Here is a 57,671-nt window from a genome sequence, read left to right as displayed (position 1 = left end):
GCATCGTAATCAACATCCCATTCATGGCCAACATACTTTGCCCAATCTGAAGAATGTGATGTCTCTGGCTGAATTTCTGAAACAACACGATTTCCTTCATCTAATGCGTTACGATACTCATCGGCTAAGGCTTTTATTTCTTGTTCAGAAAAAGAACCTTCAGCAATAAGTTGATCGGCATAGATTAAACGTGGAACTGGATGCTTTTTAATTTTTTGGTACATTAAAGGCTGCGTAGCATTAGGCTCATCAGCTTCGTTGTGACCATGGCGACGATAACACACTAAATCGATTACTACGTCACGCTTAAACTGGTTTCTGAAATCAAGTGCAAGTTGAGTAACAAATGCAACTGCTTCAGGGTCATCAGAATTAACGTGGAAGATAGGTGACTGAACCATTTTAGCAATGTCAGTACAGTAATCAGTAGAGCGTACGTCGTCTTGTTTTGATGTAGTAAAACCAACTTGGTTATTTACAACAATACGAATACTACCACCACAACTAAACGCGTTAGTTTGTGATAAGTTAAACGTTTCTTGTACAACACCTTGACCTGTAACCGCAGAATCACCATGAATTGTGATTGGTAGCGCTTTAATACCAGAGCTGTCACCTAAGCGATCTAAACGAGCACGAACTGAGCCCATAACTACTGGATTTACAATTTCAAGATGAGACGGGTTAAACGCAAGCGCCATATGAACATTGCCACCTTTAGTAGCAAAGTCAGATGAATAACCCATGTGGTATTTAACATCACCAGAACTTAATGTTTCTTTGTGTTTACCAGCAAACTCATCAAACAACTCTGATGGATTTTTACCTAGTACGTTCACAAGCACATTTAAACGACCACGGTGAGCCATACCAATGACAGCTTCTTGTTGGCCGCTTTCACCAGCGCGGTGAATAAGCTCTTTTAACATTGGAACTAATGCATCGCCACCTTCAAGTGAGAAACGCTTAGCACCTGGGAACTTAGCCCCTAAATATTTTTCAAGACCATCAGCTGCCGTTAATCCTTTTAGGATACGCAGCTTTTCTTCTTTTTCGAATTTAGGCCTAGACTGAACAGATTCTAAACGCTGTTGTAACCAACGTTTTTCTTCTGTCGATGTGATGTGCATATACTCGGCGCCAATCGAACCACAATATGTAGTTTTTAGTGCTTGGTATAGTTCACCTAAAGGCATAGTATCGCGGCCAACGGCAAACGATCCTACATTAAATTCGCGGTCAAAATCAGCTGCTGATAAGTCGTGGTAATCTAGCTCTAAATCTCGTACACGTTCTCGTTCCCAAATACCTAATGGATCTAGGTTTGCATTTTGGTGTCCACGAAAACGGAAAGCATTAATAAGTTGTAGAACTTTAACCTGTTTAAGGTCACCGCCACTACCCTCTGCTACCACTACTTCTCTATGCTTGTTTTTGGCAAGCTGTGCAAACTGCGCTCGAACTTCTGAATGTTTTACTTCAACATCCACACCATTAACTTTAGGTAATTGTTCGAACACTTCTCGCCATTCTTCTGGCACAGAAGTCGCATCGTCTAAATACGCTTCATAAAGCTCTTCTACATAAGCAACGTTACCGCCGTTTAAATGTGAAGATTCTAGCCATGCCTTCATCACACCTTCGTGCATTTATAAGCCCTTTTCTTTAGCGCAGAAATTAATAGTTATCATAACAAGATGGCTAATAATCTGTATTAGCCATCTTACGTTTACTAAGTAATCAAACCGCTCGGTTTAATAACATAGATTTGATTTGCCCAATTGCTTTAGTCGGGTTAAGACCCTTAGGACAAACGCTAACACAGTTCATGATACTGTGGCAACGGAACACACTGAACGCATCGTCTAAATCCGCTAAACGTTCTTCAGTTGCTGTATCTCGGCTATCAGCCAAGAAACGGTAAGCGTGAAGAAGCCCTGCTGGACCAATGAACTTGTCTGGATTCCACCAGAACGAAGGACACGATGTCGAACAACATGCACACAAAATACACTCATAAAGCCCATCTAATTTATCACGCTCTTCGATGGTTTGAAGACGTTCGCCTGCAGCAGGCTGATCATTAATTAAATAAGGTTTTACTTTTTCGTATTGAGTGTAGAACTGACTCATGTCAATAACAAGGTCACGAACCACAGGTAAACCTGGTAATGGACGTACTACGATTTTACCTTTGCCATTTTTTTGTAGCGTAGATAAAGGAGTAATACATGCTAAACCATTTTTACCATTCATGTTAACACCATCAGATCCACACACACCTTCACGGCATGAACGACGGAAAGATAATGTAGGATCTTGTTCTTTTAAAAGAATAAGTGCATCCAACACCATCATGTCGTGACCTTCCTCTGTTTGCAAGGTGTATTCTTGCATACGAGGAGCGTTGTCAACATCTGGATTATAACGATAAACTGAAAATTGTACTTGTGCCATCGTCTATCTCCTAGTAAACACGTGCTTTAGGTGGGAAAGCTTCACGCGTTTTAGGCGCATAGTTTACATCACGCTTGCTCATTTCATCCGTTACAGGATTGAATACTGAGTGACATAACCAGTTTTCGTCATCACGATCTGGGTAGTCAAAGCGAGAATGTGCACCACGGCTTTCTGTACGGAAGTTTGCAGCTACTGCAGTTGAGTAAGCTGTTTCCATTAAGTTGTCTAGTTCAAGACATTCGATACGCTGCGTGTTGAAGTCTGATGATTTATCATCAAGACGAGCATGTTGAAGACGTTCGCGAATTTCTTTAAGTTCTTGAAGACCTGCAGCCATTGAGTCACCTTCACGGAATACCGAGAAGTTAAGCTGCATACATTGTTGTAGGTCTTTTTTGATTTGAACTGGATCTTCACCTTGGCCAGCCGTTGAATTTTCCCAACGATTGTAACGTGCAAGAGACGCTTCTAAGTCTGATTCTGAAGCAGCTTTAGATATTTCAACGTCATTTAGGTACTTACCTAAGAAGTTACCCGCAGCACGACCAAACACAACTAAATCAAGTAATGAGTTACCACCTAAGCGGTTTGCACCGTGTACAGATACACAGGCAATCTCACCTACTGCAAATAAACCTTGAACTACTGTTTCGTTGCCTTGAGCATCGATTTGTAGCGCTTGTCCATTTACATTAGTAGGAACACCACCCATCATATAATGACACGTTGGAATTACTGGAATTGGCTCTTTTGCAGGGTCAACGTGAGCAAATGTTTTAGCAAGGTCACATACGCCAGGAAGACGTAAGTTAAGTGTTTCTTCACCTAAGTGGTCAAGTTTTAACTTAAGATGTGGACCCCAAGGACCATCACAACCACGACCTTCACGGATTTCAGTCATCATTGAACGTGCAACAACGTCGCGAGACGCTAAGTCTTTTGCGTTTGGTGCGTAACGTTCCATGAAGCGTTCGCCATCTTTATTTAAAAGATAACCGCCTTCACCACGACAACCTTCAGTTACTAGCGTACCAGCACCTGCGATACCCGTTGGGTGGAACTGCCACATTTCCATGTCTTGCATAGAAATACCAGCACGTGTTGCCATACCAACACCGTCACCAGTGTTAATGTGAGCATTAGTGGTTGATGCGAATATACGACCTGCACCACCAGTAGCTAATACAACAGCTTTAGATTTGAAGAAGGTAACTTCACCTGTCTCAATCTCAATTGCAGTACACCCTACCACATCACCATTATCGTTTTTAACTAAATCAAGTGCATACCATTCAGAGAATACATTTGTTTTGTTTTTAACGTTTTGTTGATATAGAAGGTGTAATAGCGCGTGACCAGTACGGTCAGCAGCTGCTGCAGTACGTGCGGCTTGTTCACCACCAAAGTTTTTCGATTGACCACCGAAAGGACGTTGGTAAACACGGCCATTTTCAAAACGAGAAAATGGTAAACCCATGTTTTCTAATTCGGTAATCGCTTCTGGGCCAGTTTGACACATGTATTCAATAGCGTCTTGGTCACCGATAAAATCGGAACCTTTAACGGTATCGTACATATGCCATTCCCAGTTGTCTTCGTGTGAATTACCAAGCGCTACTGTAATACCACCTTGTGCAGATACAGTGTGTGAGCGAGTTGGAAATACTTTAGAAATTAATGCACACGTTTTGCCAGATTCAGTAATTGCTAAAGCAGCGCGCATACCTGCACCACCTGCACCAATTACTACGGCGTCAAATTCACGAACAGAATATTTCACTTAAACACCCCATAATACAATTAGACCAATAGCTACGTACGCAACGGCCATTAGGTTTAATATAAAACCTAAAACAGCACGTAACTTCGCACACTTAACATAGTCTGTAAGAACTTGCCAAAGGCCAATGCGGGTATGAACCATAACGCACACAAGGGTAATTAATGTAAACCCTTTCATTGCTAGGTTAGAGAAGAGGCCTGTCCAGGCTTCGAAAGTGACTTCTGGCGTCGCTAAAAAATAGCCGATAATAAAAATCGCATAAGCGCTGATTATTAATGCCGTGGTACGTAAAGATACGAAATCTTGTACACCATCACGTTTAAGAGTTGCTTGATTTAAAACCATATCCACACCCCTGCCAATACGGCAAACACAACACCAAGAGCCATTGAAACTTTAGCGCTGAGGTTACCTGATTCGAGTTCTTCCCAATGTCCCATATCCATAATCATATGACGTATACCACCAATAAGATGATAACCTAATACAGAAACAGTGCCCCAAGCTATAAATTTGGCAATGAATCCGTTAAACAGACCCTTGACGAATTCAAAACTTTCAGCTGAAGAGAGAGACTCAGACCAAGCCCAAATGACAAACGTTAAAGCAAAAAATAATGCAACACCGGTGACGCGGTGAAATATTGACGCTTTAGCCGTTGCCGGCATAGATATAGTTGTTAGATCTAGATTTACAGGTCTTTGCTTTTTCACAGTTACTTGCCCATCTTGCTCGCAGTGGAGCTCATCTACTTGCTTTTCTAAAAACCCACCAAATATTACTGGTGGAACTATCAAAGTAAACGTATTAAAACAGTTAAAGTTCACATTTAAGCAAAAGTTAAGCTGTAAAAAAATGTTTACCCAAATACAATGCGGTTTAAAACCACTGTTAGTATATATACCCACAGGGCTTTTTACAATTCTTGTTTATTTATAGATGTTTGCGAATTAGCCAATGGTATTATATTTAATTAATACAGAATATTTATTATACATATATGCATAATGTTTATAAAAATTGACTTTACACCCCTCTTTCACGTTAAAATGCAAAGATGTGCTTAAAACAGATTTCAGAACTTTAAAAATCTAAAAATCAGAATAGATATCTTAATAGGAGATACATAACGATGGCAGATAAAAAAGCCACAGTCCAAATTGATGGACTAGATCCAATCGAACTTCCAATTTATCAAGGCACTGCTGGCCAAGATGTAATCGACGTACGAACGCTCGGTTCACATGGTCACTTTACTTATGACCCAGGTTTCATGTCAACTGGTTCTTGTGAATCTGCAATCACCTACATTGATGGTGGTAAAGGCATTTTACTTCACCGCGGTTACCCAATCGAACAATTAGCTGACGACTCAAACTACATTGAGTTATGTTATTTACTGTTAAATGGTGAATTACCTTCTAAAGAACAATACGAAGTTTTTAAGAATGAAATCACTACAAGCACTATGCTTGACGAGAAGATTGCTAACTTTTTCCAAGGTTTCCGCTTTGACGCTCACCCAATGGCAATGCTTTGTGGTGTAGTGGGTGCGTTATCATCTTTTTATCATGAAGACCTTGATATTACTGATGCAGAACAACGTAAAACAAGCGCAGTTAAGCTAGTTGCTAAGTTACCAACTATTGCTGCAATGGCTTATAAAACAAACATCGGCCAACCGTTTGTATACCCACGTAATGATTTAAGTTATGCAGAAAACTTCTTACATATGATGTTCTCTGTACCTGCTGAAGAATATAAAGTTAACCCTATAACAGCTAAAGCAATGGATAAAATATTCATGCTTCATGCTGACCATGAACAAAATGCATCAACGTCTACAGTACGTCTTGCAGGTTCATCTGGTGCTAACCCATACGCTTGTATTGCTGCTGGTATTGCTTCTCTTTGGGGCCCTGCTCACGGCGGCGCTAATGAAGCATGCTTAAACATGTTAGAAGAAATCGGTTCTGTTGACCGTATCGATGAATATGTAGCAAAAGCTAAAGATAAAGCTGACCCGTTCCGCCTTATGGGCTTTGGTCACCGCGTTTACAAAAACTTTGACCCACGCGCTACAGTAATGCGTCAAACGTGTCATGAAGTTTTAGCTGAGCTTAATATCCAAGATCCATTGCTTGATATTGCAATGAAACTTGAGAAAATCGCGCTAGAAGACCCGTACTTCGTAGAGAAGAAACTTTACCCTAACGTAGATTTCTACTCAGGTATTATCTTAAAAGCGATTGGTATTCCAACAAGCATGTTCACTGTTATTTTTGCAATGGCACGTACTGTTGGTTGGATCACTCACTGGGACGAGATGTTATCTCAACCTGGTCATAAGATAAGCCGCCCTCGTCAGCTTTATACTGGTTACACTGCACGTGACTACGTATCAACTGATAAGCGCTAATCCGCTTTAGTATTGTTTGAATATTTTAAAAGGCCGCTTTGCGGCCTTTTTTATTATTTGTTACTTGAGAATAATAAAAAAGTGTCTACAATTCTCGCCTTAAAATGACTACATTGATGAAGCTAATGACTGTTTTAGAGTTTGACATAAATAAAATTCGAAGTGACTTCCCTACCTTAAATCAAACTATAAACGGCTACCCGCTTGTTTATTTAGACTCAGCTGCAACCTCGCAAAAGCCTCAATCAGTTATTAATGCAATTACTGAGTTTTACACTTCTCAAAACGCAAATGTACACCGTGGCCGTCACTCGCTCAGCGAACAAGCTACTAATTTATACGAGCAAGCACGAGATAAAATGGCTCAGTATTTTAATGTGTTCAGCCACGAGATTGTTTGGACAAAAGGCGCTACAGAGGCAATAAACTTGGTCGCTAACGGCTTAAAAAAGCGTTTAGATAAAAGTCATACCATAATGATATCTCCACTTGAGCATCATGCAAACATAGTGCCTTGGCAAATAGTGAGTCAACAAACAGGTGCTAAATTAGTATCGCTGCCGCTTAATAAAAACGGCACGCTAAACACACAAGAATGCTGTGAATTTATAAAAGAAACAGAACCTGCCTTATTAGCTATTACACAAGCATCGAACACACTCGGTAATATCACTGATTTAAAGCCACTAATTGTAGCTGCAAAAGAGGTGAATTCACTTGTTTTAGTCGATGGTGCGCAAGGTGCACTGCATTTAAAACCTGATTTACGGGAATTAAACTGTGATTTTTATGTCTGCTCAAGCCATAAAATGCTTGGTCCAACAGGCTTAGGTGTACTTTATGGTCGATATGAGGAATTAAACGCCTTAGATATATATCAATCAGGCGGTGAAATGATCGATAAAGTATATTTAACCCACAGTACTTATCGCCCAGCACCTGCAAAATTTGAAACCGGCACACCGAATATTTCCGGCGTTTTAGGCTTTAGTGCTGCATTAGACTATTTAAATGAATTAGACCACGGTAAAATTCAGCGCTACGAGCAAAAATTATTTAATTATGCAGCAAAAAAATTGGTAATGATTAAGGGTATTACAATGTATAGCAACCTATCTGACAATATTGGTACACTCTGTTTTAACTTTAATAATGAACATCCTTACGATTTGGCAACTTTACTTGACGGATATGGGGTTGCAGTAAGGAGCGGACACCATTGTACACAACCTTTAATGGCACATTTAGGCGTTAATGGAACAGTTAGAGCTAGTTTAACCTTTTACAATACCTTTGAAGATGTAGATGTATTTATCCATTCGCTTAAAAAATGTATCGCTTTATTGGATTAAACGTCACTTTAATAGAATTAATTAGGATAACTCATGACAAATACGTTTAAAAAAGTCACTGAATCTATAAAAAATGCACCCGCTTGGCAGCAAAAATATCGTGAAATAATGCTGTTGGGTAAAACATTACCTATATTACCAGAATCGCTGAAAATTGATGATGCCCTTGTACCAGGCTGCGAAAGTAAAGTGTGGATGTTTGTAGAGTTTGATTTAACAGAGAGCTCTTTAGTCGTTATAGGTGACTCAGATACACGTATTGTAAAAGGCTTACTAGCCTTAATATTAGCGCTGTATAACGGTTTAACACCAGAGCAGGTAATTAAAATTGATGCGTATGAAGAGTTTGAAAAATTAGGCTTAATTAGTCACTTAAGCCCTTCTCGTGGCAATGGAATTAAAGCCATGATTGAAAAAATAAAAACCATGGCACAACAAAAAGTGCTCTAAGCTCTATCACAATCAAGCGTTGTAAGTAGACGCTGCTTTTTATCCAAATATTTTCGAACAGCTTTTGCCGCAACAAAAAAGCCGAAGCTTCCTGTGTTCATAGTCACAGATCCAAAACCATTATTACAGTCCATATTCATCGAGCCATCAGCACTTTGCTTAGCATGACATACACTGCCATCGCTTCCTGGGTAAACCAATTGCTCTGTTGAGTAAACACAATCAATATTGAACTTACGCTTAGGGTTATTACTAAAATTATACTGCTTGCGCAAAATATAGCGCACTTTTGCAAGTAATGGGTCTTGCGTAGTTTTAGCTACATCACCAAAAGTTATTTGGCTAGGATCAGTTTGCCCGCCAGCACCACCGGTTGTAATTATAGGGAGTTTATTACGTTTACAATGCGCTATTAATGCCGCCTTTTCTTTAACTGCATCAATACAATCAATCACATAATCAAAACCTTGAATATGTTCTTGAATATTATCAAGTGTAATAAAATCATCTATTACATTAATTTGGCATTCTGGGTTAATAAGCTCGCAGCGCGCTTTCATTGCATCGACTTTAGCTTGACCAATAGTGCCCGTTAACGCATGAATTTGCCTATTTACGTTAGTGGCGCAAATATCATCCAAATCAATCAATGTTATTTTACCAACACCAGTACGCGCGAGCGCTTCAACCGCCCAGCTTCCTACACCACCAATACCTACTACACAAAAGTGTGCTTCTTGAAGCCAATCAAACTGTTGATGACCATATAGACGTTTGATCCCGCCAAAACGTATATCTGTAACTTTTTCGCTCATTTACCAATCCAGTTGCCATGGCGATTGCCATGCTTGAAAATCTTGATGTTTAATTAACGCCAAATACTCATCACCACTATCGGGTAATAAAGTTAGCTGTATTTGTTCACCTTGCCATAAAAAGCTTAACGCATATGCATGTAAATAGGTACGATTTGAAGGCGTGCCTGAATACATTGCATCGCCAAAAATAGCTGCGCCCACACTTTTTAGTGCCACTCTTAATTGATGCGTCTTTCCTGAATAAGGTTTTAAAATATACCCTCTAAATCCTGGCTTATAACTCAGAGAATAGAATCGGGTGATTGCAGGGTTAAGTGTACTCGTTAGTAACTTAAATGAGCCACGGCGAGATTTAGCCATATCGCCTTTTATCCACCCTTGCTTCTTTTTAGGTTTAGCATCACTAATCGCTAAATAAAATTTATTAATCGCATGCTCAGTAAACATAACAGTAAAGGCGGCTGCAGAGGCTTTGTTTCTTGCTAAAATAATAAGCCCTGATGTCACTTTATCTAAACGATGAACGCCATAAAGCTTTTGCGATAATTGTTGTTCGGCTAACACAACAAAACCAGGCCCCTCTTCTGAATGAAAATTAAGACCTGCTGGCTTTTCTAAAATATAAAAATCGTTATGTGTATAAACAACGTTTAATATCTTACTTACTTGCTCACTCACACGTTTTTACTTTTAATATGCGCTATCACTTTAGCTAAGTCATCGGGCGTATCGACACCTGCATGGGGAGCTATTTGAGCTTGTTCTATTTTGATTTTATAACCATGATACAAGACACGTAACTGCTCAAGCGATTCAAGCAATTCAAGTGGTGATACACTCAGTTCTATATATTGTTTAATAAAACCCGCTCTGTACGCATAAATACCTACATGGCGTTGGAACGGTGATAAATTAAGAGCCGTGCTATCATCCATCATTGTATTTCTATCAAACGGTATACTTGCACGAGAGAAATACAGGGCATTTTTATTTATATCACTCACCACTTTAACGGCATTAGGATTAAATACTTCATCACGCTCTTCAATAGCAACACTTAACGTTGCCATTGGTGCTGTTGAATCACTTAATAGTGCAGCAACTTGAGATACGTTTTCTGGTGCAAGTAATGGCTCATCGCCTTGTACGTTAACCACAATTGTATCGTTATCAAGTTCAAGTAAATCAACTACTTCTGCTAACCGTTCAGTACCAGACTGGTGATCTTCGCGAGTCATTACTACGTCGCTAGTAAATAAACTTACTGCATCAAATACTTTTTGATGATCGGTTGCTACAATAACTTTGCTAGCCCCTGATAAACATGCTTTTTCGTAAACATGTTGAACCATTGGCTTACCGCATATATCGGCAAGTGGTTTTCCTGGTAGTCGGGTTGATGCAAAACGCGCAGGTATAACAACTACGAATTCCACTTTTCAACCTCTTCTAAAGATAACTCACGCGCTTCATTTTCAAGCAATACTGGAATATCATCTTTTACAGGATAAGCAAGTTTAGCTGCCGTGCTAATTAGTTCGTTATTTTCTCTATCAAAACGTAATTTACCCTTGCCTACTGGGCAAGCAATTATCTCGAGTAGTTTTGTATCAAAGGCCATTGAGTATTCCTTTTTCTTTTAATAATGAATTTAGTTTATTTATAACGCTATCGGTAGGTTGTGCATCTACTGGTAAATAATACCAATTAAGTTTGGCAAAGGACTGACATTTAGCGGCGTCTTTTTCGGTCATTATAATGTAATCATCGCCAAACTGGGCAAAATCATCGGCTGTATAAGCATAGTGATCTTTAAAATGATGAGTCGATAATAACGTAATGCCTTGTGCTTCAAGTGAGTTTTCAAACCGTTTAGGATTACCAATTGCACTTATTGCATGTGCATGAGTAACTGTGTGTTTTACATCATCACTTGAATTAACTAATCGTAAGTTACTTACTTTTAGCGTGTAGCTATTATTAGCCTCACCACCATTTTCAATTACTATATCCACATTTTGTAAGCGTTTAGTTGTTTCGCGAAGTGGCCCTGCTGGCATAACAAAGCCATTACCAAAACGGCGTTCACTATCAACAATACAACACTCAATGCTACGTGGCATTTTATAATGCTGCATTCCGTCATCAGAAATAATGACATCTAGCGTATAGTTATTTTCTAATAAATCGATATTGTGTTGTCTATTAGGACCAACCGCTATTGGGCATTTTAAACGGTGGTATAAAAGTACAGGCTCATCTCCAGCCTGTTGGGCGTTAACAACTGAAGTGACTAACAGCGGGTAATTATCTGATTGCCCACCGTAGCCTCTACTAATAATACCCACTGATAAACCTTGCTCGGTCAAATACTCATACAACCACAAAACAAAAGGTGTTTTACCATTGCCGCCTACACTTATATTGCCGACTACAATAACAGGCGTTTTACACTCAAACGCTTTAATTATTTTAGCGCTGTACAAGCATTTTCGAAATGTCGATACAATCCAAAACAGAGCACTCAATGGTAATAACAATAAAGTAATTAGACTAAATGGTTTATACCAACTTTGTTCTATTTTGCTCACGCCTGATCACCAAACTGCATTTTGCATAGGGCTGAATACGTACCGTCATTTGCTAATAAGCTATTGTGATCGCCACTTTCTATTACACGACCGTTATCAATAACATAAATTCGGTCACTGTTTTCAATAGTAGATAAGCGATGCGCAATAACAATTGAGGTTTTGTCTTTCATTAGCGTTTCTAACGCTTGCTGAATAAGCTTTTCAGACTCTGTATCAAGTGCTGATGTTGCTTCATCTAAAATCAAAATAGGTGCATCTTTTAATATTGCACGCGCTATCGCTATACGCTGGCGTTGACCACCAGAAAGCATTACGCCATTTTCACCTACCATGGTGTTTAATTGTTCTGGAAGATCTTTAACAAACTCCCAAACATGCGCTTGTTTTGCTACTTGTACTAATTCGTCATTAGTTACATCATGCTTTATGCCATAACAAATATTGTTGGCAATCGTATCGTTAAATAACACGACTTGCTGAGAAACCAAAGCAAATTGGCGACGCAAATCTGTTAATTTATAATCCTGCAGGGCTATGCCATCAAGTAATATTTCACTCGGCAGATCTAAATCATAGTAACGTGGTAATAAATTAGAAATAGTTGATTTACCCGAGCCTGAGCGCCCTACTAAGGCAATACTTTCACCCGCTTTAATCGTTAGCGACAATTCGTTTAATACGGCTTCATCTTTAGTTGGGTACTTAAAGGTTACATTTTTAACTTCAATTAACCCTTTAACTTTATCAACAGCGACTGTGCCAGTATCTTTCTCTACATTTTCATCAAGTATTAAAAATATACTTTGAGATGCAGAAATGCCACGTTGCATATCGCTATTAACATTAGCCAATTGTTTAAGTGGGCGCAGCAACATCATCATTGATGATATCAAAACAACAAAATCCCCAGAGCTTATAGTATCAATCATAGAAGGCATCGATACCACCCATAAAATAACAGCCATAGCACTTGCGGCGAGTATTTGAATAATGGATACACTTAAGGCTTTTGTCGCATCCATTTTAATACGCTGCTGACGGTTATGATTATTAATTTTAGAAAATTTATTTATTTCTTGCTCTTGTCCACCAAACCCGTGAATTACTTTATGTCCGCTAAGCATTTGTTCAGTGCTACGTGTAACCTGCCCCATAGCTGATTGGATACTTTTAGAAATATGGCGAAAACGTTTCGATACAACCGCTACAATAATAGCGACAAGAGGGATGATGACTAGAAATATAAGTGAGAGCTTCCAACTGGTATAAAACATTACACCAAGTAAAAAGACGACAAAGGCCCCTTCACGTACAACAATAAGTAGCGCTTTAGTTATTGCTTGTTGAACTTGCTCTGTGTCAAAAGTGATTTTTGAAATTAAATCGCCCGTAGAGTTTTTGTCATGAAAAGAAACGGGCAAATGCAATATGTGCTCAAATAACTCTTGGCGTAAAGATCGTACAACTTGTGAACCTACATAGCTTAAACAATACGATGACATAAAATTAAAAATACCACGCCCAATCACCAGTGCAATAACAACAAATGGAGCATACTTTAATACATCGCTGTTTCGTTGGTTCAAACCTTCATCAATAAATGGTTTCATTAATTGAATAAATAGCGCGTCCATTCCTGAATAGCCAATCATTCCTATAATAGCGACGAAGGCTACACTCTTATATGCACCGACGTAAGAAATTAACCGTTTATAAATTTGTGTAGTACTTTGATCCATAACACTCTCTTCATACAATTACAGACTCTATTGTATCCTTAGGGACACTAAAACAAAACGTCAATTTTTGATAAACCAGTAACTTTCATCCTCTCGAGCCGCTTTTACTCGAACATTATCATTGTAAAATTCAATACTTATTTGTCCTTGTTGACCTGTCACATATTGAGTTGCATTTATTTTGTCGTAACGATCAACAACCTCCTCCTTCGGGAAGTGCCATTGTCCTTTGTAAGCACTAGAATGAATAACAATTTTAGGATTTACATCACTTATAAACTCATTACTAGACGATGTATCACTCCCATGATGTGGGCTTAGCATAACGGTACTTTTTAAAAAATAGTTCTCTTGCAATAATTGCAACTCTCGTTGTTTAGATATATCACCCGTTAATAAGACACTGTGGGTTTTATCAGCAACACGAATAACGCATGAATCATCATTCTCATTTTTGAAGTTTAACGTTTTAAAGCTTTCAATTTGAAGGCCAAAAATATCTATTTTGGTTACTTTGCAAGTGTCTTGTAAGTTATTGGGATGAAATGTGGTAAAACGAGTTTCGTAGCCTGCTTTTATAAAATGATCTACACCGCCCGCATGATCGTTATCTTCATGACTTAAAATAGCTGTTGATACAGTAAGATTATTTGACTCAATAAAGGGCAGTAAAATACTACGGGTACGACTAAAACGATTAAAATAACTAGGCCCAAAATCATAAATTAGTGCATGTTTATCTTTTTCTATTAGCACCATTAATCCATGTCCTACATCAAAAACATGTAATTGCCATTTTGGCTTATCCACTATTAAGTAGTTAAACAATATGACACTTAATGGGATACCTGCTAGCCATTTATATGGGACTAAATAAAAAATCGAAATAGTAATGTATGAAAAAACAACAACAATAGCGTCAATATTACCTATATTTAACCAACGAATATAACTAGGTATTTTCAATAGCCATTCGAATAAATAACTTAAGCTTTCATCAAAAACACTAATAATTATGCCTATATCAAGTAAGCTGCTAATAAATGTGATAATAATTAGACAAGGCATAACGACTAAAGAAAGTAATGGGATAGCAATTAAGTTCAGTACTAAACCAACTAAGCTCACGCCATTAAAGAAGTATAATGAAAGTGGTAATAAACCAATAAATAAAGCAATTTGAACGACAGTTAATGCAACGACCTTATTTAGAAATGATGTATTAAAAATCGGTATTTGCTTAACAACTAGAAATATAATAACCACAGCAATAAACGAGAAATACAGCCCAGCGTTTAATACATTAAAAGGATTAATTATAAGCAGAATAACAAGTGCATATAAAATACTTCGCCAACGTAATGGTTGTTTTGCCAAAAAGTAGAGTGCTAAATAACACCCAAGCATAATTAAGGCGCGTGTAGCTGAAACTAAAAAATCACTCAAATATACATAGATAAACGATCCAACAAATCCAACTAGACTATAAATAACAGACAGGTTTTTAGTCTGCTTACCAGCGTATTTTATTTGTTTAAATAAAAGTCGCGTAATTACATAGCAAAAACTAAATATTAACCCGATGTGTAATCCGGATATTGCCAGTAAATGGCTCAACCCCAATGATTGCATTAATTGCTTATCTGTAAAGCTCATTAACGACTTATCACCCGTTAATAGTGCATAATATAGCCATTTAAGTTTTGTATTACTGTAAGTCCTCTTTATATACTCCCTATAATTTATAAGGTGGCTGTGTTTTTTATTACGCGCAACCATAAGTTCTTTATTGAGTATTTTTCCTTTAAAAAATATTCGTTGTGTAAAAGCATATCTCTCGTTATCAAATACATTAAAATTTTTAGTACTTCGAAAGTTTTTTATAGCTATTGTTGCTTTAAAAGTATCACCAACAAAAAGTATTTGTTCAGAATTCACACTCAGCATTGCACTCGGTGCCCTAAAATAGGCGTATCGATCAGTATCAAATTCTATTATTTTTACTCTTATGTATTGAGGTTGCTTATTTGAAATTATATCTTCGACAATTAGCTCAGCTGTATATGCATACTTTTCATCCTGTTTTGGGCTTTCAAAATTATAAAAAGTATAATAATGCAGTGATACACAACAAATAGCGCAAATAAAGCCTAACAATACATTTAAAAACGGCTTAAAATACAAACTCACAATAAGGACTGATATTGTGAATATTATAAATTCGAGAGTTTGATAATAAAATACGGTTGCAATACAGCCAATTACAAACCCAAGACTTATCCACACTGATGTAAATGGTTGCTTTAAATGGCTAAAAAAACGATCCAAAGATTTTTACCTGATCCAAATAAAATTAGACATCATAAATATCTAAGAATATTTGGGCACCTTTTGCAAGATGCAAATCTTTGGCACTTAAATAGACGGTCCGCTCGAGGAGCATTTGCTGTTGGGCTATTTTTTGCTTTCATCCCTGTTCCCTTTCAAATGGTCTTAGCCGCAGCAGGAGCTATTGTATTTAGAGTTAACTTACCTATTTCGGTTGCTTTAGTTTGGCTTACAAATCCATTAACTATGCCCCCTATATTCTACGGGTCGTATTTAGTTGGTACATTAATTTTAAACCAGCCAGAGCAACACTTTGCCTTCGAACCTAGCTGGGCTTGGTTTCTAGAAAGTATAGAAACCATTGGACCCGCTTTTTTAATTGGCTCATTGGTATGCGCCTCTATCGCGAGCATAATTGCTTACTTTAGTATAGATATTATTTGGCGACGTTCGGTAGTCAAAGCGTGGGCAACACGCAACAAATAACCAAATAACCAAATATTTATAAGCTCTAATTACTATAGACGAAAAAAATCCCAACTTAATGAAGTTGGGATTTTTTATGCAAATCACTTTAGTTAATTAAAAACGGAATATACGTCTTATACCAACTAAGGGTAGTAATAATAATGTGAACCAAGGAAAGCTCGCAGAGTTACGTTCATAAATTTCTGCTTCAGGGGGTGCACAGTTTTCAACTTCACCATTAGCAATAGGAGTTAACTTTACTGCAACTGCGACACTTTCAAACTCAATATTGCCTTCAATATCAGTAACAATTCCACCTAAAGAATCACGTTTTTCAACTGTTTTGGTTGCTACACCAAAAATCTCATTATTTTCGTTAATTACTTTAGCTTCAGTCATTGTATAAGCATAATTTGTCTCACCATCAGTTTCATAGCATGGTAATAAGTCATTTAGGTTGGTTATTTTATCTTCGCCAATCTTGTATACAAATGCCTCTTTACGACGTGAGCTATCTGAAACACCTACCTCACCTTCCCCAACAATATAACCTTGGCTATTTATATCATTACCATAAGAACTTGAACTAGAAAAATAGTCAGTAGGAAATACCGTATTGCCTGTTGCTATATCATGATAAAAAAACTTATTTCGAAGTGTTCCTTCAATTCGTTTAATAGCATAACCCGTAATAACATCATTATTACTTATTGCTAATGCTTTACCGCCTTGCCAATCATCTTCTTGATTTATAAAATCAACTACCGCACCATCTTTATAATAAACGGGCATGGTTAATATAATGTCATCATCTTTATAGTATCGCGTATGCGATGAACCTACAGCAACACCATTACTATTAACCGCAAGTGCAGTACTTATAAATGCATCATCTTCAGTTTCACCTTCATCAGGTGTCAGTGCTAAACCAAGTTCTTCGACAGAAGTAATATTTAACGATTCATCAAGTTCCCATTTAACAGCACGCTTATTAAATAAGCCTCGTGAAAAATTAGAATTTAATAAATTAACACATACTGATATAGGTTCATCTTCATTATCACACCCATCATCAATATCATCTTGTATTTCAACTGGTATACTAGTTGAAACGTTACCTACTACAGTATAACCACTATTTGTTTTAATAATGTCGTTAGCGCGGCTTGTGCCGCCATATTCATTGAATTCAGGTTCTAACTCAACACTTATACTGCCATCAGCACTTATTACAATCCCACGCTCTATAAATTCATGAGTGAACCATGTTTCAGCTTCGTCATCTCCATCAGGAGTGAATAAAACTTTATCGTAGGGTGCACTGCCCCAACCAACTGAAACACCATCTTCGCTAACAGCATTATACAAATTCGTAGTAGAGCGCGTTAATCCATCGTAATCAACTGAAGCTATATCAAATAAAGGCTGCTCTGTTAAAGTAGAATCATTAAAATTAACGCCTATTAATGAACTTATTTTCTGATACTCAAAATTTGTAGAAATCGATGATAAAAAGCTAATCATAAAACTATGAGCGTCAGAGTTAGTCGCTACAGCATCATTGTTTTCGATATCATCAAGCGTAAAGGTAATTACTTTATCGCTTAACTCAAATGCATCTTCTGTATTACTGTAACTATTCTTGATAATACTTTCAGTAAAATCTATATAGCTTGTATCAATTGGTAAATTATATAAACCATTAGCGACACCAATAATATGGCCGCTTTCACTAACATCGGTAACGTAAGAGTGTTTAGCGTTTTCAGAAGACCCTAACTCAGTTAATTGATATGTCGCACTTATTGCTGAAGTGCTTAATGTCGCTAAAATACTGGCAGCGAGTAATTTATATTTCATTTTAGTCCTTACTACTGATTCTGTAATTCTTCAAGTTCTTCCCAGCGCTCAAGGGCAGCTTCAAGGTCAGACTCAAGTTGTGCTAAATGGTTCAATGCTTTAGTTGTTACATCACTCTCTTGTTTAAAAAAGTCTGCGTCACTCACTACAGCTTGTTGAGCTTCAATTTCAGCTTCTAGTTTTTCCATTTTATTCGGTAGTTGCTCTAATTCAAGTTTTAATTTGTAAGAGAGTTTATTTGCCTTAGCTGCAGGTTTGGCAGCTGGAGTTACTACTTTTTCAACTTTTTTTACTGGTTGTTGCTGAATTTTTTTTTCTTGTTCAGCTAAGTAACTAACATAGGCTTCATAGTCGCTATAACCACCAACGATATCTGTTACTTTACCATTGCCTTCAAATGCCCATACACTAGAACATGTATTATCAATAAATTCTCGGTCATGGCTTACAATCAGCACTGTACCTTGATATTGATTAATAATGTCCTCTAGTAACTCTAATGTTTCAATATCCAAGTCATTCGTTGGCTCATCGAGAACAAGTATATTAGATGGTTTTAAAAACAGTTTAGCTAACAGCAGTCTATTTTTTTCACCACCAGAGAGTGCTTTAACCGGTGTACGAGCGCGTGCTGGCGGGAATAAAAAGTCTTGCAGATAACCTAAAACATGACGTGAACGACCGCCCATCATCACTTCTTGTTTACCTTCGGCAACGTTATCTTGAACTGTTGCTTCTTCGTCAAGTTTTTCACGGTACTGATCAAAGTAAGCAAATTCTAAATTAACACCTTGCTTAGTTATGCCGCTATCTGGTTCTAAATCACCAAACATTAGTTTTAATAGTGTTGTTTTACCAATACCATTTGGACCTACTAAGCCGATTCTGTCACCACGCATAACAAGTGTCGAAAAATCATCAGCAATAACTTTGTCTTTAAATGCATGGCAAAGGTGCTGAGCTTCAAATACTAATTTACCAGAGCGGTCTGCTGTTTCAATATTAAAGTCAGTTTTACCAACTTGATCAACACGTTGTTTGCGCTCATTACGTAGCTGCTTTAACTCTCTAACACGCCCTTCGTTACGTGTTCTACGCGCTTTAACACCTTGGCGAATCCACGTTTCTTCTTCTGCTAAGCGCTTATCAAATAATGCATTTTGCGCTTCTTCTACTTTTAAATCATGCGCTTTTTGCTCTAGATAAGTCGCGTAATCACCTGGGTACGAAATAAGTTTACCGCGATCTAAATCTAAAATACGCGTAGCAACAGCACGAATAAACGCACGGTCATGTGATATAAATACAATGCCGCCTTTAAATTCTTTTAAAAACTGTTCAAGCCACATGACACTTGCCATGTCTAAATGGTTTGTCGGCTCATCTAGTAGCAATAAATCAGGCTCACTTACAAGTGCACGCGCAAGTGCCACTTTGCGTAACCAACCACCAGAAAGGGACTCAAGTTTAGCCTCTGGCGTTAGCTCTAATTGTGTTAAGACTAATTGAATTCTGCTATCAAAGCGCCAGCCATCAGCGGCTTCAAGTTGGTTTGATAAACGTTCAAGCTTGTTTAATAACTTATCAGTACACTGTGTTTGCAATTCGTTACTAACATGATGAAAATCAATGAGTAAGTTAGCAATTTCTGGCATACCTTGCGCAACGTAATCAAATACAGTGCCACTTGCACCTTTTGGTGGATCTTGCTCTAAGCGAGAAATTCGAATGCCACCGAGTTGATTTATTTCGCCATCATCTAAAACAACTTGTCCATCAAGTACTTTTAGCAGCGTTGACTTGCCCGCGCCATTTCGACCAACAACACACACTCTTTCGCCACTTTCTATAACCGCATCTGCTTTATTAAGCAAAGCATGTGTACCAAAAGCAAGTTGTGCTTTTAAAATTCTAATTAGATCCATAGTTCTTATTTGCTCTTATTCTGCTTGTGCTAAAAATTCGCGCACAGAGTGTAAGGTAAAAGGCCAATATAATTTCTCGCCTTTTTCACTTTTTAATACAGGAATAGTAATTTGATACTCAGCAATAAGCTGCTCATCAGTCATAATATCAATGAGTAATAACTCACTAGCATCACGAAGTACTTCAGTGATAAGTTGCTCAGCGTGCTCGCACAAGTGGCAACCATCAGTATGATATAAAATCCATTTAGCCATGCGTAATTAGCCAGCTATTATGGATTTTTTTATTACGTTTGAAGTCTGGTGATAATGTTTTATCTGAGATATTAACGGCTTTTAAGCCTAAACCAATCAGGCCAACTTCATCCATTACAAAACCACGTTTGTTATTAGAGAAAATTAAAGTACCCGATGGACTTAAGATCTTTTTAACCCACGTTAATAATTTAATGTGATCGCTTTGCACATCAAACGCGTCTTTCATACGTTTTGAGTTTGAGAACGTTGGAGGGTCTAAAAATATCAAATCATATTGTGCTGTCGCATGCTCTAACCACTTTAAACAATCTGCTTGTTCAAAACGGTAACGGGTATTACTGATATTGTTTAAATCGAAGTTATCTTGGCCCCATTTCAAATAGGTTTTAGATAAATCAACTGTTGTAATTGCTTTAGCGCCACCAAGTGCAGCATGCACAGAGGCAGTACCTGTGTATGCAAACAAGTTTAAAAAGCGTTTATCTTTTGCATTTTCTTGAATATAACGACGCATTAAACGGTGATCTAAAAATAAACCTGTGTCTAAGTAGTCGAATAAATTAACTTTAAACTTAGCACCAAACTCTTCAACTACCATAGTTCGGTTTTGTTTAGACATAGCGGTATACTGGTCTTCACCCTTTTGCTTTTTACGCACTTTTACAGCAATATTTTCAGGTGAGATATCAAGTTGTTGCGAAGTCAATGTTATTACGTCTTGCAGGCGTTTTTCTGATGTTTTTTCATCAATTTCTTTAGGCGCTGCATATTCAAAAATAACCGCTGAATCACCGTAAATATCTACAGCAACATTGTACTCAGGGATATCCGCTTCATAAACACGATAAGCGTCTACTTTATTTTGTTTAAGCCAGTTTTTTAAGCCTTGCTTATTCTTTTTCAATCTATTTGCGAATGACGTAGAGCCTTCAAAATTAAGCGCTTTTTTATCATCGGTGGTCAAACTTACTTGCTTATCATCTAATTGATATAAGTTGAGTTCAACATCAAGTGGGCCATTTTTAAACTTATAACGCTTAAGACGCACAAGTTTTAAAAGTTTAAATAAGCTCTCGTCCATACCCAGTAAGGCAAGTTTCCAATGATTAAAGTGCTTTTTAAAGCCAACACCTAAATTACGGTGTAAATCAACAAGCTCAGCCATAGAACCAATACGCTCACCATAAGGTAAGTTTGAAATTACCACACCAGGTAACTTAGCAACGGCTGTAAGCTTAGTGGCATCACTTTGCTTAAACTTAATAACATCATCAAGCTCAGCCCGTTTGGCATTATCAATCGCTTTACTTAAAACTTGTTCATCGTAATCGTGGCCAATTAACCACAATTTAGGGTCGGTAATGTTAGCAAGTAACTCTTCTTTAAGTTCTTTAAACTTAGCGGCTCTAAAACTGGGTAAACGTTCAAAAGCAAAGCCTTCACGGAACAATCCAGGCGCTTCGTTTCGTGCCATGCCGGCCGCTTCGATTAAAATAGTACCCGCACCACAACATGGATCGAATAAAGGCTGTTTTACATTATCAAGCCAACCACTTCGCTTAATTAGTGCAGCCGCTAAATGCTCTTTAATTGGCGCTTTACCTTGGCCTTGGCGGTAACCACGTTCAGACAAACGAGGGCCAGAATAGTCAATATACATAGAAACGCCGTAACGATTTAGTCGTGCAACAACACGTACGTTAGCGTCTTGCTTATCAACGTTGGGACGCTGCTCGTATAAATCATTAAAATAATCAACAATCGCATCTTTTATTACAAGACCCGAAAATTGTGTGTTTTTTAATGAGTCATTGGTACCGTTGAAGTCAACAGCGAATGTTTGAGTTGGTCCAAACCACTCTTGCCAAGGTTGCGATCGCGCAAAATTATACAGGCTATTCTTGTCATCTACGCCTTCTTTTTCTTCAATAAGCATAAGCACACGCGTTGCAAAACGACTTGATAAACAAACCTTTTGCGCCAGTAATGAGTCAGCCTCAAAACGAACAGAACCAACAGTTTGCTTAGACACAGTTGCGCCAAGTTCTGTTAGCTCATCAACCAATAAATTTTCGATTCCGATAGAAGTAAGTGCGATAAATTGCAAAGTAATAACCCTTAATAGCTAATTGCGCAGGATTATAACATAGGTTGAGTAACAAACACGCCATAAAGACACGCTTAAAAACTTAAATTTAATGAGGGTCTGTTGAACTTTCAAGGTTAAATTTGCAGCAGTCTGTTTGGTATTTAGGCAAGGCAGAGCCTATGCAGTGTGGTCATTCCCCATAAATGGGCGATAACGTAGCATTAATGCCAAACAGGCGCTGCCCAAACGGTTCTTCCTAGGGGCTATTTACTCTTTGTTGCCTAAGTGGATGTAGGTCTGTCTCTTGATCACAACTTTTCTGTCTGCTGAATTGATATTAACAATTCGGCAGATTCGACCATTTCTGCTAATTTCAACCACCCCTTCCAGAGTGCTTTTACGCCAACTCGACCATTTCTTTTACTGTCATACCACCCTCCCAATTTCGCTAAACTATAGTATAGCCAATGGAGAGACGGTACTTTATCCGGCAACACATCCTTTTCAACCTTTGCCCATAGTAATTTCCACGTCATCTCTTTAACACAAGTTGTACATCTCACTTCTTTGTCTAATTCACTCCTTTGCGCCATATTTTGCAGCTGTAATAACCTGACAGCAATAAACGCCTTAATGATCGCAATTCGTAAAATATTATCACTGTGCTGCAAACGTAAATCTTCTACTTCGGTTCCATCTGTTTTCCATGTTTTATGAAACTCCTCTACACGCCAGCGAAGTTCATAGTATCTTACTAATTTCTGGGCATCTTCTGCTGTATTTACGGGCTCTGTCGTATATAAAATCCAACATAATGGATTTTTTTGCGTACTTTCTTTTTCCTGACAGACAATGACATTGACGCTCAATGTCGGTGATTCTTGCCCTTGTACTCGCTTAGGCTTGGCGAGTGTTATAGGTTGATAGCTCAATGTAATTCGGGCCTGACGCGCTTTTCTTCCCGCACGTTGCGCTATATTAATAGTGTAACAACACTGACCCTGCGCTGTTTCTATTAACTGATTGAGATTGCATTGAGGCTCTATTAATTTTCTATTTTCTTTTGCTCTGACTAAAAATCGATGCCCTTCATCTTTTTGGTAAGTCATGTACTCATAAATGTCAGCTTCTCTGTCGCAGATGTTAAGTATATTTGATAATTCACCTGTACGTTTTTTTATATCCATTAATGTTTGTTGCCAGCGATAGCTTTCTTTCTCTTCGTAAGGGCGTTGCTGTTGTTGATCTTTAGTCCCTTTAACCTTTGATTTCCTAAACCAATAGGACTGGTCGAGTAAACCAATAACGTGCTCCGTATCTGCATCAATTGCTAAAGTTGAATGCGCATATAGCGTTCTTGTTTTTGATGGTTTTCCTAATGTATTTGCACAGTTCACATCGCCTAATTCTTTGCAAACACTGTGTTTAAATGTCAATCCTGTCGTATCTTGGATAGCGAGAACCAAAGGCAACTGCTTTACCGCTTCACTCGTTTGTGAGAATCCTGAATCGGCAATCGCTTGAGGGGATATTTTCTCATTTCTAATGAAACGATAAGCGGCTTCAATTTTTGCGGGTGTATCAGAAGCCTTAACAATTGAGCTGTCTGCATTCTCAGCCATATCGCTTGCTAGTAGAGCTAATCGTCGGGTGCGTCTCGGATCTCCTAAATTAGCATTACCAAAAATTAATTGAGCCCATTCTTCAGAAGTGTTTGTGTGCATATGATAAATCTATGAGTGATGATGATCGATTAGATCACAGACTTAACGATATTCAAAGACTTGTGTATAAGAGACAGGGATGTAGGTAAGGGGCGTGAGCAGGACGCGGAAGCTTTGCTCGGTTTTTACTTATTCTTACATGGATGTAAGCCAGTATAGTAACGCAGGAGCAGCTACCGAGCCCACTAGGTTACAAATCTCGCGCTGCGATTAAATAGCCGCTAGTTTGAACAAATTTCAATCCGCAAAGATCAGCAGACCCTAGGCGGTTTGACTTTGGTATTGCTGATTTAGAATGGGGTGGACTCGATTATTCAAAATACGGATTACTTCAAATTGTGCTAAAGATAAATTTTCGTCTAATTTAAAGGTTTCGCTTAAATTTAAGCAAATAGATGAATCAGAGCAGTGCTCTACAATTAAGAAATCACCCGATTGTGCTTTAGATGTTAATTTTACTATTGCCTCTACACTAGGCTCTGTTCCAGTGTACTCTTCAAAAAACCAGCTTTTTGATAAAACGGGTTTTAAGTGATATTTAACAGCGGTTGCATTTAGCGATATTTGACAAATTTGAGCAGCAGACCACAATCCAAACCCATCTAAATAGTTATAAACTTGTTCATAAAATGCAGCATCTTCTAAACTAAAACGTGGATTTTTAAAAACAGAATCGGTGAGTTGTCTTAACTTATAGGGCGTACATAATTGCATGTCGTCATTTAAATCAAGTAACAAACGATTTTTATTAGGACAAGTAATCCACTGCCATTGCTTTGATGCTTGTAACATTTACTCCTCCTTGGGTATGTTGAATAATTATTGCTCACAGTATAACCGCTTTTGACCACTTTTAAAATGCTTGCTTAGAACATTTATCGAACGATCAAAAGCTTAGATAACTGATCCTTATAAGCCGTTAACGATCGTCTTTACCAATTGTGGACCTTTGTAGATGAACCCAGTATAAACTTGAACTAAATTTGCGCCTGCATCTAACTTTTCTTTTGCAGATGTAGCATCGTCAATACCGCCTACTCCGATGATTGGCAACTTACCTTGTGTTAAGCGTTTCAATTCACTCACTACCTCTGTAGAGCGCATTCTAACAGGATGACCTGATAAACCGCCGGCTTCTTCTGCATATTGCTGGCCCATAACTGCAGCTCGCTCAAGCGTGGTGTTCGTGGCAATTACACCATCGATTTTATTATTTAAAAGTGACTCACTTACTTGCTCTATTTGTATTTGATCCAGATCCGGCGCAATTTTTACCAGCATCGGAACTTGCTTATTGTGTTTAGCTGCTAGATCAAGTTGCTCGCTTTTAAGGCTTTGCAGTAAATCATCAAGCGCTGCACCATATTGTAAATCACGAAGTCCAGGGGTATTTGGTGATGAAATATTTACCGTAATGTATGAGGCATGCTCAAATACTTTACGCATACAATGAATGTAGTCATCTTTACCTTGCTCATTAGGTGTATCTTTATTCTTACCAATATTGATACCGAGTATCCCACTGTACTTTGCCGCTTTTACGTTAGCGATTAAGTTATCAACGCCTTTATTATTAAACCCCATGCGATTAATAATTGCATTTGACTCTGGCAACCTAAAAATACGAGGTTTATCATTACCCACTTGAGGGCGCGGTGTAACCGTACCGACTTCGATAAAACCAAAGCCCATTTGGCTAAATGCATCTATACATTCAGCATTTTTATCAAGCCCTGCAGCAAGCCCAACTGGGTTTTTGAATTCAAGGCCTAAAAAATTAACTGGTTTGTCTGCAATACTTTGCGACCAAGCGGCACTTAACGGTGTGTTAGCGAAACGACGTAGGTTACTTAGAGCAAACTCATGCGCCCACTCCGCATCACGGGTAAACATAAAACGGCGAGCTAAATCGTAAAACATGAATATAATCCTCTATTAAAATACAGACAAAAAAATACCTCAGACAAGGCTGAGGTATTGTATAACAAAATAATCAATTCATTTATTTTTTGTGGAATAAAAACAAATGAAAGGCTAAATTATTTTCCTGAAGTATTACAATTATGGCTCAATAACATTAATTCACGAAGTGCTACAGAGAACTTAGCAAAATCATGACTTTGTGAAGTTTTAAATTCAGCCAACATCTGTTTCCAACGAAGTAATAATAACTCTTGGTTATCCATCCATTCATCTATTTGACTATCAACATCTTTTTCATCAGCTTCAAAGCTATTTAATACTACTTCAGCTAACGTACGTTGTTGCCAATCTAGCTCTTCACGGTAAGAAGAACGAGCAAGCGCTTGCCAATGGTTTGCAACCGGTTGATGGGTAATTTGATCTAAGAACCAATGCAGACCCATTCGCGCACCAAGTTTAAAGTACGTATTAGATACCATTGAGATACCTCGGCCCGAACTATTCGCAATTTCCGCTAAGTCCATTACCGAGAACAAACTTGATAATGCCAAAATTCGTTTAGCGATATCTTCCGGTACACCACTTTCAATTAGCTTATTAGCTTCTTGTACTATGCGATCATTTTCTTTTTCAACAATATAAGTATTCACTTAAATCTTTGAATGTTGGTGCAAAGTACTCAATTCCTTGCTCAATCGTTTGCGCCTTATTACGATGACGTAAGAACCAACGTGTAGTTCGACGCACAGTACGACGAAGTTGGTAAAGCATCTCAGTTTGAACAGCTGCTGGAATTTTATTATCTAGTGCGCTTATAGAAGACCATGTATCGCGCATTTCAAAAATTTCACTGGCAATTGAATAACACATTGCAATTTCAGCTTCGCTTGCGCCAGTTTCTTCATGCATACGTACCATGAAGTTTAAACCCATATCATTAACGATATTGTTAGCAAGTTTAGTTGCAATAATTTCTTTACGTAGTGGATGATTGTTCATCGCATCGTTAAACTTCTCACGTAATGGCCGTGGAAACGATTTGACGAGCAGCTGGCGGTAATATGGGTTTTCAGTAATTTCATCACTTACTAAAGACTCTTTTAATACCATTTTAGCGTAAGACACGAGCACTGAAAGCTCAGGGCGAGTTAAGTCTTTACCTGCGGCTGCACGTTCTGCCAATTCTTCATCACTAGGAATGAACTCGATAGCACGGTTTAGCTTGCCGTCTTTTTCAAGCGCATGAATAAAACGTATTTTTTCTTTAAGAGTAGACGTGCCCTTCGATTGCGTAATTGAAATCGTATGCGTTTGACGATAACAATCTTTAAGCACTAATTCAGAGACTTCATCAGTCATTGAATAAAGTAGCTCATCACGTTGTTTACGGGTTAAATCACCTTCCGCAACTAAGCCATTAAGTAAAATTTTAATGTTAACTTCGTTATCAGAACACGCAACACCCCCTACGTTATCGATAAAGTCAGTGTTGACACGCCCGCCTTTTGCTGCGAACTCTATACGGCCAAGTTGAGTTGCGCCTAAGTTACCGCCCTCACCTATAATTTTTGCACCCAACTCATTACCATTAATGCGAAGTGCATCGTTTGCACGATCCCCAACATCTGCATCAGTTTCTTTAGAGTTTTTAATGTACGTTCCGATACCGCCATTCCACAGTAAATCGAAGTTCATCATTAATGATGCTTTCATTAATTCGTTTGGTGTCATACTTGCTTTTTTAGTGCCAAGCATTTTTTTCATTTCAGGGCTTAATGTTATTGATTTAGCCGCGCGAGAAAAAATACCTCCACCTGCAGAAATAAGGTCTTTGTTATAATCTTCCCAAGATGAGCGCGGCATATTAAATAGACGTTCGCGCTCTGGGTAAGATGTCGCTGCATCTGGGTTAGGATCAATAAAAATATGCATATGATTAAATGCAACTTGTAAACGAATATGTTTAGACAACAACATACCATTACCAAACACATCCCCTGCCATATCGCCTATGGCGACCACTGTAAAGTCGGTAGTTTGACAATCGATATCCATTTCACGGAAATGACGCTTAACTGATTCCCATGCACCTTTAGCAGTGATACCCATTTTCTTGTGGTCATAACCAACTGAACCACCTGAAGCAAACGCATCACCTAGCCAGAAGTTATATTCATTCGCAATACCATTTGCAATGTCTGAGAAGGTGGCTGTCCCTTTATCAGCCGCAACTACTAAGTAAGCATCATCTTCGTCATGACGAACAACATCTCGAGCTGGCACTATTTCACCACGTTCAATGTTATCTGTAATATCTAATAAGCCGCGAATAAATATTTTATAACATTCTTGGCCTTCTTTTATAAACGCTTCGCGTTCAGTCGGTAGCTGTTTACATACAAAACCACCTTTAGAGCCAACAGGTACAATTACTGTATTTTTAACTTGTTGCGCTTTTACCAGACCAAGGACTTCTGTACGGAAATCTTCACGACGATCAGACCAACGAAGTCCACCACGAGCCACCTTACCATAACGTAAATGCACGCCTTCAACACGTGGGGAGTAAACAAAAATCTCAAATGCAGGAAGTGGCAATGGTACATCAGGAATTAGACTAGGTTGAATCTTAAATGAGACATAAGATTTAAACTGACCTTGTGCATCTTTTTGATAATAATTAGTACGAAGCGTTGCAACAATCATATCAACGTATAAACGTATAATTCGGTCATCATCAAGGTTGGCAACATTTTCAAGTTCTAGGTAAATTTGTGCTATTAATTTCTCAAGTGTTTTAGCACTAGCCGGGGCTTTAATTGAGAACTTTTTAGCGAACAAATTAACTATTTGCGCAGCAATATTTGGGTAATTAGCAAAAGTACTTTCAATATACGTTTGCGAGAACGTAACACCAATTTGACGCATATATTTAGCATAAGCACGTAAAATAGAAGCTTCACGACCTGCTAGGCCACCCATTAAAACTAAACGGTTAAAACCATCGTTTTCTAGACGGTTGCCCCAAACATTTGTTAATGCAGCGCGAAAACGTGCTGAAATTTTATCAAAGTCAGCCATTCCTTTGCTGTCTATTAGCATAGAAAAATCCATGATCCAATTAATACGACCATCACTGGTTTTAACTGAATATGGCGTTTCGCCAACAACACGTAGACCAAAGTTTTCAAGCATTGGCATAACATCAGATAAATGAATTGGCTCATCTTTATGGAATAAGCTTAATCGTACAATATTGCTATTAGCTTCTTCTTGTGGACGATAAAACAACATTTCTAGTTTATTTTCGTCGGTCAATAATTCTAGTTTTTCAATATCTACAACTGCGGCACTGGGAAGCACTTCATCCTTATATGAACGTGCAAACGCATTACAGTATTTACGGTTTAAATCGTTACCGCGTGCTTCACCAGCTGATTCTAAAAGCGCAGACTGCAACTTGTCTTCCCAAGTACGCGCAGCTTCTATTAAATTATTTTCGATGTCTTTCACGTTATATTCAATATTGTTATCGGTCACACGAACAGTGTAATGGGTACGCGCCAGTGTTGACTCAGAAAAGTAAGTAGTAAATTCGACTTTGTTGTCAGAATTAAATGCGTTGCCTAAAATATCTTGCGTTTCACGACGAAGGGCTGTGTTGTAACGTTCTCGAGGAACATAAACCATACATGAGAAAAATCGGCCGTAAGCATCTTTACGAACGAATAAGCGACACATGTCACGCTCTTGTACTTGTAAAACCCCCATGGCAACTTCAAGTAGTTCGTTTTCACGCGCTTGAACTAGCTCATCGCGGGGATAGGTTTCTAAAATATTTAAAACCGCTTTGTAAGCATGCGTGCCTTTAGCAAAGTCACATATCTCCATGATGCGGTTAATCTTACTCTTTAATACAGGGACATCCGCAGCGCTATTATTATAAAAGCTTGAAGAAAACAACCCAATAAAACGGTCTTCGCCAATTACATTCCCTTCATCGTCAAAACGTTTTATACCAACATAGTCAATATAAGCGGGGCGATGTACACGAGAAAGTGAATTGGTTTTTGTTAAAATTAATAAATTACTGCTACGCGCTTCTTGGCGTGCTACTTCTGGTAATTCTGATAATAATCGTGTGTGTTCTTCAGTTGAATTTTTCATCAAGCCAAGGCTAGTGTCCATTTTACCTTTTAATTGGTAATCACCTTGCACAGGGCTTAATTCATATTCGCGATAGCCCATTAGTGTGAAATTATCTTTAACTAACCAATCTAAAAACTCTACCGTTTCGGCAACTTCGTTTTCATTTTTATTGTGGCGACGCTTAGGTAGCTCTTTGGTGACCGCAATTAATTTTTTACGAATAGGCTGCCAATCTTCAACTGCAACAGATACATCAACGAGTACTGATTCTAATTCTTTTTTGAAAGACTCAATTACAGAAGAATCTGTTTGACAATCAATTTCAATAAAGAAAACCGTTTTAGTCAACGTCGATTCTTGCTCTGCTTTTAAATTAGATAAACCCGATATTTTCGTGTTTTTGTCACGTTGAATTTTAAGTGGGCTATGAAGTAATAAGTGAGAGGCGATATTTTCACGAGTCATGGCCATACGCACTGAATCTACTAAAAAAGGCATATCTTTAGCAATAATTTCAACAATTGTATGCGATGACTGCCAGCCATCTTTAGCCACTTCGGGATTGAAAACGCGGATAACAGCATTATCAGTTGTATTCTTTTCTAGCGAATTCCAAAGGCTTAGTGCAGCGCCATATAAGTCACTATCGTTACGATTAGCCAAATCCTCTTTAGACATGTTGCTGTACAAGGCTTTGGCGAATTTTTCAACGAGTAACACATTATCAGCGTGAACTTTTTTTTGGATCAGCTTACAAACATTATCTAGGATAACCGAGGCTTGGCCTTCATTTCGTGTCATTGTATGTTCCTTAATCTATTACTGCCTAGTGGCAGAATATTTGTACAGCCATTTATTAGCGTGGAGTCAGTTAAATTCTAACCCTTTTACAGCTAATAAACAGCCTTTTCGATGAAAACATTTTAAGCTTTTCAGCTATTTGGTCATCTATTCACAAATTATAGATATAAATGGCCATTACTGGCCATTAAGGAGCAAAATTATTCACTTTATTTCTTCTGGTCAGTCCAGAGTAAACTTCCAATCGCAGGTAATAACAGTACTGCACCTAACATATTTACTAAAAACATAAAGGTAAGCAGTATTCCCATGTCTACTTGAAATTTCAAATCAGAGAAAATCCATGTGCTAACACCAATTGCAAGCGTAATACCCGTAAATAACACGGCACTACCACGTTCAACCAATGCATTGCGATAAGCAACACTCAGTGGCACGTTTTGTTTAAGCTGCCCCATCATTGATGACAGGATATAGATGCCATAATCAACACCAATACCGACTCCTAAAGCAATCACCGGCAATGTAGAAACCGTTAAGCCTATTTCTAGTTGAACCATAAGTGCTTGAGCAAGTGTTGATACAATATAAAGTGGTAATACCACAGCAATCGTTGCTTTTACGCTTCTGAAACTTAATAAACATAAAATAATTACTGCACCATAAACGTATATCATCATTGGTATTTGTGCTTCAGATACTGACTCATTTGTTGCAGCCATTACGCCAACAGGCCCAGACGCTAATTTAAAGGCTAATTTATCAGTGCCCTCTTCTATTGAAAACTGTTTAACGTTTTCAATTACGCGGTCAATCGTTTGTGCTTTGTGATCATCTAAAAAGATAATAACAGGCATAACAGAACAATCACCATTGAGTAAACCCGTACTCGTTTCTACTCTTGAAGTGGATTGCACTAAACTAGCAGAATTTCGTGGAAGACTTTGCCACTTAAGGTTACCTTCGTTATAGCCTGCATTAACTGACTGCGCAACTGAACTCAAACTAACAACTGATTGCACGCCGGCTACATTTTCAACTTTATATTGAAAGCGACTAATACGCTCCATAACATCATGTTCAGTACACGCTGCAGGATAGGCCTCAACAATGACCTTTAAAATGTCAGATGAAATTGTATATTTATCTGATATTAAGAAAGTATCTTGATTATAGCGAGCGTCTTGATGAAGGGAAGGTGCTCCGGCATGTAAATCACCTATGCGCATTTTATCTGCTTGCCAATAGCCCAAAGCAAATAACACCAAAGTAAAGCCTATAATCATTTTAGCAATTTTAGGATCGGTTGCTTTAACGAGTATGTCACGAATCGCATCAAGCAGATTTGGTTTATCCGCATCACCTGATTGAATATGCACACTGCCTTCAAATTTCATGTAAGAAGCCCAAACAGGCAATAAAATTAAATTAGTAAATATAATAACCGCAACACCTAAACTGGCTGTTATTGCCAGCTCACGAATAATACCAATATCAATGGTCAATAATGTTAAAAAGCCAACAGTGTCTGATAAAAGTGCAATACCACCTGGGATAAGTAACGTTCTAAAACTTGATTGACAGCAAATCCTAGTACTTTTCCCCTCGCCTACTTTTTTGCCTATTGCATTGATCATCTGCACACCATGACTTACGCCAATAGCGAAGACTAAAAATGGCACCAAAATAGACATAGGATCAAGGCCAAAGCCTAAACTCGAAAGTAAACCTAGCTGCCAAATAACAGCAATGATGGAACACGCAATAGGTAAGATCGTTAACTTTAAACTACCACAAAACAGCCAAACCATAATAAAAGTAAAGGCGATAGCAATCGCAAAAAAAACAACCACCCCTTTTGCGCCTTCAGCTATATCCCCGGCCATTTTTGCAAAGCCAATAATATGAATACTTACTTTGTCTGTACTTAAAGGTTCTCTTAAATCACTTTCTAGCTTTTGTGCAAAAGCTAATGTGTCTAATTTTTGTTGTGTTTGAGGATCTGTTTCTAAAAGTTGAGCAGTTACCATCGCGCACGAATAATCGCTGGCAATCATACGCCCTACAACTTTTGCTTTTTCAATGTTTTCCTTTACTACACCTAAACCACGCGTATCTGCTTTAAAGTTTGCAGGAATAATTGGACCACCTGCAAAGCCATCCTCGACTACTTCAACAAAACGAGCGCTGGGGGAGAATATAGAATTTACTAATGGACGGTTTACTCCAGGTATAAAATAAAGCTGATCATGAACCGCTTTTAGCTGAGTAAAAAATTCTGGATTAAATATATTACCACTGTCATCACAGACTGAAATAAGAATACTGTTTGCACCACCAAACTGCTTTTCATGCTTGGTATACACTTTCATATAATCGTGGTTTAACGGGATATTTTTATTAAACGATGCATCAAGTTGAATTTGCGTTGCTTTAAATACAAGTAAGCACGTTATGAGTGCAAAGCTTATAAGCATGATTAAGCGATGTCTAAAAATCGCTTTTTCTATTAAATCTAAAATCTTATGCATTAAGGGGTCAACTCCTTCACTTTAATGCCATCTTCTGTAGCCATGATTAGGTTATTATTTATAATCACACCATCAAGTATTGCTTTACCATCAGCGAGTTGCTCGTGAGTAAGTAACCCATCTTGTAAATGAAAAATAACTCCACTGTTGGCCAGCATTAACCATTGTTCATTGTTATAATTAATGATGCTGTTAACGGTTGCAGCTTTTACATTTTCTAAATGCTGCCACTCTTGCTCCCCTCGTTGTTTCGTAAATACGTTACCGCGTAGACCTGCAACAACTTCTTGTTGTTCATCTGAATTAAACACAAAAAAGGAACCGGGGTAAATTTCTTCTAAACGTTCCCAAGTAACACCATTGTCAGAACTTCTGGCCATTAACCCCATTTCACCAACGATTATTAATCCGTCAGTCGTTTTTTCTATACGATTAAAATGCGGTAAAATTGAAGCTGTTTCAGCCTCATAACCTTCAGGATCATTTTCTTTTAAATCGTTTAAGTAATCACGATCATCACTAAAAAGTAGCGAATCTAAAAAGCGTTTTTGCCAATGTTGGCCACCGTCTGTAGTTTGATAAAACATGCCATATGCGCCAACTGCAAAACCTTTTAAGTCATCTTCAAATAAAATATCTAAACATGGTTTGTCTAATTCAGGTAATGCTTGTTGTAGCTGCCAATTAACGCCACCGTCAGTAGTATTTATGATTGTTGCATCGTGGCCACACGCCCATCCACTATTTTCGTTACTAAAATCAACGGCAGTTAAGAGCACTTGAGTTGGAACTAGCTCAGCTTGTTGCCATGAATCACCCGATGTACTTTTAATAACAGTACCGTGCTTACCAACAGCAATTAAGCCATTACCCGTGTTAGTTATATCAGTGAGTAAGGTTTTAGCTGCATTTGTTGCACTGATTGCATAGTTAGGGGCTTCTTGTGCAACACTCGCACCGCTTATTATCAGGCTGGCATATACCAAATACTTCATAAATTTTAATCGCCTTGTACGAGAGAGTTGTTTGTCTTTTTACTAGGGAGTGCGTTGCGCGCTGTAAGACAAACGCGATGAGAAAGGAAAAGGCACTTAACATATTGTTAAGTGCCTAGTTTAATACTATCTACCTGCGCGACGTAAAGCGCTTGAAGTAAATTCGTTATCGTTAAACGACTGTGAAAAATCGTACATTTTTTCTTGGTTATCTAAACCAATTGCTAAATAACGACGAGAGTTCAAATCATGGTAAACCTCAAGCGTACTCCACTGTGTAGGTACTTCGTAATAGTTAAGGCCATAAGCCATTGCTACACGATAAAGTTGGTCGCGGTTATCATAAATATCAGTGACCTGTACCTGCCAGCTATCTTCATCAATGTAAAATACACGTTTTTTATAAATATGGCGTGTATCATCTTTCAAGTTAGCTTCAACAACCCATACACGGTGCTTTTCGTAACGCGTATGTTCTGGATTAATATGACCTGGTTTTAAAATGTCATCATATTCAAGTTTGTCACTATGTAGCTTATAGCTATTATACGGCACATATAATTCTTGCTTACCTTTTAACGTCCAATTGTAACGATTAGGCGAGCCATTAAACATATCAAAGTCATCGGTAGTACGTAAGCTATCCGCTGCAGTACCTGGTGCATCATATGCCACGTTAGGTGCGCGACGAACACGTCGTTGACCTGAGTTATACGTCCAAGCTTGGCGTGGTGTTAATATTTGGTCCATCGTTTCATGAACTAATAACGCTGTACCCGCTAAACGAGCAGGCTCTGTTACTTTTTGTTTAAACTTAAACAAAATGTTTGAGTCTTGTAGCTCTGCTGGTGTTGCGCTTGGGTCTGAATATTTAACTAATAATTGCTCATCAAAGCCAACATAATTGTAAGAACCTGATGCGGTTGGTGCAGCTTGTCCACCAAAACGCTCAATAGATTGGCCACGATAGCGCAATAAGTGATTCCAAATTGCCTCTAAACCAGTTTTAGGGATAGGGAAAGGGATACCAATTGCAGTATTTTTAATCCCGTTACCACCTTCAACTAGCTCTGCCGTTGCTGCAAACTTTTTCGTTGCATCATAAACAAATTGAGGATACGAAGCAGAACGACGTGTTTCGTATACTGGCATTTTGAACGTGTCTGGATACGCTTCAAATAAAGCAATTTGCCCGGGGCTTAAATTTGCTTTGTATTTTTCAATATTACTTTTATCAATAGTGAAAAGCACTTTATCTGTTGAAAACGGGTCAAGATGATGCATACCAGGTTCATAACCTGCTGGCGCAGATGTAATCCCGTTATTCCATGCAGGAATAGAACCATCAGCATTGGCTGATTTTTCTGCACCCATTGGCGTTAAATCTTGGCCTAAGTGAGCAACTTCATCAGCACTTAATTTGGCTAATGCCGCGCTGCTTGCAAACAAGCTACAAAAAGCAGTAGCAATGAGGGTAGGTTTTTTAATCATAGTAATATTACCCCTAAATAGAATATTTTAAATTGAAAGAAACGTAATCGCGGTCTGAGAATGTATTAACACCACCGCCGCCCCAAAATGAGTTATAGCTCACATCAAGTGACCATGCATTTTGGTAATTAAAGTTCATGGTAGCACCTAAAGATTTACGGTCTTCAATAAACAAGAACATAGGATCTGGTGTATTACCATTTACGTCATGAGAAAAAACAAAACGTGGTGAAAAGTTAATACCATTGTAGAGATTAAAATAATCACCTTTAGCAATTAAGCGGTAACCCCAAGAAGAAGCGGTTGCAAAAGACTTTTCTTCAGCACCATTTGATAAACCAAGCTGTAGCGTTGAATAATCGGTAGTACCTGGACCCGTAATTGTTCCACTTCGGCCAGTGCCAGATACATTTAAGCGCATTTCATCGTATTCAGGCATATTGTGAATTTTTACAGCGCCCACTTCACCAACAACAGCCCAGCTATCAGCACCTAACGAAGGGCCAAATAAATGGGTCGCAGTGAACTGAATCTGTGATGTATCACGTTCAATATAACCTTGGGCAACTTCACCTGGGCCAACTGAGCTTATAGCATCACCAAAACTCATTTGCGAAATACCCGCAAAATCAAGACGAATACCCGCAACAGCTAACTGTTCAGGCATTGCTGTGTAGAGTAATTCTACGTCATCAATTTGCAGTGGTTCATCTTGACGAAAAGCAAATTCACCGGCAAAGGCTGTTTCGCCTATCGTGGTATTAAAACTTAAACCGTATAATTTGATATCTTCAGGGTAATCGTTTTCCGCTTTAGAGAAAGCGGTTAAATCAGCAACATTATCAGACGTAATTTCTGTTGTCATAATCATTGCTAAATCTTGTGCAATAGCTGCTTGAGTAAAGTTTGATACACGACCAGATATAAGCGGACGACGACTATGATAATTCACATGATACAGTGCAATTTCAGTATCATTAAATTCAGGCAAAAATACACCTAAACGTAAACCGTATTGGCCGCCATCTTCAGGTTCTGTTTTACCGTTACCGCCTTTACCTTTAAGTGCAACTTTAGTGGGGTAAGCAAGGTACATTTGAGCAAGTAAAGCACTGCCTTCAGCACTAGATGGATCAATCCCCTGTGCAGCTGCCGCTAAAGCAAAGTCAGATGTTAGGTTGTTTAGACTATCAGTTAAAAATGCAACATCAATATCAGGGTTAGATGTAAAACCTAACTGAACATTTTGCTGATAACCATTTTCTGCCGCAAAGTCATTAGTAGAAAAGTACGTACCTGCTGCAGGCAAACGCGTTTCTTGCCATTGATACTGATAAAAACCTTCAAGCGTAATATTGTCTGTTATACCCAATGAAGCCCATAACATGCCCACCGGAATGAATGCCTCTTTAAGCTCAGCACCAGGTGCTTTTAAACGATCTATATCTACAGGGTTTACATTAATACCATGAGATATAAGCGTACTTTCACCCCAGTTAACAACTTGCTGACCTAAACGCACTGATAATGGGTTGTTACCGTCATTTAAATCAAAATCAGCCCAAACAAACGCATCTAATAAACGAATGTCGGCGCAGCTTTGTGCTTTAGTATCTTTATCGTCACATGGGTCAACACCTTGACCTGATGTAGGATTAGCATATGCATGATTGCCATCCATTAAGGCAAAATCATAAAAATACATAAAACGTGTAAACAAACCGTAGTTGTCTTTATTTATTGAAAGGTCGTGTGTACCTTTTAATAATTTAGAAAATGAATCACCACTATCGAAATTCAAATTACCCGCGTCACCATTATTTGAGTAAGAGCCTGGTTGAGCCCACACATCTTGAGATGAATAAACGGTATTACTTAACGCAGGATTGTAACCTGCCCAGTTAAATGCCGGGTTATTACTTTTACCAATTAAGCTAAAGTCTCGGTCTTCTACACGGACACTTTGCCCATATGAAAAGGTTGAATCGAAGGTAATATCAAACCCTCCGGCTTCAAATGTTGCAGCTTGTACATTAGCTGTTGATAAACCAAGGCTAGCGACTGCTAAACCTATAGCGATTTTATTTTTAACAAAAAGCGATCTTCTTATCATTTTTGGTTCCCCCCTGTCGCGGGTCATTTTGTGTGATCAAGTTATTGTTTTTAGTGTAATCGTAACGATAGAAGCGAAATGGATAAATTACAAATAGTCGCATTCAATCTGTTATATATTTTCATTCTGGTTGACGTTTACGTATTGGTAAGACGTCGTACCAGATAATTTATACACGTAATTTAACAATAGAACAAATTGAAATTAACAAAAAGACAATATTTTATGATTGTATAACATAAAAACAGCGTACTAAGCCACTCGTTCAATACGAATAAATTTATTTTCAAGGGTTAATAACATTCTGAAACGCCCTCTTATACCTAAGCTAGTAATAAATGGCCTTAAGTGATTAGCAGAAAAACGCACTGTTTTCCCGCCATCTTCGACAACCTGCAATGAGCTAAAACGACCATGGTAGTAATCCATGCATTCGCTGTAGCTCAATCTTAAATTAAAATAATATTCGATCATTTACTTAAGTGCTTTTTCAACCTTTTCAAATAAATCGGCGCTTAACCCATCTAAATTAGCTAAACGTTCTAGTTGCAGTCTCATTGCTGTTGAACGTGTATTATCGTATCGCTTCCACGACATAAACGGCGTTAGCATACGAGATGCATTTTGAGGGTTTATAGCATTTAATTTAATGAGTAAATCACCTAAGAGCGCGTAACCTTTACCATCAAGGCGATGAAACTGAGACGTATTGAAATGACTAAAGCTACCTACAAGTGCTCGTACACGATTGGGGTTTGAAAAATCAAAACACGGATGTTCGTAAAGCGCCTTAATATTATCAATTGCATTGTCACCAGTTTGCATCGCTTGCAAAGCAAACCATTTATCCATTACTAATACATCGTGACGCCATTGACTATCAAAATAGTTTAACAATTCTTTACATAGCTCATGTGACGCTTTAACAGCGGCACTTAGTGCACCTAAAACATTCGTCATATTTTTTGAGCTTGCAGCATGTTTAATAAAATCAGCAGCGTGCGGGTCATTAGTTTTAGCAAGGTAATGAAGGCATAGCTGCTTTAAAGACCGAATTGCAACGGCGCTTGCATTTACACTGCCATCATCGATTAACGATTCAAAACACGTTATAAACTCTTTAGTTAACTCATCCGCTATTTGCCTTTCAAATTGCTCAGCAATATTGACTATTTCATCTACTGTAATTACTTCAAATTCAGCAGCCAACGTATCAAAACTTGGTAATTTTAATAGCTCTGCAATAAGCGCTAGATCGCCCTGTTTTTCATTAACTAATCCACGAAGCGCATTAATTATCTCATCACTAAGCCCAACACTTTCAACACTGTTTAGATTCGCTTTCATTGCTTTAATAAATAGCTGCTGCTGTGCATCCCAACGAGAAAAGTCACTGCGTGCGAAACGCATAATATGAAGAAGCTCGTGTTCATCTGTCTCTTGGTTTAAAATACATGGAGCAGAAAAGTCTTCAAGTAATACTGCAACAGGTTTAGCAGTCATATTATCAAAGTGAAATGTCTGTGATGGTTGAGTTACATTTAGAACGTGGTTAACTTTTTCGCCTTGGTACTCAAGCTCAATACTTTGTCCATTTACATCTAACAGTTCAATTGCAAATGGAATATGCAAAGGTGCATTACCTTGCTGGTTCAGCGGTGCAAATTGTTCAATTGTTAAACTGTATGTATTTGAATTCAGATCAAAATTTTGAATAGCATTTAAACGAGATGTACCTGCTTGACTATACCAACGTTTAAACTGATCTAAGTTAACGCCTGATGCGTCGCTCATTGCACTTACAAAATCATCACAAGTAACAGATTGTCCGTCATGGCGATCAAAATAGAGTGCCATACCTTTTTGAAAGTTTGGCTCGCCTAATAATGTATGCATCATTCGGATTACTTCGGCGCCTTTATCGTACACAGTAACCGTGTAAAAGTTATTCATTTCAATAACTTTTTCTGGACGAATTGGATGAGCCATAGGGCCAGCATCTTCGCTAAACTGGTGTGTGCGCATTACTTTTACAGCGTCAATTCGATTAAGCGCACGAGATCCTAAGTCACTACTAAACTCTTGATCCCTAAATACAGTTAAACCTTCTTTAAGCGATAACTGGAACCAATCTCTGCACGTTACTCGATTACCTGTCCAGTTATGGAAATACTCATGCCCTACTATAGATTCAATCGTATGATAGTCTTTATCTGTCGCTGTTTCTTGGTTGGCTAAAACACATTTACTATTAAATATGTTTAAACCTTTATTTTCCATTGCACCCATGTTGAAAAAGTCAACGGCTACAATCATATAAATATCTAGGTCATATTCTAAATTAAAACGCGCTTCATCCCACTGCATTGCTTTTTTAAGTGAGGCAATAGCATGTGGTGTTTTAGATAAATTACCTTTATCTACAAATAGAGCAAGTTCAACATTTTTACCGCTTTGAGTAATATAGTTGTCTTTTAATACATCAAAATCACCAGCAACCAAAGCAAACAAATAACTTGGCTTTTTAAACGGGTCTTGCCATTTAGCAAAATGACGCCCATCTTGAGTTTCACCACTGTCTACTTGATTACCATTAGATAGGAGCTGAGAAAATTTTGTATCTGCAATTACGGTCACATCAAATGTAGATAAAACATCGGGGCGATCCATGTAATAGGTTATTTTTCTAAACCCCTGCGCCTCACATTGCGTGCAATACGCACCACCTGATAAATATAAACCTTCTAGTGAAGTATTAGTCTCAGGTGATATCTCGGTGACAATACTTAATTGGCAACTATCCGGTAGATTATTAATTATTAGTTGCTCGCCAATAATTTCATAATTCGTTATATCAACAGTATCAATTGATAAAGAGAGCAGGCGTAAATCAATACCATCAAGCACTAAGGGTGCTTTGTTATCACCTACTCGTGTAAGTGTTAATAAGGAACTTACCTTCGTTGTTAATGGCTGTAAGTCAAATGTTAGCTCAGTGTGGTCAATTAAAAAGTCTGGGGCTTTGTAGTCTATAAGGTATTGTGCTTGAGGTTTACTTGATTCAGTCATAGATGCTCCAAAACAGCTCCTTTAAATTTAAAAGAGCTGTTTAAAATTAGGCCGATTGTTTTGGTTTGATACGTAAAATTTTAATACCTAAATAGGCATAAACAACCGCTAATACAGGGTTAATTAAATTAAAGAAAGCGTACAGTGCATAGTCAAACGGATTTATGAGTAAAACGCTTTGCATGTAAGCGCCACAAGTGTTCCACGGAATTAGTGGGCTAGTAATTGTACCGCCATCTTCCAATGTACGAGATAAGTTAACAGGCTTCAAACCACGTTTTTTATATTCATCTTTAAACATACGACCGGGTACAACAATAGCAATATATTGATCAGCAGCTATCACGTTGGTTCCTATACACGTTGCTATTGTTGCCGCAATTAACGATCCCGTACTTTTAGCTATTTTAAGAATACTTTTAACAAAAATATCAAGAAGACCTGTTTTTTCCATGATAGCGCCAAACATAAGTGCGGTCATAATAAGCCAGGTCGTTGTAAGCATTCCAGCCATACCACCACCACTAAGTAGCGAGTTCATTTTAACATCGCCGGTGTTTATGCTAAAACCGTCAAAAAAAGTGGTCCAAACAAGCTTGAAGTAGCCTACTAACTGTCCTTGAGAGACATCAATTTGGCTAGCAATTAAATCAGATTGAAACAACATGGCCCAAACAGCGCCCACAACAGCACCGATAGAGATAGCAGGAAAGGCCGGCATTTTTTTAATTGCTAAAACTAACAATACAATTAGTGGTATTAGCATTTCAAAACCAATATTAAAATTTTGTTGTAAAATAGCTGTAATTTCGTCAATACGCCCTACTTCACTTGAAGCCGTTGCATTAAAACCCATAAATATAAATATAATCAGTGCAATAACAAAGCTAGGTACTGTCGTCCATAACATGTGTTGGATATGCTCAAATAAATCAGCCCCAACAACTGCAGGTGCAAGATTTGTAGTTTCTGACAGTGGGCTTAACTTATCACCAAAGTACGCGCCCGATATAACCGCGCCGGCTGTTACTGTTTGTTCAAGCCCAAGACCGGTTGCTACGCCAAGTAAAGCAACACCTATTGTTGCAGCCGTAGTCCACGAACTACCAATACTCATTGCAACAATGCCACAGATTAAGCAGCTAGCTGCATAAAACCAACTCGGGTTAATAACTTGCAAACCATAATAAATTAAGGTCGGTACAGTTCCTGATAGTAACCAAGTACCAATTAATGCACCTACCATGAGTAAAATTAGAATAGCACCAAGTGAAAGCGTTATGCCTTCAATCATTGCTTGCTCTAACTTTTTCCATGTATAACCATTTTTAAGACCAATTAAAGCAGCTGCAAAAGTTGCGAACAAAAGTGCGATCTGGTTAGGACCTGATGAAGAATTATCACCAAATAAGTATACGGCAGCGCCGAGTAGGCAAGTTAATACAGAGATAGGAACTAATGCATCAAAAAACGAGGCAGGCTTGATTGGTTTATCTTCCAATGGCTTCAAAGTAGAGACTCCTACACACACTCAATGTGTGTTTAATTATTATTTTTAGCACGTAAAGCGCATTAATTGAACTTTAATGATCTAGCTCAACTTTATGTAATGGGAGATTATAACAATTTAGTAAATTATAGGTAGCAAAAAAGGCGCAAAAGCGCCTTTTTTATAGAAGTAAAACCAGCGGTTACTTCTTAGCTATGCGACCATAGTTAATATAATCTTGGGTAATTAAAGCGGCTTCTTCTAAAAATGGGTCAAGTTCTTCAATAACCTCAGGTAAATCATCTAAGTTTTCTACCGGATCTTTACCTAAACGCTTAAGACGTTCATTAGTACGTACAAGTGCACGTGCCTCACCTTCGTCTTTTTCTTTAATGCGCGTAGCTTCAACTAAAGAGATCGTTTTACGATCTTTCTCTTCATTGTATAAGGCAATATCATTAAATACATAACCAAACTCAGGTTCTGATTTAATTCGTACCTCATGTTGCTTCTCAAGATAGGTAATAACTGGCGTTAAATTACCAAGTTTTTTATATTTCGCTTTAACAATGCTATCCCAAGGCAGTGCATTGTCTTGTTTACTTTCGCCCCATTCTGCAGGATCGATTGCTGATGGAAACGAGATGTCTGGAATCACACCTTTGTGTTGCGTACTACCACCATTGATGCGGTAAAATTTAGCAATTGTATATTGCACGCTACCCAATGCATTATCATACAAGTCATAAGCACGCCCTAAGCCTTTGTGCTGTTGAACCGTGCCTTTACCAAAGGTTTGCTCACCAATAATAACTGCGCGGCCATAATCTTGCATTGCCGCTGCAAATATTTCTGATGCTGACGCACTGTATCTATCAACTAATACCGTAAGTGGACCATCATAATAGGTAATGCCATCGCGGTCTCTTTGTTCTTCAATACGGTTATTTAAAGTGTGTATTTGAACTACAGGTCCTTGGTCAAAAAACAATCCCGAAAGCTGGGTAGCTTCATATAATGAACCACCACCATTTTGGCGTAGGTCGATAATAATCCCATCAACCTTTTGCTCTTTAAGCTTAGCAAGTTCAACTTTTACATCTTTCGAAAGATTATTGTAAAAGCCAGGGATTTCAATCACACCCACTTTGCTTGTTAAATCTGAATATTTAGCTTCAAAGACTTCTGATTTAGCGGCTCTGTCTTCCAATCTGATTTTATCACGGGTAATTTCAACAACTTTTGGTGTGCCGTGAGCATCAGCACCTTTTAAATACTGAAGACGTACTTTAGTACCTTTAGGGCCTTTAATTAAATCAACAACGTCATCTAACCGCCAGCCAATAACATCAACAAATTCTTCGCCATCTTGAGCAACACCAATAATTCTGTCATCGGCTTTAATTTGCTCTGTTTTATCCGCAGGACCACCAGGTACTAAACTGCGAATAACTGTGTAATCTTCATCTGGACTCAATACTGCACCTATGCCCTCGAGCTCTAGGTCCATATCCATTTTAAATTGTTCAGCACGACGCGGCGATAAATAAGACGTATGCGCCTCAATACTTCGTGCTAAAGAATTTAATACTAATTGAAATGCATCTTCTGGATTTGATTGCACTAAACGCTTTTCTGCATTTTTATAGCGTTTGGTCAGCACTTCTTTAATGCCTTCCCAATCTTTACCTGTCATTTTTAAACGCAGTGCATCGTACTTAACACGTTCGCGCCAAATTTCATCAAGCTCGGCTTGAGATACAGGCCACGCAGCATCTTCACGATCAAAAAAGTATTCATCTTCTTTATCAAAGGTCATTTCTTTTTCAAGTAATGCTAGGGAATACTCGTAACGTTCAAAACGGCGTTTAAGGCTTAAATTAAAGATATCAAATGTGAAACCCAATTTGCCGGTAGTTATAGCGTTATCAAAGTCATCGCGGTATTGGTCAAAAGAAGCAATATCGCTTGCTAAAAATACGCTTTTATTAAAATCAAGGGATTCGATATAACGATCGTACACTTTACTAGAAAGCTCATCGTTAAATCGAACCGGGATATAGTGTGAACGAGTAAATAAGCTAGCCACGCGTTTGCTGGCAGTACCATGTTGACTTTCTTGCTTGAGCAGAGGTAAATCGTCAATAGTGACGGCTTCTACAGCAGCAAATAATGAACCTGAAAACAGGGCAGCAACTAACGGAATGAGCGTAAACTTTTTACTCATACAAACTCCTTAATTTATTTACAGTTTAAACGATGTATAAACTGTCAGCTTTGGTTTTAACTTGCATGCCTGTCACTAATTCAACATGAACGTCATCTTTGTTCACTTCAGTGATTACTGCATTTACAAGTGCTTGGCCAAGTTTAACCTTAACCTTATTATTAACCTTGACCTCAGTAGCTGGTAAAGGTTCAATTTTTCCTGAACGTTTAGCAGGAGCTGCTTTGGCAGGTTTATTAGCTGCAGAAGCGTTTTTATCACCTGTTTTACTAGCATGCGCTGGTTTTTTCTTAAAAGATTTAGAATCTGAGTCTTGGCGTGGACGTTGTTGTTTTTTACGTTTTGCCATTTTAGCGCGGCTTTCTTCCAATGCTTTTTGTGCATGGTCGATATGCTCTTGCTCAACTTTTTCACCTTGATTACCATCAAGATCAATACGAAACTCTGACTTAGTTACCGCTTCTAAATAACGCCAGTTAGACGTGTATTTTCTGAGCGCTTGACGAACTTGAGTCTTGCTTACTTTGTCAGAGCCTGCAATACGCTCAGCGATATCTTTGAAAATACCTACTTTAAGCGGTTTGATGCCATCTTTTTGTTTAAAACATTGTGGGAATTCTTGATACAAAAATTCCAATACTTCGTTAATATCTTTTAGCTTGTTTGTGGTTTCCATTTTAGAACCTATTTTTCACATCTTTTCATCAAGGGACGAATCGACGTAGTGTGTTACCCAGTTGACCAGCTCTTCAAAGTCGGCTTCTATTACAGCCATATCGCCTCGAAGGTGTTCCCAAATACCATTAATCGTTTCATCAATAAATTCACATTCAGAATCGTCCGGAAGACGATCCCAGGCAATATGAATCAAATCATTGAGCGTTTCCGCTACATGTTCTTCTTCGCCTTCCCAGTCGCCAACATCTTGCACAGCAAACAGGTAGTCTTGAACATTTAGCAAATCTTTCATTACAGGCTCGCCTCTAAGCATTTCACTAGCGCTTCAAGTCCGGCTTTATCGTCAGTATCAAATCGACCAACACTTGGACTATCAATATCAAGAACAGCAAATACTTTACCATTTTTCAAGATAGGTACAACAATCTCAGAATTTGACGCCGCATCACAGGCAATATGACCGTCAAAAGCGTGAACATCTTCAACTAATTGTGTTTCAGCGGTTGCCGCAGCAGTTCCACATACTCCTTTTCCTACTGGAATACGAATGCATGCTGGATTACCTTGAAACGGGCCTAGTACTAATTCAGTAGGAGAATCCATAAAGTAAAAACCCGCCCAATTCACATCTTCTAAAGAGGTAAATAACAACGCGCTTATATTTGCCAAATTGGCAATTACATTAGATTCACCAGCTATTAGTGATTCAGTTTGCTTAACTAATGACTGGTAAAAATCGTACTTTTGCATACCAAACTACTTCTTATTAAACAGACAGTAGCTAAAGGTACTCTTTGTCGTTAAAAATTGGAACCTTTAAAGGGTAAAAAAAAGGAAATTGCGCTGTTTATCAGCGCGCTTGGTCAATAATTCTGCGATTATTTTTTTGCACAATTACGAAGGCCAAATAAAAATAGTCCTGCGGCGAATCCAGACATCACACTATTAATTAAAAAAATCTCGCCTGTTGAAGCACTTAATAGATAACTAAAAATAGCCCCACCTAATAACCCAAGTGTTAAAACACCTGAATAATTAACTTTTGAATACTTAAACATGAGTAAATAACCCGGCACAACAAAAGCCGCCATTGTTAAACCTACAATATGTGCATTTGATATGGCTGTCATCAATAGTTGAAAGAACACTGATAGAAAATCACCCTGCAACGCTAGTGCATAATACAAACCTAATAAACTGCCAACAATCACTGGGGACAATAATGAAAGCGCGACGCTTTTTGCAAGTTGATGTTTCATCTAATAATCCTTAATACAGCGTATAAAATTTAATGTATTAAGCATGCACCAAGATCTAAAGCTTAGAAATAGAGACTATGGTCGTAACTTATGATGATAAAACATACAACATATAAGCTAGGTAATTTAATAAAGTAATAAAAGCCTAGGGCGTGTTGATCTTTGCGGTATAAAAAACAAACAGCATAAGGATAAGGTATAATTGAATTCGCTAAAAAACGTTACACCGAACCCTCATGCCAAGATTAATGTTAACAGACGCGACATGGAATGTCTTATCAAAAGTAATGCACTTAAGTGGTCGAATTTATAATAAGCCTGAGCATAGAAAAACGCTCGAAGGCATACTCTATAAGATGCGTACCGGTATTCCTTGGCGAGATTTACCGTCTTATTTCGGCTCGTGGAGTGCTATTTATAGACGATTTAATTTATGGTCCAAAAAAGATATTTTGAATGAATTATTTCGAGTGTTATCCCACTATGCTGATATGGATTGGATCTTTATTGATGGCAGTATTGTCAGGGCTCACCAGCATAGTTGCGGTGCAAGAACCGCTGACAATGAATCAATCGGTAAGAGTCGAGGTGGTAATTCGACTAAAATTCATCTTGCAGTAGATAGCGGAGGATTGCCTGTTTATTATGAATTATCCTGTGGAAATACGCATGATATCGTCCATGCAGAGTCACTTGTAGCCAATTGCCCAACGAGTAATGTTGTTGTCGCAGATAAAGGCTACGATAGTGAAAAACTAAGAGAGTTTATTCGTGACAATAGCGCTACACCCGTTATTCCACGCAAGGATAACAGTTTAGTGGGTAATGAAGATATTGACTGGTGCATGTACAAATATAGGCACTTAGTTGAGAATGCCTTTGGTCGGATCAAACAATATAGAGGGATAGCCACACGGTATGAAAAGCTTGAGCGGAATTATCATTCCATGCTCGCTTTAGCATTCACTATGATGTGGCTACCAATATGGGCTGATTAATATATATACTACAAAGATCAACAGCCCCTAGTTTTTAAAATAAATAAAAAATAGCTCAGTAGTTACAACTGAGCTATTTTTTGTGATAAATCGATATTTTTATTTATTGCCAACTCTTCAAGCACTATGACTCTTTCAACTAAAACGTCCAACTTTCTTTGCAGCATAACAATCGTATTTTTCTGATTTTTATCTTGTAATAAAAGTGACTTTTCTTTAGCAGTCGTTTTATAGGTAAAGTAATTTTTAATTAGCACTCATAGGTTGGATCTTAAGAAAGCTTGAAGTTGAACTCTGTTAATGATCAAATAGTTACGCCAATAAAAACATGACTAAAAACAGAGTTCACATGCAGATTAACCAAGTTTCAAACCAATTAAAAGCCCTTATCTCAGAAAAACACCTCATTGAGCTTGCAAAAACCTCTGGATTTCAAGTTCGACACCGTTGCCTGTCGATCGTTTCTCTGCTCAAAGCCGTATTTAAAAGCTTATCTTGCCTGCAAGACGCTAACTTGTCAGATATCCATCAAAACTTGCGAACGCAGGCTGATTGCACGATAAGTTATAAACCCTTTCATAATCAAATTCGAAAACCAGCCTTGACTGAGCTTGTCCGTGAGCTCGTTATTCAAGCGATGTCTAAATTGACTGTAAACACGCTGGATAAAACCTTTTTTACCCAGCGAGGAATACAGCGAGTGTTATTGCAAGATGGTTCTTCATTTGCTCTACATGATGAATTAGCGCAGGTTTTTGCTGGTCGTTTTACTGCTGTAAGTCCTGCCGCAATTGAGTTGCACGTTACCTATGACCTATTTAATGAACAACCCTGCGAAATAGATATTCGTCCTGATGTTGAAACTGAGCGCGCCTTTTTACCAGGTAGCCACACACTTGAAGATACGTTATTACTTGCTGATGCTGGGTATTTTGACTTAGATTACTTTGAGCAAGTAGCTCAAGATGGCGGATATTTTTTGATCAGAGCAAATAAAAACATTAACCCAATCGTTACATCAGCCTATTGCGCGGGTATAGAACTTAAAGAAAAGAACATTAAACTCAAAACGTTACTCGATAAATTCGCAAGCCAACCACTTGAATTAACAGTACGTTGGAAGAAAAATGGGCCCGAGTACAGGCTTATCTATTTACCGAATGAAAAGCGCCCCGTTTTCCTTGTTACTAGGGGCTGTTGATCTTTGTTTGAATTTTGTGCGTAAGCGGTAATCTCGTATAATTTACTTCGCCAAAAACAAACCTTACGAGATTACCATGCCCCGATTAATGCTCACTGATAAGTTGTGGTCGAAGCTAAAATCAATTTTGCTTGAAGATAGAGTTTATAACAAGCTTGAACACAGACAAACGATGGAAGGAATTTTATATCGCTTACGTGTTGGTTGCCCATGGCGTGACCTCCCTGAGTGTTTTGGTTTATGGAATACTATTTACCGCCGATTTCTACTTTGGTCTAAAAAAGGAATATTAATAAGGTTGTTCAAATCATTATCCGCCAATAGTGACACTGAGTGGGAATTCATTGATGGCAGTTATGTTAAAGCACATCAACACAGTACAGGTGCTGCGTCTCAACAAGAACAAGCGATAGCATTAAGTCGTGGCGGTAATACAAGTAAAATTCATTTAGCTGTTGATAGTTATGGCTTACCAATTGAATTTATTATTACAGGCGGCGATGTTCATGATAGTAAAGTGGCAAATGAACTGATTGAATTATTGCCCCAAGGCGATTTTGTTATCGCAGACAAAGGCTATGATAGTGAAGTCATTAGAAATAAGGTTCGAGAGAGAAACTCAAGCCCAGTGATCCCTAGAAAGAAAAACTCAAAAACAGGTAATGGTGATATTGATTGGTGCTTATATAAATATAGGCATTTAGTTGAAAATGCCTTTGCAAGGCTAAAGCACTTCCGTGCTATAGCGACAAGGTACGATAAATTGAAATTACAGTTTGAGAGTATGTTAGCGCTGGCATGTGCAATGATTTGGCTACCAATGTGAAAGATCAACAGCCCCTAATTTAAAAGAGGCACAGTTTAGCTTTGACGAGCTACTCGATATATATGCAACTCGTTGGCAAATTGAGTTGTTTTTCAAAGAACTAAAGTCATGGAATAACCTTAAAGGGTTCATCACACGAGATCCTCATATTGCCGAATCATTGGTTTGGCTGAGTATACTGCAAACACTTATCAAGCGTTTTATCTGCCATAGTGCAGCGGGTATGTTTAAGTGTGCGATCTCGACATTTAGAGCGAGTAAGTGCAGTTATCTTTGGTTGGATGATATTCTGGATTGCATAGAACAAACACGGTGCAGCCATAAGATACATCGTGTATTTGAGCTACTAGCGGTAAATTGTAAGCGGCAAAGCATTGAGAAAAACAATGATATTTGCCGTTTTAAGATAGGAAGTCACACGGTCTGTGTTCCTTAAGAACTAAGCTATGAATTAGCACTAAAAGTAAAAAAGGCGACAAAAAAATCATTATAATTAAAAATAATTCAAACATTATTAACTCCTTTAAGTGTTTTGTGTTGCTAATTTATAATGCTGAGACGAAAAACCTGGACGTTTTTTAAATAGTGTAGAAAGTGTTATTTGGCGCGGTTTACCACGACGGATAAGTAAGTTTACGTAGAGTATGCTTAAAATTATTGCAGTTGCCTTGAACAAATTGCCTTTTAAATCCCCTGCTGCACCACCTGACATGCTAAATATGCCATAAGCCGCATTCATAAATATATGCATCCATAATGGAAACCAAATACGGTATCCACATTCGCAAAATAACCACGCAAACCAAGTTCCTGCGATTGTTGTAATTGCAACAGCCATCACAGCTGAAATAGCATCATGTCCTTGATAAATATGACCCAAACCAAATATCGTTGAGCTAATTAATGCGGCGGGAATAAACCCCCAACGACAAAAACGAAATAACACGCCGAACAAAGCAGCTCTAAAAATTATTTCTTCAAAAACTCCCGCGTATATTGAACCTGTAATTATCCCCGTAATTGAAAGGTTTAGCGCGTTACTCAAATAAGCGTAGCCTATCACCATAGGTGTGCAACAGACTACCGCTGCGAGTAAATAACGTTGAAAACCTTCAATGTTGACACCTAAAACGTTGTACCAACTCTCATGTTTAAATAATAATGTTGCCACAACTAACAATGGCCCATAAATAAACAAGTATTTAGCAGGAAATAACAAAAGGGCTGATTGTTGATCAAGGTCAGATAGGACACTTACCCAGTTATCCCCCCAGAACTCTTTCATCATGTAATGACAAAATATAAATGTGGTGATTAGTAGCAGTGCTTTAATTGTATGTTTCATACGTACCTTCTTAAGTTACAATTTTAAATTCAACTTAATCATGGCAATCACTAATTATGAAATCGATCAATTAGGGCTAAATTTCATTTTTAGGTGCTAACTACATGTTTTTGGGGTCATCAACAAACATCCGGGGTTAACAACAAGGCTTGTTTAATGACATCAACATAAGTTCGCGAAACTGGAATTGTGAAATCAAATGAGTTCATCGATAACTGTAATCCTCCGGCATTCCCTTTACTTACTGCGGCTAATTGTAAATTAACTGCATAAGACCGATGACAGCGATATAAAAATGTATTTTGGGGTAATTGTTTTAATAAACCAGTTAACGTTATACGCAGCAATTTATGAGAAACAACATCGTTTTCTATCGTTGCGAGCTCACAGTAATTATCGGCTGACTTAATAAACAATATATCCGATAGCGCAATTGTTAGCTTGTCACCTTTATTATCGCCAATAAGTGTTATTAGACGGTGTGGGGGGACATTATTTTTTTCTACCTCTTCACAAGCACGCTGTTTAGTCTTAACAACCGGTATTTTTTCAGTTGTTAAGACCATATGCTTTGCATGACGATTGACAACAAATATGAAACTAATCGGGAATAACCCAACTGCTAATGTATATACAATGAAGAGTATTTGGTTTTGCCAATGCCAAGCCCCTAACATAGCAACAACAAAATATCCGTGGTTAAACAAAGCAGTAATTAAAATATAAAGGCTGGGGGTCACTATTATTCGAAATTTATTGCTAAGATTTAACCGAATTAAAAAGATCTCAATAAAACCCGAAAGCAATAAAGCGCAAAACGTGACTAAGCCGTAACCTGAAAGGCGGAGTAATTTATAAGGTTCAGTATCGTTGGTTGTACCAAAAGGTTGGAATACGAATAGAATAAATAGAGTTACTATCGAAAATAAAATTGCCCTGTATACAACCAACTTTCTTGACGCTAAATCATCTTTAAGCCACAACGTCATATTTTACATACCTTTAAAAACTCGCTTGCTAATAAAATACCACAAATTCATCGCTAATTACTGGTTTCATTTTCTCAGTAAATATAAAATGATAAGTAATACCAATTAGCTTATATACGAAGTCTATTTAACGATAAAGAAATTGCGCTATAACTAGGCGAATTTTTATACCTAGTCGGCTTGGTAACTGCTCCTGCGTTATCCTACAGGCTTACATTCATGTAAAAATAAGTAAAAATTGAGTAAAACATCCGCGTCCTGCTCACGCCCCTTACCTACATCCTATATGTAGGCAAACCCAAGAGCAGCGCACGCTTGGCATTTGAGCTGCGTTATCGCCTATTTATGGGGAAATAACCACATAACATAGGCTCTGCCTTGAACAAAAACCAAACAGTCTACTGTAAATTCAAGCTCGAAAGATAAAAAGGCCCTAATCTGCCCATATAGACTCTATTTAACAATAATGCATTTTAGTTTTTTACAGACACAAAAAAGCCCGCTAAATTAGCGGGCTATTTTGTTATATGGTGGAGAGATAGGGATTTGAACCCTAGATGGGCTATAAACCCATGCCGGTTTTCAAGACCGGTGCATTCGACCACTCTGCCATCTCTCCGATACTGCTAAGTTAAAAGTAAGAGTGTACTAATAACTATTTAAATGAATGATACTTTAATTACCACACACTTATTAAATAAGTGGTGGAGAGATAGGGATTTGAACCCTAGATGGGCTATAAACCCATGCCGGTTTTCAAGACCGGTGCATTCGACCACTCTGCCATCTCTCCGCACGGCCTGCATAATAGGGAAACCCATCCCTTTTGTGAAGCTTTTTTTTAAATTAATTGTTTAAGTGCTTAAAAAACAATTAATTTGTTTAAAGTTAAGACAAAGTGTTTTTAATTTAATCGCTAATGAACTTTTATTTAAATATTTGTCTCTATTGATCTACAAAGGTTTGCCCAAACATATAAGAGTTGGTAATCTAATTTTAGTTAAATTATCGAAACACACACGTTTCACTTAAAGGAGCTCTACAATGGCGTTTAATCAGTCGTACAATACCGCGAAACCGGTAATGTCTACCATTGAAACAAACAAGGTACTTAAAAACACCTACTTTTTACTAGCTATGACACTTGCATTTAGCGCAGTTACAGCCGGTATTTCAATGGCACTACAATTACCTTACTTTATGGGAATTGTGTTTACACTCGTTTCGTTTGGTTTATTATTTGTTGTAAATAAAAAAGCAGATACAGCATCTGGTGTATTTTGGGTGTTTGCTTTCACAGGTTTAATGGGGGCTGGCTTAGGTCCATTGCTTAACCATTATGCCGCATTACCTAATGGACCAATGCTTATTATGCAAGCCTTAGGTTCTACAGCGCTTATCTTTTTTGGTTTGTCTGCTTATGCACTAAATACTAAAAAAGATTTCTCATTTATGGGTGGCTTTTTAACTGTTGGCTTAATCGTTGTAATTGTAGCAAGCATCGTTAATATTTTTATTGGCAGTTCATTGATGTTTATGGTAATTAATGCAGCAGTTGTACTGATTATGTCTGGTTTGATTTTATTTGATACAAGCCGAATCATAAACGGTGGCGAAACTAACTACGTTCGTGCAACAGTATCTTTATACCTAAGCGTATATAACTTATTTACCTCTTTGCTTGCTCTACTTGGCGCAAGTGATGACTAATTAAATAGTTCTGTTAAAATAGCCCCTTTATTGGGGCTTTTTTATTGGAATTGTTTTGGCACGCTTTGTTCTTTCATTACATACACCACCATCCGATCACGATACCACGCAACGCATAGTTAAATTTGCGAATGCATGTTTAGCCCAAGGGCATACCATTGATGCTATTTTTTTATACCAGCAAGGTATTTATCATGCATCTACCCACTTTGATTTATCCTCAGACGAACTTCGAATTTCAGCACTTTGGCAGCAACTCGCTGATCAAAAACTAAATTTAATGCTGTGTGTTACCGCCGCGCAAAAGCGCGGGTTGGATATTAAAAACACAGGTGTATTTAAAGTCGCAGGGTTAGCTGAATTTGCAATGCTTGCAAGCGACGCAGATAAATGGGTGCAATTTAAATGATAAACGTATTAGTAATGAGTCAGTGCAGCCCATTTGACGATTTAAATATTCGTGATGCACTTGATATGACATTGATATTTGCTGCTGTTGACCAAAATGTAAGTTGGTTGTTTAGCGGCCCCGCCGTTTTAGCTTTAAAAAAGCATCAGCAACCAAATGATATTGGCTTAAAAGACTTTTTTAAAAATATTAAAACACTCGAAATTTACGATGTTGAAAACATTTACGTGTGTGAAAAATCATTGCTTGATTATGGTTTAAATAAACATGATTTACTCATAGAGGCAAAAGCACTCAACTTTAGCCAACAACAAACATTAATTAAAGCCCAGCAGCATGTGGTGAATCTATGAGCACGTTACATATTTTTTCTAAGCCGCTTAACTACTACTGTGCAAATCAATTAGAAAATTTAATTTTACCAACCGATAGCATTTTGCTGGTTGGTGATGCCTGCTTTGCAAAAAAACAATTTAGGCAGTTTGCAGATACACTGTTAATACTTGAACAAGACGCGCAAGTACGTGCAATAAAATTAGCAAATAACGATAAAGCAATTAGCTATGAAGACTTTGTGGCACTCACTTTATCAACTAACCAATCAATTACGTGGTAACTCATGCTTGAATTTAACAACCAACAGATTGAAACCGACAAACAAGGCTACTTGCTCGACCATACTTTATGGTCAAAGGAGCTGGCGCCTGTAATTGCTACTCAAGAAAACATCACACTTAGTGAGCAACACTGGGAAGTCATTAACTTTGTTCGTGATTTTTACATTGAATATAACACCAGCCCAGCAATTAGAATGCTTGTAAAAGCAATGGCTAAAGCACTCGGTGAAGACAAAGGAAATAGCCTTTATTTATATAAATTATTTCCTAAAGGCCCAGCCAAGCAAGCAACAAAAATTGCCGGATTACCAAAACCAGCTAGGTGCATATAATGAGAGCTAAATCAGGCAATAATCAAGCAGCACAAGCCAAGCCAAAAAGAAGTACTGGCCGTACTTATTCTCGCAGTGCACTTAATAAAACGCCTTCAGGTAAAAGAGAAATAAAGCCGCAAATAGCATCTAAAGACAGAAAAATTGTGTTATTCAATAAACCATTTGATGTGCTATGCCAATTTACAGATGACGCAGACAGAAAAACGCTTGCAGAATTTATCCCGATTAAAGAAGTTTACGCCGCAGGAAGATTAGACAGAGACAGTGAAGGTTTATTGCTTTTAACAAACTGTGGAAAATTACAAAACACCTTGACTGCTCCTGATAAAAAAACGAATAAAACCTACTGGGCACAAGTTGAAGGTGAACCAACGAGTGAATCAATTAATGATTTATGTAATGGCGTAGAACTTAAAGACGGGCTTACACTCCCCGCTAACGTTAAAATAATTGATGAACCTACGATTTGGGCGCGTAATCCGCCTGTACGTGAACGAAAAGCAATCCCCACTACTTGGCTAAGCATTACCATTAACGAAGGTAAAAACAGACAAGTCCGCCGCATGACGGCTCATATTGGCCACCCTACTCTTCGCCTCATTCGCTATAGCATTGGTAACTATACGTTGGATGATATTAATTGTGGTGAATACAAAGTAATTAAGGGCGTAGTTGATGCATAAACCGCATGTTACGGTTGCAGCTATAGTAAAAAAGCAAAATGAGTTTTTACTTGTAAAAGAGCGCGATAAATTTACAAAGCAAATTTGTTACAATCAACCTGCGGGTCATTTAGAGAAAAATGAGACACTTGCACAAGCTGCAAGCAGAGAGTTACTTGAAGAAACAGGCTTAGCGCTTGAGCCTATTGGCTTTTTAGGTGTGTATAATTTGCATGCCGATAACGCAGTGCACTATTTACGGTTCTGCTTCTTATTTGAAGCACCTCAGAATATACCAGTCCCAAAACCGCTAGATAGCAACATTATTAGCGCGAATTGGCACACCTACGAGCAAATAAAATCACTACCGCTCAGAAGTCCCCTAGTTTTAAAGTGTATTGATGATAGTCTAAATCGGCCAATATTAAGTCTCGAAACTATATACAATTAGGCTTAAACTATTTTAAGCCTAAGGCCTGTTTATCTCTCGAGGTTAAGTTTGCAGCCGTATGTTTAGTTTTTAGGTATCTCTGCGCCTGTAGTGCGTGGTTATCCCCGATAAATAGGCGCTAATGCAGCATAAATACCAAACAAAATAATATGCAGGTTATTTAATTAGCACTTAAAGCAATACAATTGCGGCCTTGTCTCTTTGCATAATAAAGTGCGCTGTCGGCTGCTTTTATAAAATTTAGCTCATCACTAGCTGTGCATTTATCTATTGTATTTATACCCATACTTACAGATAAAAAACCGGTAAAACTACCTTCATGCGCAATGGCTAAATTTTCTATCGCTTTTTGTATCTGCTCAGCTATAAACAAAGCACCTTGCTTGTCCGTTTGTGGTAATAAAACTATAAACTCTTCCCCACCATAGCGAGCAACAAAATCCTCAGGGCGACTCACTGTTGATGCTATTTTTTGAGCCACATCATATAAACAAGTATCACCCGCTACGTGTCCGTATAAATCATTAAATTCTTTAAAGTGATCTATATCAAGGATGATTAATGACAATGAACCTTCGTACGCCTTCGCACGCTCAAACTCATGTGTTAACTTTTCGTCAAATCGACGTCTATTCGCTATTTTCGTCAGCGCATCCAAAAAAGCCATATCACGTAGTATATCTTGTGCTTTTAGACGTTCAGTGGCATCGTAAAATACTGCAATAAATTCATCGCCATTATCAATACCCGACACTTCCATTACTAACTTGCTACCATTACTGCAACGAACACGATAGTCATTTGCAGGAATATCATTGTTATTTTCCTTCGCAAACTGCAAAGAGTTTTTCCATAATGCTTTGGCTGATTTTCTATACTCTGGATCTGGAAAAGCCTTTTCCCACCAAGCAGCTAAATTAGGCACTTCATCTAACGTGTAACCAAAAATATCAACAAAGCGTTGATTTACTTTTAATAGATCACCAGTTCGAGCACACACATTACAAATTGGCATTGGCAGCACAGTAAACAACCTAGCGTAATGGCTTAGCTCATGTTTGCGCATTGGGTGTTGTGTGCTTGATGATACATAACTCGCAGGGATGTCAGTTATGCTTGATGCAAGTTTGGCATCC

50 protein-coding genes, 2 tRNA genes and 1 pseudogene (2 of these 53 cut by a window edge) are annotated in these 57,671 nt (G+C 38.0%); 15 read left to right on the top strand and 38 right to left on the bottom strand.

Translation table 11 applies throughout. The features are described from left to right. The 5 genes from sucA to sdhC all read right to left on the bottom strand — a co-directional run. Window positions 1-1,649 carry the 5' portion of a 2-oxoglutarate dehydrogenase E1 component gene (gene sucA, locus AC0VZ4_RS09240; RefSeq protein WP_475441534.1) on the bottom strand. Its footprint begins 1,171 nt before the window's first position, so only the first 1,649 of its 2,820 coding nucleotides appear in the window; the start codon lies at window positions 1,647-1,649; its stop codon lies beyond the left edge, outside the window. A 91-nt stretch (window positions 1,650-1,740) separates the two neighbouring features. Next, complete coding sequence (locus AC0VZ4_RS09235) at window positions 1,741-2,457, bottom strand: succinate dehydrogenase iron-sulfur subunit (protein WP_007375751.1); 717 nt, start codon at window positions 2,455-2,457, stop codon at window positions 1,741-1,743. A gap of 10 nt (window positions 2,458-2,467) precedes the next feature. After that, a complete protein-coding gene (gene sdhA, locus AC0VZ4_RS09230; RefSeq protein WP_007375750.1) occupies window positions 2,468-4,240 on the bottom strand; it encodes a succinate dehydrogenase flavoprotein subunit in 1,773 nt (590 codons plus the stop codon). After that, window positions 4,241-4,588, bottom strand: a complete 348-nt coding sequence (sdhD, locus tag AC0VZ4_RS09225; RefSeq protein ID WP_007375749.1) for a succinate dehydrogenase, hydrophobic membrane anchor protein — start codon at window positions 4,586-4,588, stop codon at window positions 4,241-4,243. It abuts the gene before it with no gap. After that, window positions 4,579-4,956 carry a succinate dehydrogenase, cytochrome b556 subunit gene (sdhC, locus tag AC0VZ4_RS09220; protein ID WP_076914908.1) on the bottom strand — a complete coding sequence of 126 codons (378 nt, stop codon included), beginning with the start codon at window positions 4,954-4,956 and terminating at the stop codon, window positions 4,579-4,581. The genes sdhD and sdhC overlap by 10 nt, the downstream gene beginning before the upstream one ends. Before the next feature lie 419 nt (window positions 4,957-5,375). On the opposite strand from sdhC, the gene AC0VZ4_RS09215 reads away from it, so the two are divergent. The 3 genes from AC0VZ4_RS09215 (at window position 5,376) to AC0VZ4_RS09205 (ending at window position 8,464) form a co-directional block, all read left to right on the top strand. Next, window positions 5,376-6,662, top strand: coding sequence for a citrate synthase (locus tag AC0VZ4_RS09215; protein WP_007375747.1), 1,287 nt, complete (start codon window positions 5,376-5,378; stop codon window positions 6,660-6,662). A 125-nt stretch (window positions 6,663-6,787) separates the two neighbouring features. Continuing rightward, a complete protein-coding gene (locus tag AC0VZ4_RS09210; protein WP_475441635.1) occupies window positions 6,788-8,014 on the top strand; it encodes an aminotransferase class V-fold PLP-dependent enzyme in 1,227 nt (408 codons plus the stop codon). Between the two features lie 33 nt (window positions 8,015-8,047). Next, entirely contained in the window at window positions 8,048-8,464 is a 417-nt protein-coding gene (locus tag AC0VZ4_RS09205; RefSeq protein WP_007375745.1) for a SufE family protein, read from the top strand. On the opposite strand, the gene tcdA is transcribed toward AC0VZ4_RS09205, so the two are convergent. Genes tcdA through AC0VZ4_RS09170 form a run of 7 tightly spaced genes read right to left on the bottom strand, consistent with a single transcriptional unit; the run spans window position 8,461 to window position 15,943 of the window. Next, window positions 8,461-9,279, bottom strand: coding sequence for a tRNA cyclic N6-threonylcarbamoyladenosine(37) synthase TcdA (gene tcdA, locus AC0VZ4_RS09200; RefSeq protein ID WP_475441533.1), 819 nt, complete (start codon window positions 9,277-9,279; stop codon window positions 8,461-8,463). The genes AC0VZ4_RS09205 and tcdA overlap by 4 nt on opposite strands. Then, window positions 9,280-9,960 (bottom strand): TIGR01621 family pseudouridine synthase, encoded by a 681-nt coding sequence (locus tag AC0VZ4_RS09195; RefSeq protein ID WP_007375743.1) that lies wholly within the window; start codon window positions 9,958-9,960, stop codon window positions 9,280-9,282. Then, a complete protein-coding gene (gene kdsB, locus AC0VZ4_RS09190) occupies window positions 9,957-10,718 on the bottom strand; it encodes a 3-deoxy-manno-octulosonate cytidylyltransferase (protein ID WP_149605436.1) in 762 nt (253 codons plus the stop codon). Before kdsB ends, AC0VZ4_RS09195 begins: the two co-directional genes overlap by 4 nt. Beyond that, window positions 10,706-10,903 (bottom strand): Trm112 family protein, encoded by a 198-nt coding sequence (locus tag AC0VZ4_RS09185; protein ID WP_007375741.1) that lies wholly within the window; start codon window positions 10,901-10,903, stop codon window positions 10,706-10,708. The genes kdsB and AC0VZ4_RS09185 overlap by 13 nt, the downstream gene beginning before the upstream one ends. Then, window positions 10,893-11,873, bottom strand: a complete 981-nt coding sequence (lpxK, locus tag AC0VZ4_RS09180) for a tetraacyldisaccharide 4'-kinase (RefSeq protein ID WP_475441532.1) — start codon at window positions 11,871-11,873, stop codon at window positions 10,893-10,895. The genes AC0VZ4_RS09185 and lpxK overlap by 11 nt, the downstream gene beginning before the upstream one ends. Continuing rightward, window positions 11,870-13,615: a lipid A export permease/ATP-binding protein MsbA gene (msbA, locus tag AC0VZ4_RS09175; protein ID WP_475441529.1), complete on the bottom strand. Its 1,746-nt coding sequence runs from the start codon at window positions 13,613-13,615 to the stop codon at window positions 11,870-11,872. Before msbA ends, lpxK begins: the two co-directional genes overlap by 4 nt. Window positions 13,616-13,675: 60 nt before the next feature. Beyond that, entirely contained in the window at window positions 13,676-15,943 is a 2,268-nt protein-coding gene (locus tag AC0VZ4_RS09170) for a DNA internalization-related competence protein ComEC/Rec2 (protein ID WP_475441528.1), read from the bottom strand. On the opposite strand from AC0VZ4_RS09170, the gene AC0VZ4_RS09165 reads away from it, so the two are divergent. Further along, complete coding sequence (locus AC0VZ4_RS09165) at window positions 15,923-16,429, top strand: DUF2062 domain-containing protein (protein WP_033014898.1); 507 nt, start codon at window positions 15,923-15,925, stop codon at window positions 16,427-16,429. The genes AC0VZ4_RS09170 and AC0VZ4_RS09165 overlap by 21 nt on opposite strands. 96 nt (window positions 16,430-16,525) lie before the next feature. Here AC0VZ4_RS09165 and AC0VZ4_RS09160 read toward each other — a convergent pair whose 3' ends face one another. The 20 genes and pseudogenes from AC0VZ4_RS09160 to AC0VZ4_RS09065 form a co-directional block, all read right to left on the bottom strand. Further along, window positions 16,526-18,271, bottom strand: coding sequence for a DUF3466 family protein (locus tag AC0VZ4_RS09160; protein WP_475441527.1), 1,746 nt, complete (start codon window positions 18,269-18,271; stop codon window positions 16,526-16,528). Between the two features lie 11 nt (window positions 18,272-18,282). Next, window positions 18,283-20,196 (bottom strand): ATP-binding cassette ATPase Uup, encoded by a 1,914-nt coding sequence (uup, locus tag AC0VZ4_RS09155; protein WP_475441526.1) that lies wholly within the window; start codon window positions 20,194-20,196, stop codon window positions 18,283-18,285. A 15-nt stretch (window positions 20,197-20,211) separates the two neighbouring features. Further along, entirely contained in the window at window positions 20,212-20,451 is a 240-nt protein-coding gene (locus AC0VZ4_RS09150; RefSeq protein WP_475441525.1) for a glutaredoxin family protein, read from the bottom strand. Next, window positions 20,444-22,561 carry a bifunctional 23S rRNA (guanine(2069)-N(7))-methyltransferase RlmK/23S rRNA (guanine(2445)-N(2))-methyltransferase RlmL gene (gene rlmKL, locus AC0VZ4_RS09145; protein ID WP_007375734.1) on the bottom strand — a complete coding sequence of 706 codons (2,118 nt, stop codon included), beginning with the start codon at window positions 22,559-22,561 and terminating at the stop codon, window positions 20,444-20,446. Before rlmKL ends, AC0VZ4_RS09150 begins: the two co-directional genes overlap by 8 nt. A 290-nt stretch (window positions 22,562-22,851) precedes the next feature. Beyond that, window positions 22,852-24,267 (bottom strand): IS4 family transposase, encoded by a 1,416-nt coding sequence (locus tag AC0VZ4_RS09140; protein ID WP_475441524.1) that lies wholly within the window; start codon window positions 24,265-24,267, stop codon window positions 22,852-22,854. Window positions 24,268-24,528: 261 nt separating this feature from the next. Then, on the bottom strand, window positions 24,529-25,059 hold the full coding sequence (locus AC0VZ4_RS09135) for a cell division protein ZapC domain-containing protein (RefSeq protein ID WP_475441523.1): 531 nt from the start codon (window positions 25,057-25,059) through the stop codon (window positions 24,529-24,531). A gap of 117 nt (window positions 25,060-25,176) precedes the next feature. After that, complete coding sequence (pyrD, locus tag AC0VZ4_RS09130) at window positions 25,177-26,187, bottom strand: quinone-dependent dihydroorotate dehydrogenase (RefSeq protein ID WP_475441522.1); 1,011 nt, start codon at window positions 26,185-26,187, stop codon at window positions 25,177-25,179. Window positions 26,188-26,306: 119 nt separating this feature from the next. Continuing rightward, window positions 26,307-31,140, bottom strand: a pseudogene (locus tag AC0VZ4_RS09125) (NAD-glutamate dehydrogenase). 209 nt (window positions 31,141-31,349) lie between these two features. Beyond that, window positions 31,350-33,671: an efflux RND transporter permease subunit gene (locus AC0VZ4_RS09120; RefSeq protein WP_475441521.1), complete on the bottom strand. Its 2,322-nt coding sequence runs from the start codon at window positions 33,669-33,671 to the stop codon at window positions 31,350-31,352. Next, on the bottom strand, window positions 33,671-34,666 hold the full coding sequence (locus tag AC0VZ4_RS09115) for a WD40/YVTN/BNR-like repeat-containing protein (protein WP_475441520.1): 996 nt from the start codon (window positions 34,664-34,666) through the stop codon (window positions 33,671-33,673). The genes AC0VZ4_RS09120 and AC0VZ4_RS09115 overlap by 1 nt, the downstream gene beginning before the upstream one ends. Window positions 34,667-34,792: 126 nt before the next feature. Beyond that, window positions 34,793-36,157, bottom strand: a complete 1,365-nt coding sequence (locus AC0VZ4_RS09110) for a DUF1329 domain-containing protein (RefSeq protein ID WP_007375728.1) — start codon at window positions 36,155-36,157, stop codon at window positions 34,793-34,795. 13 nt (window positions 36,158-36,170) lie between these two features. After that, window positions 36,171-38,270: a DUF1302 domain-containing protein gene (locus AC0VZ4_RS09105; RefSeq protein ID WP_475441519.1), complete on the bottom strand. Its 2,100-nt coding sequence runs from the start codon at window positions 38,268-38,270 to the stop codon at window positions 36,171-36,173. Between the two features lie 252 nt (window positions 38,271-38,522). Next, complete coding sequence (locus AC0VZ4_RS09100; protein WP_033014893.1) at window positions 38,523-38,744, bottom strand: DUF2835 family protein; 222 nt, start codon at window positions 38,742-38,744, stop codon at window positions 38,523-38,525. Then, a complete protein-coding gene (gene pepN, locus AC0VZ4_RS09095; protein WP_475441518.1) occupies window positions 38,745-41,339 on the bottom strand; it encodes an aminopeptidase N in 2,595 nt (864 codons plus the stop codon). Between the two features lie 46 nt (window positions 41,340-41,385). Beyond that, window positions 41,386-42,849 carry a Na+/H+ antiporter NhaC gene (gene nhaC, locus AC0VZ4_RS09090; protein ID WP_475441517.1) on the bottom strand — a complete coding sequence of 488 codons (1,464 nt, stop codon included), beginning with the start codon at window positions 42,847-42,849 and terminating at the stop codon, window positions 41,386-41,388. Window positions 42,850-43,030: 181 nt separating this feature from the next. Then, window positions 43,031-45,055, bottom strand: a complete 2,025-nt coding sequence (gene prc, locus AC0VZ4_RS09085; RefSeq protein WP_475441516.1) for a carboxy terminal-processing peptidase — start codon at window positions 45,053-45,055, stop codon at window positions 43,031-43,033. 25 nt (window positions 45,056-45,080) lie between these two features. After that, window positions 45,081-45,731 carry an RNA chaperone ProQ gene (gene proQ / locus AC0VZ4_RS09080; protein WP_475441515.1) on the bottom strand — a complete coding sequence of 217 codons (651 nt, stop codon included), beginning with the start codon at window positions 45,729-45,731 and terminating at the stop codon, window positions 45,081-45,083. 15 nt (window positions 45,732-45,746) lie between these two features. Beyond that, the gene (locus AC0VZ4_RS09075; protein ID WP_475441514.1) at window positions 45,747-46,025 is read right to left on the bottom strand and encodes a hypothetical protein; all 279 of its coding nucleotides are present in this window, start codon (window positions 46,023-46,025) and stop codon (window positions 45,747-45,749) included. Then, window positions 46,025-46,483, bottom strand: coding sequence for a GAF domain-containing protein (locus tag AC0VZ4_RS09070; protein WP_007375721.1), 459 nt, complete (start codon window positions 46,481-46,483; stop codon window positions 46,025-46,027). Before AC0VZ4_RS09070 ends, AC0VZ4_RS09075 begins: the two co-directional genes overlap by 1 nt. A 128-nt stretch (window positions 46,484-46,611) precedes the next feature. After that, on the bottom strand, window positions 46,612-46,992 hold the full coding sequence (locus tag AC0VZ4_RS09065; protein WP_007375720.1) for a hypothetical protein: 381 nt from the start codon (window positions 46,990-46,992) through the stop codon (window positions 46,612-46,614). 236 nt (window positions 46,993-47,228) lie between these two features. On the opposite strand from AC0VZ4_RS09065, the gene AC0VZ4_RS09060 reads away from it, so the two are divergent. Further along, complete coding sequence (locus tag AC0VZ4_RS09060) at window positions 47,229-47,990, top strand: IS5 family transposase (RefSeq protein WP_475439610.1); 762 nt, start codon at window positions 47,229-47,231, stop codon at window positions 47,988-47,990. A gap of 62 nt (window positions 47,991-48,052) precedes the next feature. Here AC0VZ4_RS09060 and AC0VZ4_RS09055 read toward each other — a convergent pair whose 3' ends face one another. Then, on the bottom strand, window positions 48,053-48,247 hold the full coding sequence (locus tag AC0VZ4_RS09055) for a hypothetical protein (RefSeq protein WP_475441513.1): 195 nt from the start codon (window positions 48,245-48,247) through the stop codon (window positions 48,053-48,055). A gap of 92 nt (window positions 48,248-48,339) precedes the next feature. Between AC0VZ4_RS09055 and AC0VZ4_RS09050 the strand changes: the two genes are divergently transcribed. The 3 genes from AC0VZ4_RS09050 to AC0VZ4_RS09040 all read left to right on the top strand — a co-directional run bounded on the left by AC0VZ4_RS09050 (window position 48,340) and on the right by AC0VZ4_RS09040 (window position 50,453). Then, window positions 48,340-49,191: an IS4 family transposase gene (locus tag AC0VZ4_RS09050; RefSeq protein WP_475441512.1), complete on the top strand. Its 852-nt coding sequence runs from the start codon at window positions 48,340-48,342 to the stop codon at window positions 49,189-49,191. A 76-nt stretch (window positions 49,192-49,267) separates the two neighbouring features. Further along, window positions 49,268-50,017, top strand: coding sequence for an IS5 family transposase (locus AC0VZ4_RS09045; protein WP_475439649.1), 750 nt, complete (start codon window positions 49,268-49,270; stop codon window positions 50,015-50,017). Between the two features lie 85 nt (window positions 50,018-50,102). Next, the gene (locus AC0VZ4_RS09040) at window positions 50,103-50,453 is read left to right on the top strand and encodes a hypothetical protein (protein WP_007378189.1); all 351 of its coding nucleotides are present in this window, start codon (window positions 50,103-50,105) and stop codon (window positions 50,451-50,453) included. A gap of 87 nt (window positions 50,454-50,540) precedes the next feature. On the opposite strand, the gene AC0VZ4_RS09035 is transcribed toward AC0VZ4_RS09040, so the two are convergent. The 4 genes from AC0VZ4_RS09035 to AC0VZ4_RS09020 all read right to left on the bottom strand — a co-directional run bounded on the left by AC0VZ4_RS09035 (window position 50,541) and on the right by AC0VZ4_RS09020 (window position 53,144). Next, on the bottom strand, window positions 50,541-51,362 hold the full coding sequence (locus AC0VZ4_RS09035; RefSeq protein WP_475441510.1) for a lysostaphin resistance A-like protein: 822 nt from the start codon (window positions 51,360-51,362) through the stop codon (window positions 50,541-50,543). 119 nt (window positions 51,363-51,481) lie between these two features. Then, complete coding sequence (locus AC0VZ4_RS09030) at window positions 51,482-52,351, bottom strand: LytTR family DNA-binding domain-containing protein (RefSeq protein WP_475441509.1); 870 nt, start codon at window positions 52,349-52,351, stop codon at window positions 51,482-51,484. A 528-nt stretch (window positions 52,352-52,879) separates the two neighbouring features. Further along, window positions 52,880-52,970: transfer RNA gene (locus AC0VZ4_RS09025), tRNA-Ser, on the bottom strand. An 83-nt stretch (window positions 52,971-53,053) separates the two neighbouring features. Next, window positions 53,054-53,144: transfer RNA gene (locus AC0VZ4_RS09020), tRNA-Ser, on the bottom strand. 251 nt (window positions 53,145-53,395) lie between these two features. Here AC0VZ4_RS09020 and AC0VZ4_RS09015 point away from each other — a divergent pair. Genes AC0VZ4_RS09015 through AC0VZ4_RS08985 form a run of 7 tightly spaced genes read left to right on the top strand, consistent with a single transcriptional unit; the run spans window position 53,396 to window position 56,535 of the window. Next, window positions 53,396-54,061: a Bax inhibitor-1/YccA family protein gene (locus tag AC0VZ4_RS09015; RefSeq protein ID WP_475441508.1), complete on the top strand. Its 666-nt coding sequence runs from the start codon at window positions 53,396-53,398 to the stop codon at window positions 54,059-54,061. Window positions 54,062-54,116: 55 nt separating this feature from the next. Then, window positions 54,117-54,470 carry a sulfurtransferase complex subunit TusD gene (tusD, locus tag AC0VZ4_RS09010; protein WP_007375715.1) on the top strand — a complete coding sequence of 118 codons (354 nt, stop codon included), beginning with the start codon at window positions 54,117-54,119 and terminating at the stop codon, window positions 54,468-54,470. After that, window positions 54,467-54,823, top strand: a complete 357-nt coding sequence (gene tusC, locus AC0VZ4_RS09005) for a sulfurtransferase complex subunit TusC (RefSeq protein WP_024600506.1) — start codon at window positions 54,467-54,469, stop codon at window positions 54,821-54,823. The genes tusD and tusC overlap by 4 nt, the downstream gene beginning before the upstream one ends. Beyond that, on the top strand, window positions 54,820-55,086 hold the full coding sequence (locus AC0VZ4_RS09000) for a DsrH/TusB family sulfur metabolism protein (RefSeq protein WP_475441507.1): 267 nt from the start codon (window positions 54,820-54,822) through the stop codon (window positions 55,084-55,086). The genes tusC and AC0VZ4_RS09000 overlap by 4 nt, the downstream gene beginning before the upstream one ends. A 3-nt stretch (window positions 55,087-55,089) precedes the next feature. Continuing rightward, the gene (locus AC0VZ4_RS08995; protein ID WP_007375712.1) at window positions 55,090-55,419 is read left to right on the top strand and encodes a TusE/DsrC/DsvC family sulfur relay protein; all 330 of its coding nucleotides are present in this window, start codon (window positions 55,090-55,092) and stop codon (window positions 55,417-55,419) included. Then, window positions 55,419-56,105, top strand: a complete 687-nt coding sequence (locus tag AC0VZ4_RS08990) for a pseudouridine synthase (protein ID WP_096793205.1) — start codon at window positions 55,419-55,421, stop codon at window positions 56,103-56,105. Before AC0VZ4_RS08995 ends, AC0VZ4_RS08990 begins: the two co-directional genes overlap by 1 nt. Beyond that, window positions 56,098-56,535 (top strand): NUDIX hydrolase, encoded by a 438-nt coding sequence (locus tag AC0VZ4_RS08985; protein WP_033039907.1) that lies wholly within the window; start codon window positions 56,098-56,100, stop codon window positions 56,533-56,535. Before AC0VZ4_RS08990 ends, AC0VZ4_RS08985 begins: the two co-directional genes overlap by 8 nt. 160 nt (window positions 56,536-56,695) lie before the next feature. Here the strand turns inward: AC0VZ4_RS08985 and AC0VZ4_RS08980 are convergent, their stop codons facing one another. Further along, window positions 56,696-57,671, bottom strand: the 3' portion of a protein-coding gene (locus tag AC0VZ4_RS08980) for a sensor domain-containing diguanylate cyclase (protein ID WP_475441506.1). It continues 299 nt past the right edge of the window; 976 of the gene's 1,275 nt are visible here — the last part of the coding sequence; its start codon lies beyond the right edge, outside the window; its stop codon occupies window positions 56,696-56,698.

The organism is Pseudoalteromonas sp. QJM3NY_22, assembly GCF_056173065.1.
The sequence above is the reverse complement of the archived record's forward strand: the minus strand, read 5'-3'. Positions and strand labels throughout refer to the sequence as shown.

Coding starts and splice junctions, on each gene's coding strand:
- AC0VZ4_RS09235 (WP_007375751.1), bottom strand. CDS start 2,457: ATGGCACAAGTACAATTTTCAGTTTATCGTTATAATCCAGATGTTGAC.
- sdhD (WP_007375749.1), bottom strand. CDS start 4,588: ATGGTTTTAAATCAAGCAACTCTTAAACGTGATGGTGTACAAGATTTC.
- AC0VZ4_RS09215 (WP_007375747.1), top strand. CDS start 5,376: ATGGCAGATAAAAAAGCCACAGTCCAAATTGATGGACTAGATCCAATC.
- AC0VZ4_RS09210 (WP_475441635.1), top strand. CDS start 6,788: ATGACTGTTTTAGAGTTTGACATAAATAAAATTCGAAGTGACTTCCCT.
- AC0VZ4_RS09205 (WP_007375745.1), top strand. CDS start 8,048: ATGACAAATACGTTTAAAAAAGTCACTGAATCTATAAAAAATGCACCC.
- tcdA (WP_475441533.1), bottom strand. CDS start 9,279: ATGAGCGAAAAAGTTACAGATATACGTTTTGGCGGGATCAAACGTCTA.
- AC0VZ4_RS09185 (WP_007375741.1), bottom strand. CDS start 10,903: ATGGCCTTTGATACAAAACTACTCGAGATAATTGCTTGCCCAGTAGGC.
- msbA (WP_475441529.1), bottom strand. CDS start 13,615: ATGGATCAAAGTACTACACAAATTTATAAACGGTTAATTTCTTACGTC.
- AC0VZ4_RS09165 (WP_033014898.1), top strand. CDS start 15,923: ATGGCTAAAAAAACGATCCAAAGATTTTTACCTGATCCAAATAAAATT.
- AC0VZ4_RS09160 (WP_475441527.1), bottom strand. CDS start 18,271: ATGAAATATAAATTACTCGCTGCCAGTATTTTAGCGACATTAAGCACT.
- uup (WP_475441526.1), bottom strand. CDS start 20,196: ATGGATCTAATTAGAATTTTAAAAGCACAACTTGCTTTTGGTACACAT.
- AC0VZ4_RS09150 (WP_475441525.1), bottom strand. CDS start 20,451: ATGGCTAAATGGATTTTATATCATACTGATGGTTGCCACTTGTGCGAG.
- AC0VZ4_RS09140 (WP_475441524.1), bottom strand. CDS start 24,267: ATGCACACAAACACTTCTGAAGAATGGGCTCAATTAATTTTTGGTAAT.
- AC0VZ4_RS09135 (WP_475441523.1), bottom strand. CDS start 25,059: ATGTTACAAGCATCAAAGCAATGGCAGTGGATTACTTGTCCTAATAAA.
- pyrD (WP_475441522.1), bottom strand. CDS start 26,187: ATGTTTTACGATTTAGCTCGCCGTTTTATGTTTACCCGTGATGCGGAG.
- AC0VZ4_RS09120 (WP_475441521.1), bottom strand. CDS start 33,671: ATGCATAAGATTTTAGATTTAATAGAAAAAGCGATTTTTAGACATCGC.
- AC0VZ4_RS09115 (WP_475441520.1), bottom strand. CDS start 34,666: ATGAAGTATTTGGTATATGCCAGCCTGATAATAAGCGGTGCGAGTGTT.
- AC0VZ4_RS09110 (WP_007375728.1), bottom strand. CDS start 36,157: ATGATTAAAAAACCTACCCTCATTGCTACTGCTTTTTGTAGCTTGTTT.
- AC0VZ4_RS09105 (WP_475441519.1), bottom strand. CDS start 38,270: ATGATAAGAAGATCGCTTTTTGTTAAAAATAAAATCGCTATAGGTTTA.
- AC0VZ4_RS09100 (WP_033014893.1), bottom strand. CDS start 38,744: ATGATCGAATATTATTTTAATTTAAGATTGAGCTACAGCGAATGCATG.
- pepN (WP_475441518.1), bottom strand. CDS start 41,339: ATGACTGAATCAAGTAAACCTCAAGCACAATACCTTATAGACTACAAA.
- prc (WP_475441516.1), bottom strand. CDS start 45,055: ATGAGTAAAAAGTTTACGCTCATTCCGTTAGTTGCTGCCCTGTTTTCA.
- proQ (WP_475441515.1), bottom strand. CDS start 45,731: ATGGAAACCACAAACAAGCTAAAAGATATTAACGAAGTATTGGAATTT.
- AC0VZ4_RS09075 (WP_475441514.1), bottom strand. CDS start 46,025: ATGAAAGATTTGCTAAATGTTCAAGACTACCTGTTTGCTGTGCAAGAT.
- AC0VZ4_RS09070 (WP_007375721.1), bottom strand. CDS start 46,483: ATGCAAAAGTACGATTTTTACCAGTCATTAGTTAAGCAAACTGAATCA.
- AC0VZ4_RS09065 (WP_007375720.1), bottom strand. CDS start 46,992: ATGAAACATCAACTTGCAAAAAGCGTCGCGCTTTCATTATTGTCCCCA.
- AC0VZ4_RS09060 (WP_475439610.1), top strand. CDS start 47,229: ATGCCAAGATTAATGTTAACAGACGCGACATGGAATGTCTTATCAAAA.
- AC0VZ4_RS09050 (WP_475441512.1), top strand. CDS start 48,340: ATGCAGATTAACCAAGTTTCAAACCAATTAAAAGCCCTTATCTCAGAA.
- AC0VZ4_RS09045 (WP_475439649.1), top strand. CDS start 49,268: ATGCCCCGATTAATGCTCACTGATAAGTTGTGGTCGAAGCTAAAATCA.
- AC0VZ4_RS09035 (WP_475441510.1), bottom strand. CDS start 51,362: ATGAAACATACAATTAAAGCACTGCTACTAATCACCACATTTATATTT.
- AC0VZ4_RS09030 (WP_475441509.1), bottom strand. CDS start 52,351: ATGACGTTGTGGCTTAAAGATGATTTAGCGTCAAGAAAGTTGGTTGTA.
- AC0VZ4_RS09015 (WP_475441508.1), top strand. CDS start 53,396: ATGGCGTTTAATCAGTCGTACAATACCGCGAAACCGGTAATGTCTACC.
- tusC (WP_024600506.1), top strand. CDS start 54,467: ATGATAAACGTATTAGTAATGAGTCAGTGCAGCCCATTTGACGATTTA.
- AC0VZ4_RS09000 (WP_475441507.1), top strand. CDS start 54,820: ATGAGCACGTTACATATTTTTTCTAAGCCGCTTAACTACTACTGTGCA.
- AC0VZ4_RS08995 (WP_007375712.1), top strand. CDS start 55,090: ATGCTTGAATTTAACAACCAACAGATTGAAACCGACAAACAAGGCTAC.
- AC0VZ4_RS08990 (WP_096793205.1), top strand. CDS start 55,419: ATGAGAGCTAAATCAGGCAATAATCAAGCAGCACAAGCCAAGCCAAAA.
- AC0VZ4_RS08985 (WP_033039907.1), top strand. CDS start 56,098: ATGCATAAACCGCATGTTACGGTTGCAGCTATAGTAAAAAAGCAAAAT.